At 69.0% G+C, this 41,192-nt stretch carries 27 protein-coding genes; 16 read left to right on the top strand and 11 right to left on the bottom strand.

Features of this window, described 5'->3' with window-relative positions; all coding sequences use genetic code 11:
• Both VGZ32_RS10140 and VGZ32_RS10135 read right to left on the bottom strand, forming a co-directional pair.
• A partial coding sequence (locus VGZ32_RS10140) for an aminotransferase class I/II-fold pyridoxal phosphate-dependent enzyme (protein ID WP_326885656.1) occupies window positions 1-1,171 on the bottom strand: 1,171 nt, incomplete at its 3' end.
• Window positions 1,161-2,288 carry a M20 family metallopeptidase gene (locus VGZ32_RS10135; protein ID WP_326885655.1) on the bottom strand — a complete coding sequence of 376 codons (1,128 nt, stop codon included), beginning with the start codon at window positions 2,286-2,288 and terminating at the stop codon, window positions 1,161-1,163. The genes VGZ32_RS10140 and VGZ32_RS10135, both read right to left, overlap by 11 nt.
• 523 nt (window positions 2,289-2,811) lie before the next feature.
• On the opposite strand from VGZ32_RS10135, the gene VGZ32_RS10130 reads away from it, so the two are divergent.
• Window positions 2,812-3,114: a transposase gene (locus VGZ32_RS10130; RefSeq protein WP_326885653.1), complete on the top strand. Its 303-nt coding sequence runs from the start codon at window positions 2,812-2,814 to the stop codon at window positions 3,112-3,114.
• Between the two features lie 332 nt (window positions 3,115-3,446).
• On the opposite strand, the gene VGZ32_RS10125 is transcribed toward VGZ32_RS10130, so the two are convergent.
• The gene (locus VGZ32_RS10125) at window positions 3,447-3,782 is read right to left on the bottom strand and encodes an RNA polymerase-binding protein RbpA (protein WP_326885652.1); all 336 of its coding nucleotides are present in this window, start codon (window positions 3,780-3,782) and stop codon (window positions 3,447-3,449) included.
• A 947-nt stretch (window positions 3,783-4,729) separates the two neighbouring features.
• Here VGZ32_RS10125 and VGZ32_RS10120 point away from each other — a divergent pair.
• The 3 genes from VGZ32_RS10120 to VGZ32_RS10110 all read left to right on the top strand — a co-directional run bounded on the left by VGZ32_RS10120 (window position 4,730) and on the right by VGZ32_RS10110 (window position 8,837).
• Window positions 4,730-5,083: an IS66 family transposase gene (locus VGZ32_RS10120; protein ID WP_326885651.1), complete on the top strand. Its 354-nt coding sequence runs from the start codon at window positions 4,730-4,732 to the stop codon at window positions 5,081-5,083.
• 193 nt (window positions 5,084-5,276) lie between these two features.
• On the top strand, window positions 5,277-7,859 hold the full coding sequence (locus VGZ32_RS10115) for an RICIN domain-containing protein (protein WP_349263551.1): 2,583 nt from the start codon (window positions 5,277-5,279) through the stop codon (window positions 7,857-7,859).
• A gap of 804 nt (window positions 7,860-8,663) precedes the next feature.
• Window positions 8,664-8,837, top strand: a complete 174-nt coding sequence (locus VGZ32_RS10110) for a hypothetical protein (protein WP_326885648.1) — start codon at window positions 8,664-8,666, stop codon at window positions 8,835-8,837.
• Here the strand turns inward: VGZ32_RS10110 and VGZ32_RS10105 are convergent.
• Window positions 8,834-11,227: a family 43 glycosylhydrolase gene (locus VGZ32_RS10105; protein WP_326885647.1), complete on the bottom strand. Its 2,394-nt coding sequence runs from the start codon at window positions 11,225-11,227 to the stop codon at window positions 8,834-8,836. The genes VGZ32_RS10110 and VGZ32_RS10105 overlap by 4 nt on opposite strands.
• 835 nt (window positions 11,228-12,062) lie before the next feature.
• Between VGZ32_RS10105 and VGZ32_RS10100 the strand changes: the two genes are divergently transcribed.
• Window positions 12,063-13,040 (top strand): hypothetical protein, encoded by a 978-nt coding sequence (locus VGZ32_RS10100; RefSeq protein WP_326885646.1) that lies wholly within the window; start codon window positions 12,063-12,065, stop codon window positions 13,038-13,040.
• Between the two features lie 161 nt (window positions 13,041-13,201).
• Window positions 13,202-14,809: a chitinase gene (locus tag VGZ32_RS10095; RefSeq protein ID WP_326885645.1), complete on the top strand. Its 1,608-nt coding sequence runs from the start codon at window positions 13,202-13,204 to the stop codon at window positions 14,807-14,809.
• A gap of 114 nt (window positions 14,810-14,923) precedes the next feature.
• On the opposite strand, the gene VGZ32_RS10090 is transcribed toward VGZ32_RS10095, so the two are convergent.
• The 4 genes from VGZ32_RS10090 to rhaI all read right to left on the bottom strand — a co-directional run bounded on the left by VGZ32_RS10090 (window position 14,924) and on the right by rhaI (window position 22,290).
• Window positions 14,924-17,578: an alpha-L-rhamnosidase C-terminal domain-containing protein gene (locus tag VGZ32_RS10090; RefSeq protein ID WP_349263550.1), complete on the bottom strand. Its 2,655-nt coding sequence runs from the start codon at window positions 17,576-17,578 to the stop codon at window positions 14,924-14,926.
• Between the two features lie 85 nt (window positions 17,579-17,663).
• Window positions 17,664-19,049 carry a rhamnulokinase family protein gene (locus VGZ32_RS10085; RefSeq protein ID WP_326885643.1) on the bottom strand — a complete coding sequence of 462 codons (1,386 nt, stop codon included), beginning with the start codon at window positions 19,047-19,049 and terminating at the stop codon, window positions 17,664-17,666.
• Entirely contained in the window at window positions 19,046-21,079 is a 2,034-nt protein-coding gene (locus VGZ32_RS10080) for a bifunctional aldolase/short-chain dehydrogenase (protein WP_349263554.1), read from the bottom strand. The genes VGZ32_RS10085 and VGZ32_RS10080 overlap by 4 nt, the downstream gene beginning before the upstream one ends.
• A gap of 44 nt (window positions 21,080-21,123) precedes the next feature.
• Window positions 21,124-22,290, bottom strand: coding sequence for an L-rhamnose isomerase (gene rhaI, locus VGZ32_RS10075; RefSeq protein ID WP_349263553.1), 1,167 nt, complete (start codon window positions 22,288-22,290; stop codon window positions 21,124-21,126).
• A 248-nt stretch (window positions 22,291-22,538) separates the two neighbouring features.
• Here rhaI and VGZ32_RS10070 point away from each other — a divergent pair, with 248 nt between their 5' ends.
• The 5 genes from VGZ32_RS10070 (at window position 22,539) to rhaS (ending at window position 28,708) form a co-directional block, all read left to right on the top strand.
• Window positions 22,539-23,564, top strand: coding sequence for a LacI family DNA-binding transcriptional regulator (locus VGZ32_RS10070; protein ID WP_326885640.1), 1,026 nt, complete (start codon window positions 22,539-22,541; stop codon window positions 23,562-23,564).
• 272 nt (window positions 23,565-23,836) lie between these two features.
• Window positions 23,837-25,477, top strand: coding sequence for a sugar ABC transporter ATP-binding protein (locus VGZ32_RS10065; RefSeq protein WP_414642526.1), 1,641 nt, complete (start codon window positions 23,837-23,839; stop codon window positions 25,475-25,477).
• Window positions 25,474-26,526, top strand: a complete 1,053-nt coding sequence (locus VGZ32_RS10060; RefSeq protein WP_326885638.1) for an ABC transporter permease — start codon at window positions 25,474-25,476, stop codon at window positions 26,524-26,526. Before VGZ32_RS10065 ends, VGZ32_RS10060 begins: the two co-directional genes overlap by 4 nt.
• Window positions 26,519-27,559: an ABC transporter permease gene (locus VGZ32_RS10055; protein WP_326885637.1), complete on the top strand. Its 1,041-nt coding sequence runs from the start codon at window positions 26,519-26,521 to the stop codon at window positions 27,557-27,559. Before VGZ32_RS10060 ends, VGZ32_RS10055 begins: the two co-directional genes overlap by 8 nt.
• Window positions 27,560-27,634: 75 nt before the next feature.
• The gene (gene rhaS / locus VGZ32_RS10050) at window positions 27,635-28,708 is read left to right on the top strand and encodes a rhamnose ABC transporter substrate-binding protein (protein ID WP_326885636.1); all 1,074 of its coding nucleotides are present in this window, start codon (window positions 27,635-27,637) and stop codon (window positions 28,706-28,708) included.
• 151 nt (window positions 28,709-28,859) lie between these two features.
• Here the strand turns inward: rhaS and VGZ32_RS10045 are convergent, their stop codons facing one another.
• A complete protein-coding gene (locus tag VGZ32_RS10045) occupies window positions 28,860-29,894 on the bottom strand; it encodes an NADP-dependent oxidoreductase (RefSeq protein ID WP_326885635.1) in 1,035 nt (344 codons plus the stop codon).
• A 182-nt stretch (window positions 29,895-30,076) separates the two neighbouring features.
• On the opposite strand from VGZ32_RS10045, the gene VGZ32_RS10040 reads away from it, so the two are divergent.
• The gene (locus VGZ32_RS10040) at window positions 30,077-30,535 is read left to right on the top strand and encodes a MarR family winged helix-turn-helix transcriptional regulator (RefSeq protein WP_326885634.1); all 459 of its coding nucleotides are present in this window, start codon (window positions 30,077-30,079) and stop codon (window positions 30,533-30,535) included.
• A 12-nt stretch (window positions 30,536-30,547) separates the two neighbouring features.
• Here VGZ32_RS10040 and VGZ32_RS10035 read toward each other — a convergent pair whose 3' ends face one another.
• Both VGZ32_RS10035 and VGZ32_RS10030 read right to left on the bottom strand, forming a co-directional pair.
• Window positions 30,548-33,304 carry an ATP-binding protein gene (locus VGZ32_RS10035; RefSeq protein WP_326885632.1) on the bottom strand — a complete coding sequence of 919 codons (2,757 nt, stop codon included), beginning with the start codon at window positions 33,302-33,304 and terminating at the stop codon, window positions 30,548-30,550.
• Window positions 33,305-33,528: 224 nt separating this feature from the next.
• Window positions 33,529-33,981, bottom strand: a complete 453-nt coding sequence (locus VGZ32_RS10030; protein ID WP_326885630.1) for an ATP-binding protein — start codon at window positions 33,979-33,981, stop codon at window positions 33,529-33,531.
• A 629-nt stretch (window positions 33,982-34,610) separates the two neighbouring features.
• Here VGZ32_RS10030 and VGZ32_RS10025 point away from each other — a divergent pair.
• The 4 genes from VGZ32_RS10025 to ispH all read left to right on the top strand — a co-directional run.
• Window positions 34,611-35,489 carry a response regulator transcription factor gene (locus tag VGZ32_RS10025; protein ID WP_326885629.1) on the top strand — a complete coding sequence of 293 codons (879 nt, stop codon included), beginning with the start codon at window positions 34,611-34,613 and terminating at the stop codon, window positions 35,487-35,489.
• 782 nt (window positions 35,490-36,271) lie between these two features.
• Window positions 36,272-39,199: a helix-turn-helix transcriptional regulator gene (locus VGZ32_RS10020; protein ID WP_326885628.1), complete on the top strand. Its 2,928-nt coding sequence runs from the start codon at window positions 36,272-36,274 to the stop codon at window positions 39,197-39,199.
• A gap of 728 nt (window positions 39,200-39,927) precedes the next feature.
• Window positions 39,928-40,116 carry a hypothetical protein gene (locus VGZ32_RS10015; RefSeq protein WP_326885626.1) on the top strand — a complete coding sequence of 63 codons (189 nt, stop codon included), beginning with the start codon at window positions 39,928-39,930 and terminating at the stop codon, window positions 40,114-40,116.
• 231 nt (window positions 40,117-40,347) lie between these two features.
• On the top strand, window positions 40,348-41,192 hold an 845-nt coding region (ispH, locus tag VGZ32_RS10010; protein WP_326885625.1), incomplete at its 3' end, for a 4-hydroxy-3-methylbut-2-enyl diphosphate reductase.

Raw genomic sequence — 41,192 nt, 5'->3', positions numbered from 1 at the left:
CGACGCGGTAGGCCGCAGGGCCGACGACCGGCCTCGACGTGCCGCGGTGCCGCTCGAGGGACTGGACGATCATCTGCGTCAGCGTCGCAAGAGTGTCCGTGTTGTCGGCGAGCGAGACGACGGCGACGAGTACGTCCCGGTCGGCGGACTCGACCGGCAGACCGGCGGCCAGGAGATCCCGCTCGACGGCGTTGCCGTCGGCACCGGTTCCCGACAGGACGAGGGTGAGCTTGAGCGGGTCGACGGCCGGGCCGTCCAGCACGGTCAGGCCGTCGACGCGGCGCAGTCGGTCGCGGGCATCGCGGGTCGCGGCGATCGCGCCGTCCAGGAGTTCCTCGCCGTCCCGCTCCAGCAGGGCACGGGCTGCGTCGGTGCTGGCCAGGATCGCCCCCGCGGGGCTGGTGGTCGCGCCCGCCTCGACGCCGGCGTCGAGGCGGGCGGGGTCGAGGCGCCCGGTGCGGGCGAGGACCAGCGCGGCCTGGCTCCAGGCGGGCAGCGTCTTGTGGGCGCTGGTGACCATCACGTCTGCGCCAAGCTGCAGCGGGTGCCGCGGCAGGTCGGGATGGAACCCGAAGTGCGCGGCCCAGGCCGCGTCGACGACCAGCGGCACCCCGTGCTCGTGCGCCGCGTCGGCCAGTGCGGCCACGTCGCCCACGGTGCCGACGTACGACGGGTCACCGACGAACACCGCCCTTGCGTGCGGGTGGTCGGCCAACGCGCGGCGCACCGTCTCAGGCGAGACGCCCAACGGCAGGCCAGTGGCCGCGTCGACCTCGGGCCGCACCCACACCGGAGTCAGCCCGGCCAGCACCAGCCCCAGCAGCATCGAGCGGTGCAGCGTCCGGCTCACGATCACCGTGTCGCCGTCACCGGCCACCGCCAGCGCCACGGCCTGGTTGGCATGTGTGGCGCCACCCGTGGAAAAACGGCAGAAGTCCGCGCCCCACAGCCGCGCGGCACGCGACTCGGCCTCAGCCAGAACGCCGCCGGTGAGCTTCATCGTGTCCAGGCCGGCATACAGCGGCACGTCGCCGCTAATCACGTCGCCGACCAGGTCGGTGCGCTGCTTGTGGCCCGGGATCGTGAACGGCGTCGACGGACGCTCCCGAAAGCGCAGCCATGCGTCCAGCAGCGGTGCCTGTGCGCGCAGCCCCCGTGGATCAGTCGGCAACAGGACTCCAGCCGCTAAGGACGGCCACCAGCCCGGTCGCGAATGCTCGGACCTGCCGCAAGTCGACCCACTCGTCGACGGCGTGCAACCCGCCGCCGGAGGGTCCGCACACCAGCGTCGGGCAGACCCCCTGCCATAGCGGCGCCTCCATCCAGTACGGCGCGTCGAAGGTCGGCCCGGTGCCGAGCTCGGTCCCCAGCCTGGCCGCCAGGCCTGCGGCCGGACCTGACCCGTCCAGACGCCAACCGTCGCGGTGGGCAACCAGCTCGGCCTCGGCCTGCCACTCGGGCCGCAGCAGCGCGCGCACCTCGGCAAGCGCGTCGGCGCTCGACCGTTCCGGGGTGGTGCGCAGCTCCACGAGGCACTCCGCGTGGCCGGGCACCACGAACGCCGACTCGCCGCCCCGCGCGAAGGTGACCATCAGGTCGCCTCCGGCGGCGCGGACATCGCCAGCGCGATCGTCGACCGCGTGCAGGAGTCGGCCCAGGTGAGTGACCGCGTTGACGCCCAACTCGGCCTGCGAGCTGTGCGCGGCACGGCCGGTGAACGTCACGCGTACGACCGCGAACCCACGCAACGACCTGCTCAACGCCAGATCGGTCGGCTCAGCGATCAGACAGGCATCAGGTCGCACCCCCAGACCCGCCAGAGCCGTGATCACGGCCTCGCTGCCGAGGCTGGCGTCCTCCTCGTCGGCGACCAGGGCCAGAACCGGCCGCACCGGGGCGCCGACGGCCACCAGACGCTCGGCCGCAGTGACGATCGCGGCGACGCCGCCCTTCATGTCCGCCGCGCCACGCCCCACGAGCCGATCACCGACGATCCGTGCCGTGAACGGCTCAGGCATGCCAGCGACGCCAACCGTGTCGAGGTGACCGTTGAGCACGATCGTCGGCCACCCGGCGGGACCGGGCGGCACCGCCACCAGGCTCGGCCGGTCGTCGTGGCTGAAAGCCGGCACCACCGTCACGGCAAAGCCAGCGGCCGCCAGCCGCTTGCGCAGGTGACCAACGATGCGTGTCTCGCCCGAGGCACCGGGCACCAGCCCGGGGTTCACGCTGTCGATACCGACGAGCTCCGCAAGAAGATCCACCACGGCGGTCTCGACGTCTCGCATGGTTCTAGCCTATGGTGCGTTCGCTGGTCGGCCGCTCCGCTCCACGCGCGTAGTCAACATGCCGCGCGCGTAGTCAACATGCCGAACGTGTCGTACACCACTACACCGGCGTGAGCTGCGATGGGACCGGAATGCTCCTAGGTGACGATGGACCTCGTGCCTGTCCTTTTGAAAACCCTGCGCATGCTTGGGGCAGTGCGCACTGCTGCGCTGTGCGCCCGAGCCGATTGCCGAACAAGCCCGGATCATCCACCTTGACGTCCGAAGACGCGACCGCCTCGGCGACATCCTGCGCGAGTACGAACATGTAGCGCGACCTGTGCGGATGGAATAGTCGGCACCCGCAACATCGACGCGGAGGCGATCCGGGCTACTGGCGCGCTCGACGACGACGGCCGTCCCCTGCGCGACCCGGAGCGGCAGACCATCCGGCAGGTGTGATCAAGGCTGCTTGACCCTGGCGTATGTGTGGCGGTTTGCGTGATCGCCGGTCGGCCGCGCTGTCTCGGGGTGTGCCGGTGACATGGGACAACGCAAGGCGTACCGGACAGACCTGAGCGACGAGGAGTGGGCGCTGATCGAGCCGACGCTCACCGCATGGCGTGCAGGCAGGCGCTTCATCAAGGAGGCGACCACGCCTTTACGGAAAATCGTGAACGCCGTCGTGTACCAGAACCGCACCGGTCGCCAGTGGGACCTTTTGCCGCACGACTTCCCGCCGCCCTCGACCGTGGCGAAGGTGGCTGGCGTGGGCGGGTTCACGCCCGTACCGCAACGCTGGAAGTCCGAGCGCACCTTCGCTGGGTCTCGCGCTCTCGCCGGTTGAGCCAGGACTATGAGACCTGGCCAGTGTCGTCCGAGTCCCAGATCCACTGGACCATGATCGGGATCATGCTGCGGCGCTTGACCGGCCGGTCACCCAAGACCAGGTACCGCACCAGACCGGACTTCGCACAACACTGCCGGCACCGCCACATCATGCACTGGTCCGCCTGGCGAAGACGCCATCAGACCATCTCACGACGGTGCCATTGCCAGCGATATCACGGGTCAGGGCACGAGATACGACTGGAGTATTAGGGTGTCAGGTTCGCGGCGGTGGTATTGGACGGTGGCGCGGCTCGGGCCGCGGAAGCCGCAAGAGGCACGAGCGACGGGTCAGCCGGTGGCCCGCAGTCTGGCCAGAGCCTCCGCCAGGAGGATCTCTGCCTCCGCCTCGCTGCGCCGCTCCCGGACATACGCAAGGTGCGTCTTGTAGGGCGCGGCCGGCGTGTGGACCGGCGGGTTGTCGCGATCGCGGCCGGCGGGCAGACCGCAGCCGGGGCATTCCCACACCAGCGGGACAACCGCGGTGGCGGCGAATGACGGCCGCGTCACGTGGCCGGCTTCGCACCAGAAGGACACTGCGACGCGCGCCGCCGCCTCGCCGCGCTCGGTTTCTCCCATCGGGCCCGAGCCGATCCTGCTTCCGCGTATACCGCTGCTTCGCGCCATGGTCGCGATCTCCTCTCGACGGAACTGTTGAGAACCAACCTGCGCCGAACCGCCCCGCCACGAGTGCTATCGAAGGCCGGTGAGGTGACTGTCCTTCGCAGCCTATGCCCTTGTTGCGCCGGCGGCGGTCTCACCCGATGCCGCTGTACGTGATCGGCACCGCTGAGTCGCCGATCGACAGCGGATGAGAAGTCGGACGGCGGCGCAGACCGGCGGGCTGGCTCGCCGGTCTGCACCGCCGGTCTGGGAGTATGCCTAAGGCACTGACGGCATGTCCCATATGGGCATTCAAGCCCGTTTCGCCGTGGGCGAGGCGAGGATCCGGATCATTGATTGGTCCGAAGACGGGTGTCCGATAATGCCGAACCAAGGCCTTGTAAGTGCCGACAAGTCATCCATGCGGTTCAGCGGGCATATGGGTCGATACAGTGATCATTCGACCATATGCGGAGTTGAACACGTTCAGTTGATCTCCTGATCTTTCTGAACACGTTCGACGGCTGCCCACCGTATCCTTGGCTCAGAGCCTTCAAAATACTCTCACCAGCGCGGATGAGTTTCCGGCACCCACAGCGCCAAGCAGTGGGAGATCGGGCCCGGGGTGCTCGACCCCTCCAAGCCAACGTGGACGGTGCGGGTTGAGGCGGGGGATGTGCTGTTGGTGCCGGAGGGCCTGCCTCACGTGGTTTCCACCCCCGAGGAGCCGGGGCACTCGCGACACCTGCAATTCGCCCTGTGCCGTGTCCCGCTGGACGGACCGGTCGAGCCCACGCTGTTGCCATAGCCGACTGCGGAACGGACGGGTCCGCCGTCGCGGCCACCACCGGATGAGCTAGCCGGACCGCCCCGACTTTGCAGGAAAGAGGCCGGTCCGATGGGACGTGAATCCCGGTACTGATGGTACTGGCACGCACCCGCGTGCGGACCCGGCCGGGCAAGGAGGCTGATTGCCCGACGACCGGCATTCGATGGCTAATAACGGGATCGCGAACAAGCACGGCGCGAAACACCGGGCGCTGGCCCGCGGACTGCGCGACCGCCAGGACGACTACTTGCGCTTCCTCGGCGACGGCTTCGCAATCCCCTGGGACAACAACGCGGCCGAGCGCGAAGTGAGCATGGTCAAGGTCCGCCAAAAGGTCTCCGGATGTATGCGGACCCTGGCCGGAGGAGCCCCGCGACTTCGCCGCGATCCGTTCCTACCTCGAGACCGCCGTCAAACACGGCATCCGCTTCATCGGCGCGCTCACCATTTTGGCCGAGCGAAATCCCTGGCTGCCCTCAGCCTGCTGACGACCTGATCAGTTACCTTGACGCGAGCCGCGCGCGGTGCATGAATGAGCGTTATATCGTTGTAATGACTGCCTCGGCCGTACCCACCGGCCTTCATGTCCCGGACCCGGACCACCGCCGTGCGTTCCTGCACGCCGCACGGCGGCGCGCGCGTCCCGGACCGGCGCGGGCCAGAATTCTATCGATTACCGAAGGACAGTGATGGCGCTCTCCCGCAGGACATTCGTCCGCAGTGCACTGATCTCGGCCGTGGGTGCGCCGGCCTTCGCGCGCCTGGCGGCGACCCCGGCCTACGCCTCCGTCGCCCCTGCGGCCGGCGGACTGTACCCGAGCAACGCCGCGCCGCTGGCCCCCACGGCGTTCCTCCGGCTGCCGCCGGGCAGCGTGCAAGCCGCCGGCTGGCTGGCCGGCCAGCTCCAGCTCCAACTCGCCGGGCTGTGCGGGCAGTACCCGGCGACCTCGCACTTCCTGAACTACGCCACCACCGGCTGGGTCACCCCGAGCAACGTCGGCTGGGAGGAGGTGCCCTACTGGCTGCGCGGCTACGGCGACCTGGCCTACGCGACCGGCGACTCCACCGCGCTGGCGGCCACCGAGAAGTGGATCGGCGGCATCCTGGCCACCGCGCAGTCCGACGGCTTCTTCGGCCCGACCTCGCTGCGCACCTCGCTGAACAACGGCCCGGACTTCTGGCCCTACCTGCCCCTGCTCGAGGCCTTCCGGACCTTCCAGGAGTACACCGGCGACACCCGGATCATCCCGGCCATGGACGCGTTCTTCACCTACATGCACGCGCAGTCCGGCTCGGTCTTCTCTCAGAGCTGGGTCTCCTACCGGGTCGCCGACCTGCTCGAGAGCATCTTCTGGCTCTATAACCGGACCGGCGCGAGCTACCTGCTCTCCCTGGCCGACACCGTGCACACCAACAGCCAGAACTGGGTCAACAACATCCCGACCCCGCACAACGTGAACATCGCCCAGGGCTACCGGGAACCGGCGCTCTACGCGCTGCGCAACGGCCAGTCCTCACTGACCCAGGCCGCGTACCAGAACTACAACACGGTGATGGGCACGTTCGGCCAGTTCGCCGGCGGCGGCTTCGCCGGGGACGAGAACTACCGCAACGGCTACACCGACCCGCGCCAGGGCTTCGAGACCTGCGGCATCGTCGAGTTCATGGCCAGCCACGAGATCATGACCCGGCTGACCGGCGACCCGGTCTGGGCCGACCGCTGCGAGGACCTGGCCTTCAACTCGCTGCCCGCGGCCCTGGACCCGAGCGGCAAGTCCACCCACTACATCACCAGCGCCAACAGCGTCGACATGGCGGACACCGCCAAGACCTTCGGCCAGTTCGGCAACAACTGGGCCATGCAGGCATACATGGCCGGCGTCGACCAGTACCGCTGCTGCCCGCACAACTACGGGCAGGGCTGGCCGTACTTCAGCGAGGAGATGTGGCTGGCCACGCCGGACAAGGGCCTGTGCGCGGCCATGTACGCACCGTCCAAGGTCACCGCCAAGGTCGGCGACGGCACGACCGTCAACTTCACCGAGACCACGGACTACCCCTTCAACGACACGGTCACGATCACCCTGTCCAGCCCGAAGCAGCTGGCCTTCCCGCTCTACGTGCGGATCCCCGGCTGGTGCTCCTCGCCGACGCTCCAGGTCAACGGGCAGTCTGTGGCCGCGGCCGCCGGGCCCGCGTTCGCACGGGTCAACCGGACCTGGTCCAACGGCGACGTGGTCACCCTGCACCTGCCGCAGGTCACCAGCCTGCGCACCTGGGGCGCGAACCACAACAGCGTCACGGTCGACCACGGCCCGCTGACCTACTCGCTGCAGATCCAGGAGAACTTCGTCCAGACCGCCGGGACCAGCCAGTTCCCGCAGTACGAAGTGCACGCCGCGAGCGCGTGGAACTACGGCCTCGCCCTAAGCTCCAGCAACCCGGCCAGCTCGCTCACGTTCGTCCCGGCCACCGCCGCGACCCCGGCCAACCCGTTCACCCAGGCGACCGTGCCGACGAAGATCACCGCCACGGTGCAGCCGCTGAACGGCTGGCAGACCGACTCGCAGAACGTGCTGAGCACGCTGCAGGCCAGCCCGGCGCTGCCGACCGGCCCGGCGGTGGCCGCGACCCTGATCCCGATGGGCGCGGCGCGCCTGCGCATCACCTCCTTCCCCACGGTCTCATCCTCCGGGGCCCTGTGGACCGCGCCGAACACCGGCGCGTGGATGCGGATCCGCAACGCCAATAGCGGCAAGGTCCTGGCGGTCGCCGGCGCGTCCACCGCGGACAGCGCCAACGTCACCCAGTACGACGACAACGGCACCGCCGACCACCTCTGGCAGCTGATCCCGAACGGCCAGATCCGGATCAACAACAAGAACAGCAGCCTGGTCCTCGGGGTCACCAACATGTCCACGGCCGACAGCGCGGACGTGGTCCAGTTCGATGACAGCGGCACCGCCGACCACCTGTGGACCTTCGAGTCCGACCCGAGCGGCTGGTGGAAGATCGCCAACGTCAACAGCGGCAAGGTGCTCGGCGTCTCGGGTATGTCCACGTCCAACAGCGCCGACGTGGTCCAGTTCACCGACAACGGCTCGGCCGACCACCTGTGGCGGCTGCGGCCCGGCGGCGGCTCCTGGTTCCGGATCCAGAACAAGAACAGCAGCCTGGTCCTGGCCGTGTCGAACATGTCCCTGACCGACAGCACCCAGGTGGTCCAGTACGCCGACAGCGGCACCCCGGACCACCTCTGGCAACTTCTGTGACCCGGTGGCGGCGGCCCGCCGCCACCCGCTCCACCAGCCGCACCACACCGGCAGAGCCACTGCCGAACCCGATCCCCGCGACGCGCCCAGCCAGACCGCCCGGCCCGGCGCGCCACCCGAAAATGCAGGACCCACAGCGTCAGCCGAACCCGATCCAAGCCCCGCTGCCGAATCCTTCACGGCAGGCACGTCCGCCCCGGACCGGGCAGCCCGCACCCGGCTCTGGACCGGGTGCTTGTCCACCGGCCGGCCCTCATCCGCCCGGATCCACGTCCTGAGCGCCTCGGGATGCACCCCGAGCGGTCAATTCCGCGGCGTCGCGCAGGATCTCGTTCTCCATGCGCAGGCGTTGGATCTCGCTTCGCTGCTCGCGCAGCTCGGTTCGTAAGCGGCCGATGGCGGCGGTCAGGTCACGGTGGTCGCGTCGGTGGGCGGGAGTGAGTAAGGACTCTGGTGCAACGCTTGAGGCGAGCCATGCGGTGTTGTCGAATCGTGCCCAAATCCCACAGCCGATTCGAGAGACCGAGCTCGGAACGCACGCTGCTCCACCAGCGCAAATGCCAAAGTGGTGTCGAAAACCGTGTCGACACCGGCCCCGCTGAGAGCACGAGCAACACCAGCCAAGCGAAGACCTTCAGGATCGACTGGTAGAACAGCGACACTGCCACGAGTCGCGATCACGCCGCACCAGAGCGAACGCGTGACCAGCAGGGCCGGAATGCTCACGCGCCACTCGACACATACCGTGAATCTAACATCAGCACCCAGTCTGTCGCGTCGAGGCGCAAATCTCCTGGTCATCACGTGCGCGGAGTTTTTCGACAGGACGGGCTCGCGATAGCCGCTTTGGCGGTCTGCCTGCCGCTGCTCGCCACCCCCGGATCCCGTCCGGCGCGGCAGCTGTCGCATCGGGCTGGCTCGGCGCTGGAGCCGTTGGCGGTCAAGATGCTCGCGTTCGTCGTACTCGCCGTGCTCTAGGTCGAGGTCAGGTAGCAGGCCTTGACAACGCCATAGACCGGATCGCTCCCGAAGGCCGCGACGTTGCATGACGCGCCGTTGGTGAACGTCTTGTAGATGTACTCGCCACCCGTGCCAAAGGCGACCGTCTGCGTTCCGCTGAATGCGCAGGTGCCGTTCTCGCTCGCGCACTGTGTGTCGAACCCGGACGGAGCTGCGCCGTGCTGGTAGCAGGATTTGGCGACACCGGGGATCGGGTCGGCGCCGAACACGGTGTTCGAGCAGATGATCGGCCCATTCGACGTCGAATACACGAACGCGCCGTTCGCGCCGTAGGCGATGAGCTGCGTCCCGGTCACCCCGCACGATCCGTTCTCGCTCGCGCACTGCGTCCACGCCCCTGCGGGCGCTCCGGCCGTGGGCAGGTAGCAGGCCTTGACAAGTCCTGGCATCGGGTCGCCGAAGGTCGAGTTCGAGCACGCGACGCCTGAGCTCGCGAGCTGGTAGTTGAACCCGCCGTTGGCCCCGTAGGCGACCATCTCGGTACCCGAGAACGAACAGGTCGCGTTCTCGGCGACGCACAGGGTGTACCCGGAGGGGCCGCCGGAAGGAGCGACGTAGCACGCCTTCAACACGCCCTGCGCCGGGTCGCCTCCGAAGGCGGATGCGGTGCATGCCGTGCCTCCGGCGACGGTCTTGTACAAGTACGAACCGGCGCCGAAGGCGACGACAGTGGGGCTGGAGGTCGAACATGTGCCGTTTTCCGTGGCGCACCAGGTGAATCCGGCGGGTAGCTCTACCGGGGAGGCGGCGGGCACCGGCCCCGTGGTGACGCTCGTCGAGAACTTCAGTGACCTGTCCGTTTCGGCGCTGAACGTCGAGCCGCCGTTGCCGCTGTACGCCTCACCGCCGCCCGGGTAGGGACTGGAATCGCTGTAGGCCATGCCGTAGCACCCACTGGTCGCCACCGACTTTACGAGGAGGCCGTATCGGGTGCCCGCCGTCACGGAGATGTCCGGCGTGATCGTGACGGCGCGCGGCGACCAGCCGATCGAGGAGGCCGGCAGCACTGTCGAGCTCAACACGGTCCCGGTGGGCTGGAACGAGCTGCTCGCCTGATAGACATCGAATTCGAGTCCTGCGTTGGGGTCGCCGCTCTGGAAGGTCGTGTAGGAGACCGCGGATAGGGTCCCGCTGCGGCTCGGCACGAAGGTCTGGAAACGGGCAATACCGGTCCGCAGGTCGCAGAAGGTGCGGAATCCGCTTACGCCGTCGGCCTGGTCGACGCCGGAGGGCTGGTTCTGACTGCCCGCCGCACCCGTCGCGAGCGTGAGCGAGAACGAGTTCTGACAGGCGATCGGCGCGATCGACCCGTCGGCGGCGAAGGACAGCGGGGCCCAGTAGTAGTTGGCGAGCGCCTCATTGTGCGCACCGTCCCACAGGTCGCTGGCGTAGAGGTACGCCGTTCCGGTCGTGGTGGGTATGGCCGAGACGAATGAGGGCTGGCCCCCGCAGGAGGTCGTGGTGAGCTTCGTCGCCGCCGACCACGGACCCAGTGGGCTGGACGCGGTGCGGTAGGAGGTGCCGGTGCCGGAGCAGTACCCGCAGTTCGGGTCCGAATATGTCAGGTAGTAGACGCCGTTGCGCTTGAACAGCGCCGGGGCCTCCGTCGCGCTCTGGCCCAGCCTGGTATAGGCGCCGGTTCCCGACAGGTCGTCGGCGGTGAGCCGTTCCACGACGAGATCGCCGCCGCTGCGCCAGTCGGTGTAGACGATGTAGGCGGTGCCGTCGTCATCGGTGAAGACGGTCTCGTCGCCGTTGTTCACGCCGCCGGCCGGGGCGTTGTTGTTCACGGCGAGCGTCGGAACCGCCTGTTCGGTGAAGGGCCCGGTCGGGCTGGAGCCGGTGAAGACGCGGTATTCGACGCTGTTGTCGTACACGTTGACCCAGAGCACGTACATGCCGGTGCCGGCGTCGTAGACGACGTGTGGCCGGAAGCAGCCGTAGGTGGAGCCGTTGCAGCGGGTCTGCCAGAGGCTGCCGGTCGGGTCGAAGAGCAGCCCCCGGTCGGTCCAGTGCACTAGGTCGGGCGAGCTGTAGACCTTGAAGCCGCAGAACGGCGTGCCGGTCGTCAGCCAGGAGAAGCCGCAGTTGTAGGCGGTGCCGTACAGGTAGTACATGTCACCGAACAAGGCGATCATGCCGTCGTGCGCGTCCACGGCGTTGCCGTCGGTGTCGAACCTCACGGCCTGGTTGCCGCCGGAGTCGAAGTTGGTGATCGTCGTGGTGTACGCGGCGGCGGGCGGGGTCGCCGCGGCGGATCCGGCGGTCATCGCGCTGATCAGGACCGCGACCAGCGCGATGACGAGCGCGGTGACGGATCCGGGCAGCGCGGGGTTCGGTCGGCGCATCGCTTGCTCCAGAGATGCCGGGACGGTGAGTGCGGGTGTGGGTCGTCACGCCGGCACTACCGCCGCGCCGAGCGGCAGGGCCTGGCTCACCAAGGTGTTTTAAAACGTTTCATCTCATCTTCGCGTATCTTAAACGCGCCATTGCGGTCGCGTCCATACCCCGGATTCACAAGCTTGAGCACGTCGGCGCTCCGCCTCGCGGAAGGCAAGCCCCGACGTATCGGCGTTCACCGCGGGCCTCCCCGATTCGCCACTGGTTGGGCTACTGACTCGCCTCGGCCTGGTCGCTCAGCCGAGCGCCGCGCCCGATCATCTGTCGACATGTGAGAGCCCGGTTGGCATGAACACTGCCGCCGTGAAGACAGGAGACGATCAGAGGGTCCCGGCGGCAACCGCGCCGAGCGCGCGCTCGCCCGCCGGTTCAACGGCGGCCGCGCCAGTGTTTAAACGATTCATTGACGACCGCCGGGTAGCTGGCTACGATGACGCCTGCCCTCCGGGATCGTTGACGATCCACGCTCCCGGACCGGCCGAGCAGTTATCACAGCATTGCCATACTCGGTTGCCACGGCGCGGACAGCCGAACACGGAGCCGAATCGTGGCGGCCGGACATCGAACCGGGCCGCCATATCCAACAACGAGCCCGCGTTCCTGCCCGCCCGGCCGAGACATCTGCGGCCGCGAGGCGCGCTGCGCGCGGCCGGAAGGTCGACGATGTTCGGATCGAATCACGCGGCCGATTCAGCAGGCTGCTCGCGACATCTTTGGCACAGCAGTAAGAACGTCAGGGCGGCGCGTCTGGCTTGGCTCTCGACCCTGGTCACGGCCGCGGCCATGGTCTACCCCGTCACGGTCGCGACGACCGCGCGCGCCGCCGAGCCGGGCCCTCCGCCCGGTTGGAGCACGATCTTCAGCGACGACTTCAACGGCGCGGCCGGCTCCCCGCCTTCATCGTCGAACTGGATGTTCGACACGGGCCCCGGTTCCAGCGTCGGGACCGGCGAGATCGAGACGATGACCGACTCGACCGCCAACACCTACCTGGACGGCAACGGAAACCTTGACATCACGGCCCTCGGCTCGGGCGGTTCGTGGACTTCCGGGCGGATCCAGACCACCGCCCCCGAAGTCGGGGCCCCGGTCGGCGGCAAGCTCGAGGTCACCGCATCGATCCAACAGCCGAATCCGTCCGGCGGCCTGGGGTACTGGCCGGCGTTCTGGATACTCGGCCCCGGACAGTGGCCGGAGAACGGCGAGATCGACATCATGGAGGACGTCAACGCCCTGTCCGAGGTGGCGGGCACGATCCACTGTGGCACTTACCCCGGCGGCGTGTGCAACGAGGGCACCGGGATCGGCAGCGGGCTGCGCGCCTGTCCCGGTTGCCAGACCGGCTTCCATACATACTCGATGATCCTCGACCGGACGAACACCTCGGCCGAGTCCATCACGTTCTCCCTCGACGGCAGCGCGTACTTCTCCGTCTCGGAGAGCCAGGTGGGCACGAGCACTTGGCAGGCGGCCTTCGACCACAACGCGAGCGGTGCGACCTCGTGCAGCAACGCGGTGTTCGGCGACCCGAACAACGGCGTGACCAAGGCCTGCTATGTCGAGACTGCTCCGCCGGGGACGAATGTCTGGGCGCAGCGCGCGGGTGAGAACGGGACCTGCTCGTACAGCGGTGTGATGACGGTGGCGTACGGCGCCAACGGCAGCTATAACTACGCGACTCTCGGCGGCGGCACCGCGTGCAACAACACCGTGTTCGGCGACCCGGCGTTCGGCACCGCCAAAACCTGCTACGTCCAATGACGCCTGATCTCACGGCGAACCGCGCGCCGTCCACAGCATCGCGGGCCGGTTTCGTCATGCCCGCCCGCGATGCCGATGGCACACGCCCGCTGCACGCTTCGGCCCGGGGATCCTCCGCGAGCCGATCCGACCCGATCACTCATCGAGAGGTAAGGACTCGTATGATCCGAAAGCGATTGCGCGGCGTCACAGCCCTGGCTGCGCTGGGCCTGGCCACGGCCGCAGGGGTGGTGGGCATCGCCGCCTGGCCGGCCCACGCCGCGACCGCGTGGCCGGCGCACGTCTTCGCGCCGTACGCCGACACATGGAGCGGGAACATCACGCTGAGCAATGTCGCCAGCCAGTACGGCACGAAGTTCTTCACGATCGCGTTCGTCGACGGCGCGGGCTGTCAGTGGTCGATCGGCGAGCAGTCGAGCCTGCAGTCGCAGATCGCGGCATTGCGGGCCCAGGGCGGAGACGTGGCGATCTCCTTCGGCGGGTACACCTCCGACGCGAACCTGACGGAGCTGGGCGACTCGTGTTCCAGCCCGCAGGCCGCGGCGACGCAGATCGAGTCGGTGGCCAGCACCTTCGGGGTGACCCATCTCGACTTCGACATCGAGGCGAACTCGCTGACCAACGCAGCGGGCATCGACCGGCGAGATAAGGCACTCGCCCTGGTGCGCTCCTGGGCGTCCGGCCAGGGTCTGTCGCTGACCTTGTCATTCACGATCCCGACACTTCCCAGCGGTCTGACCCAAGACGGATTGAACCTGCTCGCGAACGCGCGGTCGAACGGGTTCACCCCCGACATCGTCAACGTGATGACGATGGACTACGGGACGTCGGGCACCGAGATGGGCGACGCGGCCGTCCAGGCGCTCGGCGCGGTCGCCGGGCAGGTCGCGAGCACGTTCGGCATCTCGACCTCCGCGGCGTACGCGAAACTCGGCGACACCCCGATGATCGGGCAGAATGACAGCGCAGGCGAGATTTTCACGGTCGCGGATGGCGCCACGCTCGAGTCCGCCGCGGCGTCCGACGGCATCGCCCTGCTCTCGTACTGGGATGAGAACCGGGACAACGGCGGCTGCCCCGGCCAGACCAGCGCCTCGGGCACGTGCAGTGGCCTCAGCCAGAACACCGGCGACTTCGCCAGGACATTCCAGGGCTTCACCGGTGGGGGAGGTAGCGGCGGTTCGGGCTCCCAGTCGTTGCCGGGTACGTGGTCGCAGTGTGCGGCTGAGAATGGTACGTGCGCGGTCAGCGGTGCGTCGGTGATCGCGTACGGTGCGGGTGGCCGGTTTAACTATGTCAATGCGAGCGGTGCGACCTCGTGCAGTAACGCGGTGTTCGGCGACCCGAACAGCGGTGTGGCCAAGGCCTGCTATGTCGAGAGTGCTCCGCCGGGAACGAATGTGTGGGCGCAGTGTGCGGGTGAGAACGGGACGTGTTCGTTCAGCGGCGTGATGACCGTGGCCTATGGCGCGAACGGCAGTTACAACTACGCGACCGTTGGCAGTGTCGCGTGCAGCAACTCAGTGTTCGGCGACCCGGCACCCGGCACTGCCAAGGCCTGCTACGTGGTCGGCGCACCGCCGAGCTTCACCACGTGGACCAGTTGCTCCGCAGAGAACGGTTCGTGCTCGTTCTCGGGTACTCACGAGGTCGCCTACGGCGCCAACGGCCAGTACTTCTACGGCAGCTTCACCGACGGCACGTCGTGCAGCAACGCGGTGTTCGGCGACCCGGCGTTCGGCACCGCCAAAACCTGCTACGTGCAGTAACGACATCGCAGCATTGACAAACGCACGGGTCGGCCGGGACATCCCGGCCGGCCCGTGTCGCACTGCGCTGTGTTGCGCCAGGTGCGGTAACTATGTGCGATCACCTGCGGGCAATCATTCGAGGGTGATCGTGTGCTGCCCTGCGCCGATGCCATCGAGGATGGCGTAACCGCCGACGAACCGCGCGTTGTAGGCGGTCGGCTCGGCGCCGGCGCGGCTCAGGACCACTCGGCCGTCTACGCGCACCTTCGCTGTCACGCTGTCCACCGGCACCGCGACCTGGCCGCTGGTGCCCGTGGGCGCCGTGATCCGCAGGGTGAACGACGGTGCGCCGCGCTTCTCACCGACCTGCCAGCGCACGGTGAGCGGACCGTACGGGGTGGACAGCTGGCCGCGCGCCCAGGTCACGGTGCCCGGGTGGGGCCGTACGGTCCAGGTCGAGAATCCCGGTCCGGTGGGGGCCGCGCCGAGCAACTCGTTGGTGAGCGCGGGCAGCACCCCGGTCGACCAGCCGTGCGCCATGCTGGTGAAACCGCCCTCGTAGGGCGTGCCGCCCGGCCCGATGCCTTCCCAGGCGGTGATACCCGGGTCGTGCGTGTACATCCAGCCATAGGTGCGCTTGATCTGGTCGATCGCCGAGTCAGCCTCGCCCGCTTCGAAGCGCGCGACCACCTCGGGATAGGAGGTGAACGCATAGACCCGCTGCGCGGCGCCTGAGACTCCGTCAAGCGTGTCGTTGTCCATGAACGCGTTGCCGTAGGGCAGCTTCGTCGTGGCGTCCAGATGGGCGAGCGCAGAGGCGGCGCGGGCGGAGTCGGCGATGCCCGCCGTGATGGCGATCGCGTTGCCGTCCTGGGCGTGGCGCACCGCTCCGTCGGCCGAGTCGAGGTAGGCGCCCGCGGCGGCGTCCCACAGCAGCGTATTGATCGCCGCGGCAACCGTGGCCGCACGCCGCGTCCAGCGGTCCGCGTCGCCGGAGTGACCGAGCAGCCGTGCAACGTTCGCGGCGTCGTTCAGCGCCTGTACATAGTTGGCGTTGTAGTACGTGATCTCACCGCTGCGCGGCAGGAAGGCATAGTCGCCATAGCCACCGGTGCCGTTGAGCCCCTTGCTCAGCAGCCCGTTGCCGTCGGTGACGCTCGGATACCAGCTGTCGAGCACGGCGAGCAGGTTCGCGTAGTAGTCGGCCGCGTAGCTCACGTCGCCGGTGTACAGCACGTAGTCCCAACTCGCCGTCACCCACCACAGCGGATAGTCGAACAGCGGCAGGGTGTACCCGCCGATCGAGGCCGGTGGGATCCAGCCGTCGGAGCGCTGATGGTTCGCCAGGTCGGCGAGCACGTTGCGGGCGGCGGCCGCCGCGTCCGGATGGGTGAGATAGAGGGTGCGGCCCGAGACCGCGATGTCGCCGACGTACGGGTCGCGGTCGCGCTTGGCGCCGTCCTGCAGGACGAGTTCGCCCTCGAGCGTCGGGGTCGCCGCGCCGCGCGGGTCGCAGTCGGTGGCCCGGAACGTGTCGGTGATCAACTCATTGGTGTAGGCGGCGGCGTACCAGCAGCGGTTGAGGTCGTCGTCCGAGCACAGGAACCAGCCGCCGTAGCTGTCGGGTGTGCCGAGATAGGCGGTGAAGTCCAGTGACACCGCGTCGATGGCGACTTGCCCGTACGGCAGTGCGGCGGGCGCGTCGGAGGGCAGCGCGTCCAGGGTGATCTTCAGATAGCGGAAGCCGTGCAGTCCCTCGGCATACACCTGGCTTCCGGACTGATAACCCTTGACGTCGGTCCAGTCGGCGCCGTCAGCGGGCACCGCGAACTGATCGGTACCGGGGCCGCCGCCGGACTCGTCGGCGCGGGCGAAGTCGGAGCGGTCGGTGAGGTACTGGGTCGTCTCGGAGAACGCCAGGCGCACGCCCGGCTTGTTGGCGGACGCCCAGGCGAACCTCACCCTCGGGTAGCCGACGACGACCTTGCCGAAGTCGAGCGTGACGCTCGGCGGGACGATCGGCTCGACCAGGCCCGGCCACAGCTCGTTGACCCGGGTGAACTGCCCTTGCGGGGTGGCCTGGTCGAGGGTCACGGTCAGGCGGACCTGCGTGGTGGTCACGGGCGAGGCGAACGGGACGGGCACCTGCACCGCACTGTTGCCGGTGACCGTCGCGCCGAGCTGCCAGGACGCACCGTCCCAGGTCTCCACGGTGAAGTCGACGGGCACTCCGTCAGAGTTCGACAGCAGGGTGACGCCCGGCAGCGTCACGGCGCTCGGCGAGGTGATCGTCAGGACGGCGGGATACGTGTTCGGATCGGCATCGTTCCAGAAGGTGGTGGGATTCCCGTCGATCGCATTGGACGGGTCGTAGGTGGTGTACGTGCCGTTGTCGCCGTTGTTCGGCGCGTGAAATGACGAGGCGGCGGCCGTAGTTCCAGTGGGCCACGACGGCGGGGTCGGCGGCTCGGGGCGGGTCAGCACCGTGACAGCGCCGCCCCGCGCGAGCAGCGCCTCGGGATTCGTCACGTCGCCAGCGAATCCGAGTACCTTGACCGGTGAAACGTTACGACTCCTCGGTGCGTACACATAGTGTCGCCAGTCGTCGGTCGGGCCTAGGGCGCCGCCTGCTGCGGCCGCATCGGCGCCGACGGGTCCGCTGCTGCTGGCGGCATCGGCTCGGCCCGCACTGGTAAGGGCGAATCCGGGCGTTGCGAGCGCAGCCAGGCCGAGGCTCGTCTTGATCACGGTTCGTCGTCGCGGTCCGTGACCGATCGGCTCCGTCATTGGGCCTCCCAGAAATTGAAACGATTCATAACCCGCGTCTGGGATATTACAAGGAGATGAACCTCTCAGCTAGCCCCGGTGCGGGCTACCGGCAGGAGGGCTCGAATCGGCGCAGCGGCTGGGTGCGCGCGACCAGGGCGCGCAGGTCTGCCAAGTCGCCGCTCACCGCTGCGGCCGCGCGCGCCTGGATCAGCAGGTTGCCGATCGCGGCGGCCTCGACCGGCCCTGCGATCACCGGCGCGCCGACGGCGTCGGCAGTCAGCTGGCATAGCAGTGTGTTGCGAGAACCGCCGCCGACGATGTGCACGGCGGCGATGCGCTTGCCGGTCAATTCGGACGCCTCGGCCAGCGCCCTGCGATAAGCCTCGGCGAGCGAGTCGAGGATGCAGCGCACCATCTCGGGGTGGTCGCGGGGCACCGGTGTCCCCGAGTCGCGGCACATGGCCGCGATGCGTTCGGGCATGGCGCCGGCAGCGAGGAAGACCGGGTCCGTCGCGTCGATCAGGCTGCGTCGGCCCGGTACGTGCGCGGCGGCGTCGAGCAACGCGGGCAGATCAGCCTCGCGGCCCCAGTCGCGCAGGCACTCCTGCAGCAGCCACAGGCCCATGACATTGCGCAGGTAGCGCACCGTGCCGTCGACGCCCAGCTCGTTGGTGAAGTTCGCGGCGCGCGATTTCTCGGTGCGCACCGGGGCGTCCACCTCGACGCCCACGAGTGACCAGGTGCCGGACGAGACATACCCGAAGTTCTCGTCGGCGGCGGGGACGGCGGCGACGGCCGACGCGGTGTCGTGCGAGCCCACCGTGTAGACCGGGGCCCGGAAGTCGGCGGCGAAGCCCGCGGGTTCTCCCGGGCCGCGCAGCGGCGCGAACAACGCGGGATCGAGGTCGAGCGCGTCGAAGACCTCCCGCGACCACGACCCCGTGCCCGGGTCGAGCAGGCCGGTGGTGGACGCGTTGGTGATCTCGGTCCCTGCGACGCCGGTCAGCCGCCAGGACAACAGATCCGGGATCATCAGGATGCGTGCGGCCGCCTTCAGATCTGTGCTGTCGCGTGCCGCGTAGAGTTGGTGGATCGTGTTGAACGGCTGGTTCTGAATCCCGGTGATCCGGTAGAGGCGCTGCGCGCTGATGCGCCCGAAGACCTGCTCGGGGACATCCACGGTGCGCTGATCGCGGTAGTGGATCGGGTCGTCGAGCAGGCGGTCGTCCGCGTCGAGCAGGCCGTAGTCCACCGCCCAGCTGTCGACCCCGATCCCCGCCACCCGGCCGCCCGCCCGCAGTCCCTCGCGCGTCTCGCGTTCGAGCGTGCTGAAATCCCAGCGCAGCGCGCCCCGAGTAGTCAGCGGCCGGTTGGGGAAGCGGTGAATCTCGGTCAGCTCGAGCCGGCCGGGTCCCACGACGCCGCGGATCACCCGTCCGCTGGACGCGCCGAGGTCGACCGCGGCGAACGCCTTCGTGCTCTGACTCATCGCAGGAACGCGGCCGCGACGCCGGCGTCGACGGGGACGTGCAGGCCGGTGGTGTGGCTCAGGTCGCCGCCGGTGAGCGCGAACACCGCATTGGCCACGTGCTCGGGCAGCACTTCGCGCTTGAGCAGGGTGCGCTGGGCGTAGAACTCGCCGAGCTTCTCCTCGGGCACGCCGTAGACGGCGGCGCGTTGGGCGCCCCAGCCCCCAGCAAAGATCCCGGAGCCGCGCACGACGCCGTCGGGGTTGACGCCGTTGACGCGGATGCCGTGTTCGCCGAGTTCGGCGGCCAGAAGGCGGACCTGGTGCGCTTGATCGGCCTTGGCGGCGGAGTACGCGATGTTGTTCGGACCCGCGAACACTGCGTTTTTGGACGCGACGTAGACGATGTCACCGCCGAGTCCCTGCTCGATCATGGCGCGGGCGCCCTCACGGGAGACGAGAAACGAGCCGCGCGCCATGATCTCGTGCTGTACGTCCCAGTCGTGGGCAGTGGTCTCCAGCAATGGTTTGGAGATGGAGATCCCGGCGTTGTTCACGATCAGATCGACGCCGCCGAAGGCGAGGACGGCAGCGCGCAGCGCATCGGCGATCTGCCGTTCGTCGGTGACGTCCACGGTGACGGCGACCGCTTTGTCCCGGCCGCCCAGTTCCTCGGCGACGGCGGCCCCGCTCTCGGCGTTCAGATCCGCGACCACCACGCAGGCGCCTTCGGCGGCCAGCCGGTATGCGATCGCCTTGCCGATGCCGCTGCCCGCGCCGGTCACGAACGCGATACGGCCGGCCAGCGGCTCGGGCTTGGGCATCCGGGCGAGCTTGGCCTCCTCCAGCGCCCAGTACTCGATCCGGAACCTCTCCGACTCGGGGATCGGGGCGTAGGAGGACACTGATTCGGCGCCGCGCATCACGTTGATCGCGTTGACGTAGAACTCGCCGGCCACGCGCGCGGTCTGCTCGTCGCGTCCGAAGGAGAACATCCCGACGCCGGGCACCAGCACGATCGCCGGGTCCGCGCCGCGCATCGGCGGGGAGTCGGCGGTCGCGTGGCGGGCGTAGTAGGACGCGTATTCCGCGCGGTAGGCGTCGTGCAGTTCGCGCAGCCGGGCGACGACCTGCTCCAGCGGAGCCGAGGCGGGCAGATCGAGCACGAGCGGGCGGACCTTGGTGCGCAGGAAATGGTCCGGGCACGAGGTGCCCAGCGCGGCCAGACGCGGGTGCTCGGCGTGCGCGAGGAAGTCGAGGACTACCTCACCGTTGGTGAAGTGGCCGACCTGCCGCTGATCGGTTGAAGCAAGACCTCTGATGATCGGGGCGAGCGCGGCCGCGCGTTCCCGGCGCTCGGCTTCGGGCAGCGCGCCATAGCCGTCGAGCACCGGACCGAACGGCTCGGGCCTGCCGCGCGCGTCGAGGTATTCCTGCGCGGCGCGGATGATGCCCAGCGAGTTCGCCTCGCACTCGGCACTGGTCGCGCCCCATGCCGTGATGCCGTGGCCGCCGAGAACGCAGCCGACCGCCCGCGGATTCGCGGCCTTGATCGCGGCGATGTCCAGGCCGAGCTGGAAGCCGGGACGCCGCCACGGCACCCAGACCACCCGGTCGCCGAAACAATCCTTGGTCAGCGCTTCGCCGTCGGCCGCGGTCGCCAGCGCGATCCCGGAGTCGGGGTGCAGGTGGTCGACGTGCGCGGCGTCCACCAGCGCGTGCATCGCGGTGTCGATCGAGGGGGCCGCGCCTCCTTTGCCGTGCAGGCAGAAGTCGAATGCGGCGACCATCTCGTCCTCGTGCTCGACCCCGGTGTAGACGTCCCGCATGGCGCGCACCCGGTCCAGGCGCAGCACGGCGAGGCCGGCCTCGCTGAGCGTGCCCAGATGCCCGCCGGACCCTTTGACCCACAGCAGTTCCGCCTCCCGGCCGGTCGCCGGGTCGAGCCCGGCCCCCTTCGCCGAGGTGTTGCCGCCCGCGTAGTTGGTGCTGCGCGGATCGGAGCCCAGGCGGTTGGAGCGCTCGAGCAGCTCTCTGACGGTGTCCGATATCTCAGCGTCCGCCGTCCCAGCGTCCGATATCTCCACAGCCCGGCTCACGCTCCCCAGCTGGCCTGGACGCCGCCGACGCGCTGCGCGACGATGCGCTCGCGCCAGCCCGAGGTGCGATACGCGGCCATCGGGTCCGGATCAAGGCCCTGTTCCTCACGCAGTTCGGCCAGCAGTGGGCGCACGTCGGTGTTGTAGGCGTCCATGAGAACCGCGTGCGCGCCGAGCACGTCGCCCTCGTTCTGCGCAGCGCGCAGCGCCTCGGCGTCCACGAGCAGCGCCTTGGCCGCGGCCTCCTGCACGTTCATCACCGAGCGGATCACCGCGGGGATCTTCTCCTCGATGTTGTGGCACTGATCCAGCATGAAGGCGACGCCCGCCTCCGGTTCCAGCCCGCCGCCGCCCACCACCTCGTGCACGATCCGGAACAGCTGGAACGGGTCGGCCGCGCCCGCCATCAGATCGTCGTCCGCGTAGAAGCGGGAGTTCAGGTCGAAAGCGCCCAGCTTCCGCTCGCGCAGCAGGAACGCGACGATGAACTCGATGTTCGTCCCGGGAGCATGATGCCCGGTGTCCACCACCACCTTCGCCTTCTCGCCCAGCTTCATCGTGTGCGCATAGGCGGTTCCCCAGTCGGGCACGTCCGTGTGGTAGAAGGCCGGCTCGAACAGCTTGTACTCCAGCACCATGCGCTGCCCGTCGCCCAAGCGCTCGTAGACCGCGGCCAGAGCTTCGGCGAGCCGGTCCTGGCGCGCGGCGATGTCGTCCTGCCCGGGATAGTTCGTGCCGTCGGCGAACCAGAGCTTGAGCGCGGTCGAGCCGGTGGCGTCCATCACGTCCACGCAGTCCAGCAGGTGTTGCAGAGCCTTGCGGCGCACCACCGCGTCCGGGTGGCAGATCGAGCCGAGCTTGTAGTCCTCGTCCTGGAAGGTGTTCGCGTTGATCATCCCGATGCGCAGGCCCAGCGAGGACGCGTGTTCGGACAGCTTTCCGAAGTCGTCCACGCGGTCCCACGGGATGTGCAGCGACACGCTCGGCGCGGCCCCGGTGAAGCGGTGCACCTGTGCCGCGTCCGCGAGTTTCTCGAACGGGTCGCGCGGCACCCCCGGCTGCGGAAAGACCCGGAACCGGGTGCCCGAATTGCCGAAAGCCCACGACGGCAGCTCGATCCGGAGCGTCGCGAGCCGCGCCTTGACCGTGGACCGGTAGCCCATCGCCGTCACCCTGCCCGTCACCGTGAGGCACCCCCGCGGATCGCGTATGAATCGTTTCAGATCGGCAACCTAGATCCAATGCCGGGCGCTGTCAAGGCCATCCGGGCCGACCGGAGGCCACCCGCCAGTTGGACCCTTTCAAAGGTAGGTCCCGGGGACGCGGAGCGCCTACGATGTGAGCGGACGCGGTCGGCCGGGAGCGGGCCGCATCGACCGGGCGTCGCGGTGGGATCGGGTGAGGAGCTGGCTTGGCGCGCATCGTGGGCATCAAGGACGTGGCGCGGCAGGCGGGCGTGTCGGTCGGCACGGTCTCGAACGTGATCAACCGGCCGGACCTGGTTTCCGAACAGACGCGCGAGCGGGTGCAGGCGGCGATCGACCTGCTCGGCTTCGTGCGCAGCGAGTCGGCCCGGCAGCTGCGGGCGGGGCGCAGCCGGATCGTGGCGATGCTCGTGCTGGACATGACCAACCCGTTCTTCGTCCAGGTGGCGCGCGGCGCCGAGCGCGAAGCGCGGGCCGCCGGGCTCGGCGTGACGTTGTGCAACAGTGCCGAGGATCCGAGTGAAGAGGCCGAGTACCTGTCCTTGTTCGCCGAGCAGCGGGTGCGCGGGGTGCTGATCACCCCGGCCGACCCGACCGGGGCCAACCTCGCCGCTTTCCGCCGCCGCGGCATCCCGTTCGTGCTGGTGGACCGGTCCGCGCCGGTGGGGGAGTGCTGCTCGGTATCCGTCGACGACGTGACCGGCGGACGCCTGGCCGCCGACCACCTGCTGGACCAGGGCCACGTCGCGATCACCTACGTCAGCGGTCCGATGCATCTGGCGCAGTGTCGGGACCGGCGCACCGGAGCGCTCGCCGCGCTCACCGCCCGCGGCCTGCCTGAGGACGCGCTCACCCATATCGAGACCCCGCGTCTGGACGTGGCCGCCGGCCGCGACGCCGGGGCGCGCCTGCTGGGCCTCTCACGTCGGCCGACCGCCGTGTTCTGCGCCAACGACCTGCTCGCCTTCGGCGTGCTTCAAGCCCTGCACGCCGCGCGGATCGCCGTACCCGACGCGGTCGCGCTCGTCGGCTACGACGACATCGAGTTCGCCGCGGCCGCCGCGGTGCCGCTCACCTCCGTACGCCAGCCCGCTCTCGAGTTGGGGCGCACGGCCGCGACGCTGTTGCTGGACGAGACCGGCGACGACGGGGACATGCACGTCCATCAGCGCGTCGTGCTCCAGCCTGAGCTGGTCGCCCGCGAGTCCACGGGGCATCCATCCCGGCCGTGAACAGCTTGGAACGCGCCGCTCCCGCGCTCGCCGGATGCGCGGCTTGCCCGCGATTTCCTTTCCGATTGCGGCCGCACACCAGTCGCAATCGCCGGTGCGCTGATGGTCTTCGAACTGCGCGGTGAGGTGGCGGACTCCGCATCGCGGTGAGGACATAATCGTGCCCTGATTTCGGAGCCGGCGGGTGGTCTCCCGGCCATCCCTCAGTCCGCGGCATCGGCGCCATCCCTTGACGGACGAGTGACAGCGGTTTTACGGTGCTCGCACGCAATATGAAACGTTTAAAGGCCGAACTCGGCGTGCGGCTGTGGCGCACGGCTCCCTGGAGGTCGACAGTGAACGATTCAACCGAGGTCGCAGCGGGCCCGTCGCCACCCGTCGGCGCGGCGGCCATCCTCGCGCTCGACGCGGTGAGCGTCTCGTTCGGCGCGGTGCAGGCTCTGCGTTCGGTATCGCTGGACCTCGCACCGGGCAGCGTGCACGCTCTCGCCGGCGAGAACGGCGCGGGGAAATCCACCCTGGTGAAGGTACTCGCGGGCGCGTTGCGCCCGGACCGGGGCCGCGTGCTGGTCTACGGCGAGCCGACCGTCTTCCGCGGACCGGCCGACGCGCGCGCCGCCGGAATCGCGGTGATCTATCAAGAACCGACCGTCTTCCCGCACCTGTCGATCGCCGAGAACATCTACATGGGCCGTCAGCCGCGCGCCACGCTCGGGCGGATCGACCGGGCGAAGATGCGCCGGTGGACCGAGGATCTGTTCGCCCGCCTCGGCGTCGCACTCGACCCGGACCAACCCGCCCGCGGCCTGTCCATCGCGGACCAGCAGATGGTGGAGATCGCCAAAGCGCTCTCCTTCGACGCCAGGGTCCTGATCATGGACGAGCCGACCGCCGCGCTCACCCCGGCCGAGGTCGAGCGGCTCTTCGCGGTCACCCGCGCACTCAAGGCGCAGGGCGCCGCGATCCTCTTCATCTCGCACCGCCTGGAGGAGATATTCGACCTCTGCGACACGGTCACCACGCTGCGCGACGGCGGCTGGATCGCCACCGAGCCGGTGGCCGGGCTCGGCGCGGACGACCTGGTGCGCCGCATGGTCGGCCGGGATCTGGGCTCGCTCTACCCCGAACAGCACGCGCGGATCGGCGAGGTCGCCCTCGACGTGCGCCGGCTCACCCGCGAGGGCGTGTTCACCGATGTCTCGTTCCAGGTGCGCCGCGGCGAGATCGTCGTGCTCGCCGGGCTGGTCGGCGCCGGACGCACCGATGTCGCCCGCGCCGTGTTCGGGGTCGACCGCTGGGATGCGGGCAGCGTGCGGATCGACGGCCGCGCGCTGCGGCCGGGATCGCCCTCCGCGGCGATGGCGGCCGGGATCGCGCTGGTACCCGAGGACCGGCGCGCGCAGGGACTGGTGATGATCCACTCCATCGAGCGCAACAGCACCCTGACCGGAATTCGGTCCCTGACGCGCGGCGGACTGGTCAGTCGCGCCGCCGAACGCGCCCGGGCCACCGACTGGGCCGCGCGGCTGGAACTGAAGTACGGACGGCTGACCGACGCCGTCGCCACTCTCTCCGGCGGCAACCAGCAGAAGGTCGTCCTCGGCAAATGGCTGTCCACAGCGCCGAAGGTGCTGATCGTGGACGAGCCGACCCGCGGGATCGACGTCGGCACCAAGGTCCAGGTGCACCGGCTGCTCTCGCGGTTGGCCGCCGACGGCGTCGCGGTGCTCATGATCTCCTCCGACCTGCCCGAGGTGCTCGGCATGGCCGACCGGATCCTGGTGATGCACGAGGGGCGCCTCGCGGCCGAACTGCCGCGCGAGGGCGCCACCGAGGAGGCTGTGCTGGCGGCGGCCACCGGTGCCCGGATCCGCACGGAGCGGAATCAACGCCCTGCGGAGGACGCCCGGTGAGTTCGACGACGTCGACGACGCTCGCCCCGCCCGAGGGTGCGGCCTCCGCACCGGACACCGCCCCGCGCCGCCTGGCCGCCCTCATCGCCCGCGCCCGCCAGGCCGCGATCCTCGCCGTCCTGATCCTGCTGCTCTCGGCCGCCGAGCTCGACGACCACCGCTTCCTGAGCAGCCAGGGAATCAAGGACCTGCTGCTCGACGCGGCGATCCTGATGCTGGCCGCGGTCGGCCAGGCGGCGGTGGTCATCACCCGCAACGTGGACCTGTCCGTCGGCTCGGTGCTCGGCATCAGCGCCTTCGCCGCCGGAGATCTGCTGGCCGGCGGCGCGGACCCGGCCTGGGCGGTGGCCGCCGCGATCCTGCTGGGCGCGGGCTTCGGCCTGGTCAACGGGCTGCTGGTCGGCTTCGGCCAAGTGCCTGCGCTGGTGGTCACGCTCGGCATGCTCTACGTCGTGCGCGGCATCGACTCGATCTGGGTCGGCCCGCGCGAGATCACCTCGCAGCGGCTACCGCCCGGCTACACCGATTTCGGACACGGTGGCCTCGGCCCCGTCCCATACCTGGCGCTGATCGCCGTCGCCGCGACCATCGCGGTCGGCTACTACTTGGCCCACTACCGCTCGGGACGGGAGTTCTACGCGATCGGCTCGAACGCGCATGCCGCACGCTTGGCCGGAATCGGGGTGCGCAAGCGGATCGTCGCCGCGTACGTCTTGGCCGGGTCGCTGGCCGGTCTGGCCGGCGCGCTCTACGTGGCCAGATTCGCCTACGTCGACGCGACCACGGGCACCGGCTACGAATTGACCGTGGTCAGCGCGGTCGTCGTCGGCGGCGTCGCGATGACCGGGGGCGTCGGCACCGTCTACGGCGCGGCTCTCGGCGCGCTCCTGCTGACCTCGATCAACAGCGTGCTGCCGGCCCTGAACGTCAGCTCGGTCTGGGAGGAGGCGATCGACGGCTTCCTCCTGCTGCTCGCCATCGCCGCAGACCGGATCGTAGCCGGGCGCGTCAACACCGCACTGCGCAAGAGGAGCGCACGCCATGGCTGAACCCCTCCGCGCGGCGACACCGCTGCGCGGGCGCGTCTTGCGTCCGCGCTGGGACGTGGCCGTCGCCGTGTTCCTGGCCCTGCTGGTGGCTTACGGTCTGGGGACCGAGAAGACCTTCGGCAACACGCTGAACATCTCCTTCCTGCTCGGCAACACGACCACCATCGCGATCGTCGCCTTGCCGATGACGCTGCTGGTCGCGGCCGGGGAGGTGGACCTGTCCGTCGGGTCGATGGCGGGGTTGTCCGGAGCGGTGATGGGCGCGCTGTGGAACGCGAACTGGCCGATCCAGGCGATCATCCCGTTCTGCCTCGCCGTCGGCCTGGCCGGAGGCCTGCTCAACGGCCTGCTGGTCACCCGGCTCGGCCTGCCCTCGCTCGCCGTCACCATCGGCACCCTGACGCTGTTCCGCGGCGTCGCGCAGATCGTGCTCGGCGCCGACGCGGTCTCCGACTTCCCGCAGAGCTACCTGGACTTCGGCACCGGCCGCATCGGCGGCAGCGCCATCCCGTACATCTTCGTGCTCTACCTTGTCCTGCTTGCGATCGCGGCCATCGTCCTGCACGCCACGCCGTTCGGCCGCCGGCTCTTCGCCACGGGCGCGAACCCCGAGGCGGCGTTCTTCGCCGGAGTGCGGGTCAAGCGCACCAAACTGATCATGTTCGCGGCCACGGGGCTGGTCTCCGGCGGCGCCGGGGTGATCTGGGCCCTGCACTACACCAGCGCCCGCTACGACAACGCCACCGGTCTGGAACTGTCCGTCATCGCCGCGGTGCTGCTCGGCGGCGTCGACTTCGACGGCGGGCGCGGCACGCTCGGCGGGGCGGTCGCCGGGGTGTTCCTGCTCGGCACCGTGCAGAACCTGCTCAGCCTGAAGAACGTGTCCGCCGACTCGCAGACCATCGTCACCGGTCTGCTGCTGATCGCGTCCGTGCTCGGCCCCCGCGTCGGCCGCCAGGCCGCGGAGTCCTACCGCCGATGGCGCGTCCGACCGCAGGCCGAGACCGCCCCCGATCCGGCCAGCTCCTCCTGAACCAACGCACCCGCTCACATCCACGCTGTCCAAATCGACACAGCACCGCTGTTCTCAACGACGAGAGGTACCGCCATGTCCGTATCCACCCGCTTGACGGCGGCCGCGGCGGGCGCCGCGATCGCGGCACTACTGCTGTCCGCCTGTAGCGGTACGACCAAGAGCAGTACTACGGCCGGCAGCACCGCGGCGGCCTCAGGCGCGGCGGCCAACCCGAACGCGGCGACCAAGACCGGCCTGAGCGTCGCCTACCTGCCCAAACAGGTCAACAATCCGTACTTCACCATTTCCGACACCGGCGGTCAGAAGGTCCTGCAAGCCCTCGGCGAGTCGTACAAGGAGGTCGGCACCTCCAGCGCCACTGACACCGCCGGCCAGGCCAACTATGTCAATACCCTCATCCAACAGCAGGTCAACGCGATCGTGGTCTCGGCGCAGGACCAGAACGCGTTGTGCACCAACCTCAAGCAGGCGATGAAGGACGGCATCGGGGTGGTCACCTACGATTCCGACACCTCCGCCGCCTGCCGGAACCTGTTCGTCAGCCAGGCCAGCTCGGAGGCGATCGGCCGCACCGAAGTGGACCTTCTCGCCCAGGAGATCGGCGGCTCGGGCCAGATCGCGATCCTGTCGGCGGCGCAGACCGCGACCAATCAGAACGCCTGGATCGGCTACATGCAGGATGAGCTCAAGACGAAGTACCCGAACATCCAGATGGTCAAGATCGCGTACGGCAACGACGATGCGCAGACCTCGTACCAGCAGACTCAGGGACTGCTCCAGTCGTACCCGAACCTCAAGGGCATCATCTCGCCCACCACAGTCGGCATCCTCGCGGCCGCGCAGTACTTGGACGGCTCGTCCTACAAGGGCAAGGTCATGCTGATGGGGCTCGGCACGCCCAACACGCTGCGCAAGTACGTCAAGGACGGCACCATCACCGCCTTCGAACTGTGGGACCCGGCCAAGCTCGGCGCCCTGGCCGCATACGCCGCGGTCGCTCTCCAATCCGGCCAGATCACCGGCGCACCGGACCAGACCTTCAAGGCCGGCGACATGGGCAGTTACACCGTAGGCGCGGACGGCGTGGTCACCCTCGGCAACCCGACCGTGTTCAACGCCGCGAACATCGACCAGTACAACTTCTGATCTTCTGACCCTGATCTGCCACTGAACGGCGTTGTGGCCGGGCACCGCGAGACCCCCGGCCACAACGCCACGGGATCGTCGACTTCATTCTGCATTCCGGCCAGTTCGCCACCGCCTACGACGAGCACGACGCCAAGCCCCACCGCTGGACCTACGACGGCACCCCGCTCAAAGCGGCATGAACCCCCGAAAGATCGATGCGGTGCTGCACTAGGCAGACCCTTGTTCCGCAACTCTTGACGATTGCCCGTTCGGGGAACACGACGACAGCCTTGCCGCGCAAGTGCCGCTGGGGGAAGTCGATGACGGCCCGTCGCACGTCCTCGAACGCGTACTCGACGGCGATCGGCACCTGCAGTCGCCCGGCGGCGGCCTGCGCGGCGAACCCTTCGAGTCGGCCCTCTGGCAGGGTGACACCGGTGTAGACGCCGACGACACCATGGTCGAACAACGCCGGGCCGCCCCTGGGCGACACCACGAGGCCGCCGGTGCGCACGGCCGCAGCCGAGCGTGCGAGGTCGAATCCGGCCAGGGCCAGGTCGATCACGGCGTCGACACCGCCGGGCACCAGCCGGTGCGCCTCTGCCGCCGTGTCGGCCTCCCGGTAGTCGATGACCTCGTGCGCGCCGAGGCCGCGCAGGTATTCCTCGTCCTCGGCCCGGCCGGCCGCCAGGACCCGCAGCTCGGCCTGGTTGGCCAGCTGCACCGCGAACGACCCGATGCCGCCCGCCGCACCGACAATCAGGACGCTGCCACCCGGCTTCACCTCGGCGGCGTCCAGCAGCGCCGCACCGGTCAGCGTCGCGGTCGGCAGCGCCGCGGCCCGGATCGCGTCCAGTCCCGCCGGGCGGTGTGCCGTGCCCTGCCCGTCGCCGACGACCGCGAACTCAGCGAAGGCGCCGGACGGGGTGCCATTCCAGGCCAGGACCGCGTCGCCGGCTCTGAATCGGGTGACGCCCTCGCCGACCGCCTCGACGACGCCGCTGATGTCGACCCCGGGGATGAACGGATGCGCGACCGGCAGCGCGTCCCGCATCACGCCGGTGATCAGCACCGTGTCCGCCGGGTTCAGCGCGGCGGCCTGGGTACGGACCAGGATCTGTCCGCGACCGGGGACCGGAACCGGCATGTCCTCGACCGCCAGGTCCGTCAACGACCTGTAGTCGCGGGCAACAAGCGCCTTCATGAGTTGAGATCCTCCGTCCGCGGGGCTGCCCCATCGGGATGCCGCCGAGTACCAAGCTTCCCGCTGACGCCGGACGGCGCATCGGCGAGGATCGCCTAGATTTCGCCGGTGCCCCGGATTAGGCGATCCGGATCGCGCACACAGACCTTTGACCTGGCGGCAGCGCTGCTAGCATCCCGGCCATGGGTAAGCCGAACTGGTTCGACGAGCGGGAAGCGCTCGTCTGGCAGAAATACCGCACGTTGATGCGCGAGCTTCAGGGTGTCCAGGACCGGCAGCTGGCCCGCGCCTCCGGGCTCTCAGGAGCCGAATACGCTCTGCTCGTCCCGCTTTCCGAAACGCCCGACGGCGTGCTGCGGGCACGGGATCTCGGCGCCGACGTCGGCTGGGACCGCAGCCGGGTCTCCCATCAGGTCCGGCGCATGGAGCGGCGCGGGCTGGTGGCCCGGGAACCCTGCGAGGACGACGCGCGCGGGTCGATGGTGCGACTCACCAAAACCGGCCGGGCGGCGATCGTGGCCGCGGCGCCGCGCCACGTCGACACCGTCCGCAAGTACTTCTTCAGCCCGCTGAGCCGGGACGAGATGGAGACGCTGGGCGGCTTCTTCGACCGGATGCTGCACGCCCTGACCCAGGAGTGACGGAGAGGATCGTCACCGCGCGAGCGGCACGTCGCGCAGTTGCCGGCGCGAGGTGATTCCGAGCTTCTTGAAGATGCTGCGCAGATGCGCGTCGATCGTCCGCGGGCTCAGGAACAGCTGGGCTCCCACTTCCTTCGACGTCGCGCCGGTGGCGACCAGCCGGGCGATCTGGAACTCCTGGATGGTGAGGGCGGCCGCGGCTCCGGTGGAGATCCGGCTGCTGACATGCTCGCCCAGCGCGTCGAGTTCCCGGGCCGCGCGCGCGGCGAACCCGGCGGCGCCGATCTGGGTGAGCATGTCGAAGGCCTCCCGGAGCTGGGTGCGGGCGGCCTGACGATGGCCGGCCCGCCGTAGCCACTCGCCGTGGAGAAGGCGGGTCCGCGCCGCGTGCACCCGCCCCTCGCTGCGGTCGAAGAAGTGGATCGCCTCCCGGTAGAGCTCGTCGGCCTCGGGGCCGACGGACATCAGGGCCCGGCAGTGAAGCCCCGCCGCCGCGGCCCAGTCGGTGGTACTGAGCGCGGTCCGCTCCACGAGCCGCTCGACGACCGGCACGGCGAGCTCCCGATGACCGGAGCGGACGGCCGCTTCCACGAACTCGGCTGGGACCGTCGAGCTGAAGCCCATCTCGTCGAGGTCGGCTGACGGCCGGCAGGCCTCCAGCGCATCCTCGTAGCGGCCGAGACTGTTGAGGACCACTGTCTGGGCATACTCGATCGCGGTGACGAGCCGGCCCTCGCCGCGCTCCACCGCGCCGCGCCGAAAAGTCTCGGCGCGCTCGATGGTCCGGGCCTCGCCGCGCCATGCCGCCAGAGACACGTCGACATAGTCCATGCCCGGCGCTCCGATCTCGGTGGCGATCGCGTACGCCTCGGCGATAAGTGAGGCGGCGTCGTCGAACTCCCCGGCGTGGAGATGGGCCAACGCCCGGTAACTCAGCGACACAGGAAGCGCCGCCACGGCGCCGGACGCACGCGACGAACCGACCTGATACTCGGCGAGCACGCGCAGCGCCGTGTTGTCCCACAGGTCCAGCGCCGCGCTGCACGCCAGCCACAACTCGCCCGGCGAGAACGCGTCGGCGTGCTGCTCCCCGAGCTCTTTGAGATAGAGGTCCACCACGTCCCGGAGCAGCGGCGCGGCTTCGAGGAAGCCGCCCCGGACCTGGGTGGTCAGACCGTCGAGCAGGACGTCGAGCGGCCGCGGCGGGTCCGGTGCCGGCAGCACCGCGCGAGCGGCATCGGCCGTCTCGAACAGCCGTGGGCCGTCGGCGAACCGTCCGACGAAGACCGCCGCGGCGAGGGTCTCCAGGAAGATCTCCCGGGCCGACGCCGCGTCCAGAGGCACGAAGAGCCGGGCCGCGGTCTGCAGCCGGGCCACCGCCGCGTCGTTGCGGCCCTGGTCGAACGCGATCCGGGCCCGCAGTGTCGTGCTGCGCGCACGGGAGAGGGCGTCCAACGGCCCGGCATCGGCGACGGCGAGGAGGTCCAGGGCGGCGTCGGCCGCCCCGGCGTCGCGCTTCGCCCCGGCGGCGGCCAGCGCCCGCTCGACCCGGCGCGCCGGGTCGGGCGTGAGCCGGGCCGCCGCTTCAAGGAACGCGGCTTGGGCAGCGATGCCACCGCGTGCCCAGGCGCGGCCGGCCGACAGTTCGAGTGCGTCGGCCACTTCGGCGTCCGGTCCGGCGACTGCTTGGGAATAGTGCCACGCCCGGCGGTCTGGTTCGTCGATGTCTGCCATGGCCTCGGCCAGCGCGCCGTGCGCGGCCCGGCGATCGGCGACGGAGGCGTCGCGGTAGACCGCCGACCGGACCAGCGGGTGCCGGAACCGCACCCACAGGCCGAACCTGATCAGCCCCGTGTCCTCGGCAGCCGCCGCCGCACCGGCGCCGACACCGAGGAGTTCGGCAGCTCGCCACAGGACGACCGCGTCCCCTGTCGTCTCCGCGGCGGCCACGAGCAACAGCAGACGGCTGTCCGGCGGGAGGTCGCGCAACCGCGACCGGAAACTCATCTCCACTTTCCCCGAGACGGCAGTCGCGCCGGGCTGGGCGAAGCCTCCAGCCAGGTCGGCGCTGCGCGGCAGTTCCAGGAGGGCCAGGGGGTTGCCGCGAGCTTCGGCGAGGATCCGGTCGCGGACCCGGCCGTCCAGGGGCGCTCGGATCCTGGATCTCAGGAGTCTGGCGGCATCCTGGTCCGGTAGGCCGCCGAGCCGCATCTCGGGAAGCCCCGCGAGCTCCCGGTTGCCTTCGGGTTCGCGCACCCCGAACAGGAACGCCACGTGCTCGTTCTGGACGCGCCGGGCGGTGAAGGCCAGCGTCTGGGCGGACGCCTGGTCCAGCCACTGCGCATCGTCGACGACGCACAGCAGCGGCCGCACCGCCGCAGCCTCTGAAAGCAGGCCGAGCACGGCCAGACCGACCCGGAAGCGATCCGGAATGCCCTCGCCACCCATCCCGAAGGCCACGCTCAGGGCATCGGACTGCGGCGCGGCGAGCTTCTTCAGCCCGTCCAAGACCGGTGAACAGAGCTGATGGAGCGCGGCGAAAGCCAGTTCCGTCTCGAACTCGATGCCGCTGATCCGCAGCGTCCTGATACGGTCGTCCGCTGAGGCCGACTCCAACAGGGCTGTCTTGCCGATGCCCGCCTCGCCGCGCAGCACGAGCGCGCCGCCCCGCCCCGATCGCAGATCGCCCAGGAGCCGGTCCAGCGCCTCGGACTCGCCGCGTCGGCCGATGAGCTCCGCACCCTCGCTCGCCGCCTGACGCGCTGGCATATGCTCCTGCTTCCCGGCCTGCTCACGCAGCATCGGTGATGCGCACTGGAAACATTTGCTTACGCATCAACAATACAGGTGATCGGTCGGTGACGTCATGTGAGCATTGAGGTTTTCTCTGCAGCGATCAGGCGATCATCTATTGCTCGAATCGGGTGAGGTCATCTGGCGGATAGGCCCTGCGGCGCTCGCGGGACAGGCCGAGCCGCCAACTCCCGCTGCTGTCAGGCGACGCCTCGTCCTACGGCCGACCGCACGTCGCACCAAACGACGGTGTGCGATTCCTCGCGGATGCATCCCCAGCGGTCGGCCAACAGCTGGACGATTTCCAGGCCTCGGTGTGATTCGGCCAGCGCCTCGTCCGTACCGGGAAGCGGTTGCAGCGGCTGGAGGCCGTCTTTGCCTTCGTCGCGGACCTCGATGCGCACCGCCGAGTCGAGGTCGCGCAAGATGACCTCGAACAATCCTCCCTGGCCGGATCGCGAGTGGCGGATCGCGTTCGTCGCGAGCTCACTCACGATGAGGACCACGTCGTCGAGTTCTGAGTACCCGAAGAGCTCGGTACTCACCGCCCGGCGCGCAACGGCGACTTGGTCCGCGGTGGCCGGGAAGCGCCCACGCCAGATGGCTGACGTACGCCTCGGCACCGACGTCGGGTGCGATCGTTCCGGACTCATCACGGCCATCGGAATCGACTCCTCAGTACGGCAGTCTGCGGCCCGAGGGCGTCCGCAGATCCAGGGGCGGAAGGGGGGTGGGGCGACGTGGCACGCGGATCCGGACTCGCCTCATGAGAGGACCTCATCTCTGTGGGGTGCCTGGGCCTTCGAGAGCCACTTCGACCCTCGTTGTCAGCGTGCGGCCCGATGGCAGCCGGAACATCCGTAAGGTGACCTATTTCTTGGGACGGCACCTTCCCAGGACACCGGCACCCCACGCCCCTGATCGACATCGCCGAGTGCCGAGCGCAAGAGACCGTACCCTCATTCTTCGAACCCCAGCCGACCGGACCAACGTTGATCCAGTGCACCTCCGGGAGCACCTCGCGACCCCCTCGGGTTCGGCTCCCGCGCACGCGTCGAAGACGGTGCAGTACGGGCAGCGGGGCGTCGTATCCGCCAGATGGCCTACATCGGTTGCAGCATCGGTTTGTCCAGCCGCCTGCGCCGCTCACTGTTCCTATGCCGCCTCACCGCATGGCTGCAGGTCAACCGGCCGAATGAGGTATAGCGGCCTTGACCGCCGCACCGGTCTGGAGGGGTCCGGCGCCGATTCGAACAAGCAGGAAACCTACGTCTACTCGCCGATGCCGTCGGAGCAGGACCCCGCGATCGTCATCAGGAGAGACCGGACGCCAGATATCTCGTCGGATGTGAGGCCGGCCGGCAGTCGAATGAGGGGCAGGGTGGAAGATATGGCTGGATCGGCATTGATCACGGCCCCTGGCCGTTCGGTGCGGCCGATGGCCGGGGCGCCGGTGTCGTCGCAGGTAAAGGTTCGCCCACAGGCTCCGGCGGAACGCCCGGGGTCCGAGCCGGCGACGGTCGGAATCGTGGTCAAGGAAGCACTCACCCGTGCGGGCATGCGGAGCATCCTGGATGCCGGCGCCGGCATGACGGTGATAGGGGACGCGTACGACGCGCACAGCATGATCGATCTCGTGCTGCGCTCGAGGCCCAACGTGCTGGTCGTCGACGTCTCGATCCCGGACTCGGACATGGTGTCCGCCGTCGCCATGCTGCGGCGGAAGATTCCGCAGACGCGTGTGGTCGCGCTCGCGGCCGTCGTGACCGACGAGTTGGTCTTCCGGGCGCTGAGCGCGGGGGTCACCGGCTTCCTGCTCAAGGACTGCGACCCGGCCGAGCTGGCGGGCAGCGTACGGGCGGCAGTGGCCGGTGACGCGGTGCTCACGCCGTGTGTGGCCCGACGCCTGATCAACAGGTTCGCCGGATTCGACGTGGAGCGGGCCAAGAAGTCTCGCGCGCTGGTCGACAGCCTGACCGAACGTGAGCGTGAGGTGTTGGCGCATCTGGCGGGCGGGCTGGCCAACCTGAAGATCGCCCGGGAGCTCTACATGAGCGAGGGCGCGGTCAAGGCCCATATCAGCCGGCTGTTGACCAAGATGGGCTGCTCCAATCGCGTCGAGGCCGCGATCGTGTTCCACCACGCCGCCTCGCCTCACTGACTCGAGCTGCGCCGCCATGCCCGCCCGACCCGAGCCCAGGGGGCTGATCATGAATTGAGCGGAAACCATCACGTCACCGATGACGAGCAAGTAGCACAGCTCACCGGGGACTTCTTCCAGGGCGACCCGGAGTTCGCCACCGAGCTCGCCCGCGTCGTGCTCTTTCTGTAGCCAGCACTCGTTCCCGCCTCATGATGGGAAGAACATCGGGTAAACGGCGAGCACACGGGGCTTATTGCCCGACGTCTCCGAGATGAAGGTGGCACGCCCGCTGGGCGGTCTCCATGCTCTGAGCGCCGATAAGGTCATCCGGACGGAGCGTCCGAGGAAAGTCGGGCCGAGCAGTCAGTCTCGGTAGCTGGCACCGGGACGTCCGGCTGCTCGGACGGTCACGGTGTATCAGGCCATTACCTTACTCGCTGTTCACTACCCGGTCCAACAGTGTTACTTTCAGGTGGACACCGTTACTTTGGGGTGGACACCGTCAGGTTGCCAAGCCAAGATCGAGGCCAACCCGGGTCCGGTGAGTCGAACATGGCTTGCAGGCCATCTGGAGTCGCATTGCGCCCACATCATCGACGACACCGAACCGCGGAGTTCGCGCTCGAAGTCTGCGAAGCCGTGAGGTTCTCCGGCTCGCACCAAGACGCGATCAGGGAGCGGACCGCCCGGGGAATGAGAACCGCCATCTATGCGGAGTGCACGTTCCCCGGTGGGATCTTCTGGGGCGTCGGAGTCGGAGATGAAGCCCGGTCGGCTGCGGCCGTCGCAGGGCAGGCGTGATGGCCGCTTTGGACGCGTGGCCCGTCGATCCCCCGAGCGTGTGGGTAGGACGGCAGCGAGAGCTCGAGATGTTGAATGCCGCTGTGGAGTCCGTCGCGGGCGGCAAGGGTTCGGTCGCATGGGTGGAGGGCGACCCGGGGATCGGAAAGTCCGTTCTCGCGGCGACCTGCGCGGAAGCAGTGCATGAGGCGGGCTGGAGTGTGTTCTGGGGGACGGCGGACAAATTGTCCGAACGGCTTCCGCTCGGCGCCATGCTCGATTGTCTTCGGATCCGGCATGACTCCTCCGATGAACGGTGCCGGGCGATCGCCGACTATCTCCGGCGTCAGGGATCCGGCTCCCTGGTCGTCAACGATGTCGTGCACACGGCCTCGGAGATGCTGCATGTGCTCGTAGACGAGCTTTGCGCGGAGTCTCCGGTGTTGATGGTGCTCGACGATCTGCACTGGGCGGACGAGGCGTCGCTGGCCGTGTGGCATCGGTTGACGCTCGAAGTCGCCCAGCTGCCGCTGCTGCTCCTCAGCACGAGTCACCGCAATTCGCGCCGGCCCGCGGTGCAGGAACTCCGCGGAGCCGTGGCCCGGCGCGGGGCCACGGTGATCCCGGTCGGGCCGCTGACCGGATCCGAGGTCGACACCCTGGTGATGAACATGATCGGAGCCGCCCCGCGAGAATCGATGACGCCACTGGTGGCCAGCGCGATGGGCAACCCGCTGTACCTGCGCGAGCTGATCAGAACTCTGAGCTCAGTGCATTTCGCGAACACCGCGGCGACGGGGGGCGGCCTGTCCGACCTGTCCGCCAAGATGCCGCCGTCACTCGTGGCCGCGCTGCGCGACCGGCTGAGCTTCATACCGCCGGCGACGATGGAGCTGTTGCGCGTCGCGGCACTGCTCGGCGGCGAGTTCACGGTCGGAGACTTGGCCGTACTCCTTCGCCGGTCGGCCTTCGAGATCGAAGGCGAGGTGCAGGACGCACTGGCCGCCGGGGTCATCACCGAGGTCAATTCGCAGTTGGCGTTTCGCCTCCCGCTGGTTCGCAACATCCTCTACAACAGCTCGTCCCATGCGATGCGTGCGGCGCTGCACCAGGACGCGGCGAAGGCCTTGGCCGACGCGAACGCGGAAGTGCTGGTGGTGGCGCAGCAGCTGTCGGCCTCCGGACGTGCCGGGGGAGCCTGGGCCCGGCGCTGGCTGCTCGCGGCGGCACCGCGCTTGTTGGCGCGGGCGCCGGAAGTGGGCCTGGAGCTCCTGCAAAGAGAGGTTGACGAGGCACAGGTGCACGATGGCGAGTGGGCATCGCTCACCGTGACTCTCGCGCGATCCCTGCTTGCAATGGGCCACAGCGTCGAAGGTGCACGGCGGGCGCGTCAAGCGCTCGTCGTGGCGACCGAGCCGGCGGCCCGAGCTGAGATCCACTGGCTGCTGGCGCGCTCGTTCTCCAGCGTGGGGCGCAACCACCAGGCTTTGGAGACGGTGGAACGCGCGCTTTCGGAGCCGGACGTGCCAGGCGTGTGGCGGGCGCGGCTATTGGCGTCGCTGGCGTTGTTCCAGCGAGCGGATACCGGTGACCTGGATGCCGCCGAGATCTCCGCGCGTCAGGCGCTGCGGGTCGGCGAGGACGTCGGAGACGCTTTCGGCATCGCGTACGCCCTGACGTCGCTGTGGATGATCAGTTCCGTTCGACGCGATCACGTCGCCGCGCTGGACTATGTCGACCGGGCGCTGGAGACGCTGGGCATGAGCGCCGACGACGCCGATCTGCGGACCTTCGTCCTCGACAGCCGGATTTTCACGATGCAGAACCTCGACCGCTGGCGCGATGCCGAAGCGACTCTGCTCCGAGCGCGAAAACTCGCCCAGGGCGACAGTTCGGGTTTCGTGGCTCCGAGCATCACCGCAGCGGTGCTCATGTACTGGTTCGGACGCTGGGACGACGCGCTGGCCGAGCTGAGCCCGGTCGCCGACGAACTCGCGGAGGTGACCTACTCGGGCCTTCGCGAGCGGGGACCGGCTCTGCTCCAGCGCGGGGTGGCCGCGCTCATCGCCGCACGTCGCGACGAACGCCAATCGGCGTCAGACCTGCTGAACGCCGGATTGAACCTTCCTGTGAACACGAGCGACCGTGAGAACAGCGACTTCCTCATCGCGGCGCATGCGCTCGTCGCGGAGCAGGACGGTGATCCGCATCACGCGCTGTCGATTCTGTCGGTGTTCCTGCAACGACGTCCCGGTGAGATGACGCTGGTCCACCAGTGGCTGCCCGACATCGTGCGGCTCGCGCTCTCCGTGGAGGATCGTTCTGCCGTCCAGGACGCCTTGCGCGTCTGCCGCGAGGAGGCGGCGGCTGAAAGCAGGCCGGCCAGGGCGGATGCAGCCGGAAACCGCTGCGTGGGATTGGTCGATCGAGACCCGGTGGTGCTTGGCGGGGTCGTCGAGCACTATCGGGCCACCGGACCGGTGGTGGACCTGGCCGGCACGCTCGAGGATCTCGCGGTGGCGCTCGTCGCGCACGGCAAGATGGACGAAGCCAGGAATGCCCTGAACGAGGCCGTGGAGCTCTACGACAGGTTCGGCGCCGCCTGGGACATCGCCCGCGCCGAACGGCGGCTTCGCACCCTCGGTATCCGTCGCGGCGTCCACGGGCCGAGGACGCGGCGTCCCGCGTTCGGCTGGGAGGCTCTCACCCGCACCGAGGTCAAGGTCGCATACCACGTCGGCCAGGGCATGTCGACGCCGAAGATCGCTGAGAGCATGTCCCTGTCCCGGCGTACCGTGCAGACTCACATCTCGCACATTCTCACGAAGCTGGGGGCGCGCAGCCGGGTGGAAATTGCGCGGGAGGCGTTTCGCCGGGGACTGGGTGAGGAGCCGGCGGAGGACGGACCGGCGGCGCACCGCCAGACACGTTCGGCCCCTCAGCCATGAGGAAGAAGTCGAACACGAGGGCTGCGTACTCCTTCTTGGAGATCCCGGTATTGTTCGCGATCGAGTGCTGAATCGTCAGTGCCAGCGTACGTTCGGGTACGCCCTGTGCCCGCAGTAACCCGGCGAACTCTTGCTGGGACAGACGGTCGTCCGCGTTTCGGTCGCACAACGCGAAGACCGCGTGGATGCACCGGAGGATGAGCTCGGCCAGCTCATCCTCCACGTCGCCGCTGTAGCGTGCGGTGAATTCCGACCGGGTCACCTCGCGGTCGCCGTCGTCCGCGCGGCCCGAGATCCCGCGGAACCAATCCAGGACGGCGTCTCGTACTTGGACCCCGTTCGGGGAATCGATCGGAGCCTGGAACTGGGAGCACAGGTAGGAGGCGAAATCCTCCCAATCTCCGCGAGTCGTGACCCCGTCACCGTCGATGTCTATGACGTCGAAGCATTGCCCTAAACGCTGTTCGCGTGCCTCGGCCGCAAAGCGTTGCATCAGTACACCTCTCAGACCGGGTAACCCCGGTCGGACACGGCCATGTCGTCGGTTGAAGCACTTCCGTGCGTGAGGCAGGTCGTGCACGGTCAGCCCTTTCAGAGTGCCGAAGCGCGCCGGCGCAGACATCCGCCAGATGACAGTCATCGTCGCGGAGTTCGGCGTCAGCGGGCCCGGCCCAGTCTCTCGACTTTCGCGGTCACGCTGGGATGAGTTGGCTGGCCAGTCGGTAGACGTGGCTTTCCGACGGGCTGTCGTGGCCTGCAGCGGCACCGGATATGTGCACGTAGATCAGGACCCTGCGCAGCTTCGCGATCACGTCTTCGAAGAACGGGTCCTGCTTCGCGACGTGCCAGGGACTGAGCCGACGACGCTCGAGCGCGTCACCCTGCTGGTGGCCGTGTTCGGCGTACCCAGAGCATGACCAGGGACCGGACCGGAAACGCGAAGGGGCACTGTGCCTGACAGATGTGGCTGAGGGATGCGCCGCCGTGTGGGGCAGAGGCGTCGATCGGCCTCAACCTGGTCCGCTTCGTTGACGGCGGCGGTGGGGGTAGCGAGGCTTCGGCCAAAGGCATGCTCCCGCCGTCGGATGGACAGCGGACCTCCCGCCTATGTCGGCCGGGTTGATCGCCCACCGGGATTGGTGATTGAGATGAACACGCAGACAGAGTCTCCGCAGCAGCAGCAGCGAAAGGTTCTGCTGCCCTCGCCCCGCTCCTTCTGCGCCGGGGTCGAGCGCGCCATACAAATGGTCGAGAACGCCGTGGACGCCGCGGTCGGGCCGGTATTCGTCCGCAAGCAAATCGTGCACAACACCCACGTCGTAAGTCAGCTCGAGGAGCGCGGGGTCGTGTTCGTCGACGAACTCGACGAAGTCCCCGACGGGGCGACCGTCGTGTTCTCCGCGCATGGCGTCGCCCCGGCGGTGTGGGAGCAGGCCGCGGCCCGGAACCTGACCGTGCTCGACGCGACCTGCCCCATGGTCTCCAAAGTCCATGCCGAGACCCGCCGGTTCGCCGCCCGCGGGGACACCGTGGTGCTGATCGGGCACGCCGGTCACGAGGAAGCTGAGGGCACCTTGGGCCAGGTACCTCAGGCCACTGTCCTCGTCCAGAACGTCGCAGATGCCTTCAGTCTCCAGGTGCCTGACCCGTCCCGGGTCTCCTACGTGACTCAGACGACTCTCGCCATGGACGAGGTCGCTGAGGTGATCGAGGCCCTGCGCACACGGCTGCCGCTCTTGCAGGAGCCGCCATCGGACGACATCTGTTATGCGACCACCAATCGGCAAGATGCCGTGCGCGCGGTGCTGGATGAATGCGACCTTCTCCTCGTGATCGGCTCCTCCAATTCCTCCAATTCCCGGCGCCTGGTCGAACTGGCCGCCCGCCACGGTGTCGCCGCTCACCTGATCGACGGCGCCGACGACATCGACCCGGCCTGGCTCCGGAACGCCGGGACCATCGCGGTCACGGCCGGGGCCTCGGCCCCGCCGGT

This window comes from Actinocrinis sp. (assembly GCF_035938995.1).
Classification (GTDB): Bacteria; Actinomycetota; Actinomycetes; order Streptomycetales; family Catenulisporaceae; genus DASZGI01.
This window is presented reverse-complemented; position numbering and strand designations above follow the sequence as displayed.

Bases quoted from the DNA above. Each gene is read 5' to 3' on its own strand.
- VGZ32_RS10035 (WP_326885632.1), bottom strand. From the start codon at position 33,304: ATGCCAGCGCGTCAGGCGGCGAGCGAGGGTGCGGAGCTCATCGGCCGA.
- VGZ32_RS10085 (WP_326885643.1), bottom strand. From the start codon at position 19,049: ATGAGTCAGAGCACGAAGGCGTTCGCCGCGGTCGACCTCGGCGCGTCC.
- VGZ32_RS10100 (WP_326885646.1), top strand. From the start codon at position 12,063: ATGGTCTACCCCGTCACGGTCGCGACGACCGCGCGCGCCGCCGAGCCG.
- VGZ32_RS10030 (WP_326885630.1), bottom strand. From the start codon at position 33,981: ATGAGTCCGGAACGATCGCACCCGACGTCGGTGCCGAGGCGTACGTCA.
- VGZ32_RS10040 (WP_326885634.1), top strand. From the start codon at position 30,077: ATGGGTAAGCCGAACTGGTTCGACGAGCGGGAAGCGCTCGTCTGGCAG.
- VGZ32_RS10065 (WP_414642526.1), top strand. From the start codon at position 23,837: ATGAAACGTTTAAAGGCCGAACTCGGCGTGCGGCTGTGGCGCACGGCT.
- rhaI (WP_349263553.1), bottom strand. From the start codon at position 22,290: ATGGGCTACCGGTCCACGGTCAAGGCGCGGCTCGCGACGCTCCGGATC.
- VGZ32_RS10105 (WP_326885647.1), bottom strand. From the start codon at position 11,227: ATGCGCCGACCGAACCCCGCGCTGCCCGGATCCGTCACCGCGCTCGTC.
- VGZ32_RS10095 (WP_326885645.1), top strand. From the start codon at position 13,202: ATGATCCGAAAGCGATTGCGCGGCGTCACAGCCCTGGCTGCGCTGGGC.
- VGZ32_RS10020 (WP_326885628.1), top strand. From the start codon at position 36,272: ATGGCCGCTTTGGACGCGTGGCCCGTCGATCCCCCGAGCGTGTGGGTA.
- VGZ32_RS10135 (WP_326885655.1), bottom strand. From the start codon at position 2,288: ATGCGAGACGTCGAGACCGCCGTGGTGGATCTTCTTGCGGAGCTCGTC.
- VGZ32_RS10090 (WP_349263550.1), bottom strand. From the start codon at position 17,578: ATGACGGAGCCGATCGGTCACGGACCGCGACGACGAACCGTGATCAAG.
- VGZ32_RS10130 (WP_326885653.1), top strand. From the start codon at position 2,812: ATGGGACAACGCAAGGCGTACCGGACAGACCTGAGCGACGAGGAGTGG.
- VGZ32_RS10055 (WP_326885637.1), top strand. From the start codon at position 26,519: ATGGCTGAACCCCTCCGCGCGGCGACACCGCTGCGCGGGCGCGTCTTG.
- VGZ32_RS10025 (WP_326885629.1), top strand. From the start codon at position 34,611: ATGCCGTCGGAGCAGGACCCCGCGATCGTCATCAGGAGAGACCGGACG.
- VGZ32_RS10045 (WP_326885635.1), bottom strand. From the start codon at position 29,894: ATGAAGGCGCTTGTTGCCCGCGACTACAGGTCGTTGACGGACCTGGCG.
- VGZ32_RS10125 (WP_326885652.1), bottom strand. From the start codon at position 3,782: ATGGCGCGAAGCAGCGGTATACGCGGAAGCAGGATCGGCTCGGGCCCG.
- VGZ32_RS10115 (WP_349263551.1), top strand. From the start codon at position 5,277: ATGGCGCTCTCCCGCAGGACATTCGTCCGCAGTGCACTGATCTCGGCC.
- rhaS (WP_326885636.1), top strand. From the start codon at position 27,635: ATGTCCGTATCCACCCGCTTGACGGCGGCCGCGGCGGGCGCCGCGATC.